The 57,671-nt window shown below is 55.5% G+C and carries 52 protein-coding genes, 1 tRNA gene and 1 pseudogene (2 of these 54 cut by a window edge); 42 read left to right on the forward strand and 12 right to left on the reverse strand.

The genetic code is table 11. The annotated features are described in order from the left end of the window. From QWU00_RS13140 to QWU00_RS13155, 4 genes are all read left to right on the forward strand, one after another. Nucleotides 1-503: the 3' portion of a peptide MFS transporter gene (locus tag QWU00_RS13140; protein ID WP_035378027.1), read on the forward strand. Its footprint begins 997 nt before the window's first position; 503 of the gene's 1,500 nt are visible here — the last part of the coding sequence; its start codon lies beyond the left edge, outside the window; the stop codon is at nucleotides 501-503. Between the two features lie 300 nt (nucleotides 504-803). Further along, on the forward strand, nucleotides 804-1,937 hold the full coding sequence (locus tag QWU00_RS13145) for an acyl-CoA dehydrogenase family protein (RefSeq protein WP_052051176.1): 1,134 nt from the start codon (nucleotides 804-806) through the stop codon (nucleotides 1,935-1,937). Then, nucleotides 1,934-2,665, forward strand: coding sequence for a PIG-L deacetylase family protein (locus QWU00_RS13150; RefSeq protein WP_187668548.1), 732 nt, complete (start codon nucleotides 1,934-1,936; stop codon nucleotides 2,663-2,665). The genes QWU00_RS13145 and QWU00_RS13150 overlap by 4 nt, the downstream gene beginning before the upstream one ends. Further along, on the forward strand, nucleotides 2,662-3,258 hold the full coding sequence (locus tag QWU00_RS13155; RefSeq protein WP_035378030.1) for a class I SAM-dependent DNA methyltransferase: 597 nt from the start codon (nucleotides 2,662-2,664) through the stop codon (nucleotides 3,256-3,258). The genes QWU00_RS13150 and QWU00_RS13155 overlap by 4 nt, the downstream gene beginning before the upstream one ends. On the opposite strand, the gene QWU00_RS13160 is transcribed toward QWU00_RS13155, so the two are convergent. Continuing rightward, nucleotides 3,164-4,288, reverse strand: a complete 1,125-nt coding sequence (locus QWU00_RS13160; protein WP_035378032.1) for a glycosyltransferase — start codon at nucleotides 4,286-4,288, stop codon at nucleotides 3,164-3,166. The genes QWU00_RS13155 and QWU00_RS13160 overlap by 95 nt on opposite strands. Before the next feature lie 1,248 nt (nucleotides 4,289-5,536). On the opposite strand from QWU00_RS13160, the gene QWU00_RS13165 reads away from it, so the two are divergent. Beyond that, nucleotides 5,537-6,196, forward strand: a complete 660-nt coding sequence (locus QWU00_RS13165) for a recombinase family protein (protein WP_035378037.1) — start codon at nucleotides 5,537-5,539, stop codon at nucleotides 6,194-6,196. 343 nt (nucleotides 6,197-6,539) lie between these two features. Here the strand turns inward: QWU00_RS13165 and QWU00_RS13170 are convergent, their stop codons facing one another. Beyond that, nucleotides 6,540-8,306, reverse strand: coding sequence for a Hint domain-containing protein (locus QWU00_RS13170; RefSeq protein WP_081938946.1), 1,767 nt, complete (start codon nucleotides 8,304-8,306; stop codon nucleotides 6,540-6,542). Between the two features lie 210 nt (nucleotides 8,307-8,516). Between QWU00_RS13170 and QWU00_RS13175 the strand changes: the two genes are divergently transcribed. After that, a complete protein-coding gene (locus tag QWU00_RS13175; RefSeq protein WP_035378038.1) occupies nucleotides 8,517-9,119 on the forward strand; it encodes a recombinase family protein in 603 nt (200 codons plus the stop codon). 521 nt (nucleotides 9,120-9,640) lie between these two features. Further along, nucleotides 9,641-9,871 (forward strand): annotated as a pseudogene (locus QWU00_RS13180) (BRO-N domain-containing protein); the annotation flags it as partial. A 49-nt stretch (nucleotides 9,872-9,920) separates the two neighbouring features. Here QWU00_RS13180 and QWU00_RS13185 read toward each other — a convergent pair. The 4 genes from QWU00_RS13185 to QWU00_RS13200 all read right to left on the reverse strand — a co-directional run bounded on the left by QWU00_RS13185 (nucleotide 9,921) and on the right by QWU00_RS13200 (nucleotide 14,671). Next, complete coding sequence (locus QWU00_RS13185) at nucleotides 9,921-11,258, reverse strand: hypothetical protein (protein WP_231551592.1); 1,338 nt, start codon at nucleotides 11,256-11,258, stop codon at nucleotides 9,921-9,923. A gap of 378 nt (nucleotides 11,259-11,636) precedes the next feature. Continuing rightward, complete coding sequence (locus QWU00_RS13190; protein WP_150395561.1) at nucleotides 11,637-13,286, reverse strand: DUF6538 domain-containing protein; 1,650 nt, start codon at nucleotides 13,284-13,286, stop codon at nucleotides 11,637-11,639. Nucleotides 13,287-13,346: 60 nt separating this feature from the next. Continuing rightward, a tRNA-His gene (locus tag QWU00_RS13195) sits at nucleotides 13,347-13,422 on the reverse strand. A 76-nt stretch (nucleotides 13,423-13,498) separates the two neighbouring features. Next, complete coding sequence (locus QWU00_RS13200) at nucleotides 13,499-14,671, reverse strand: aminotransferase (RefSeq protein WP_035378047.1); 1,173 nt, start codon at nucleotides 14,669-14,671, stop codon at nucleotides 13,499-13,501. Between the two features lie 241 nt (nucleotides 14,672-14,912). Here QWU00_RS13200 and QWU00_RS13205 point away from each other — a divergent pair, with 241 nt between their 5' ends. Both QWU00_RS13205 and glnA read left to right on the forward strand, forming a co-directional pair. Then, complete coding sequence (locus QWU00_RS13205; protein WP_006557470.1) at nucleotides 14,913-15,251, forward strand: P-II family nitrogen regulator; 339 nt, start codon at nucleotides 14,913-14,915, stop codon at nucleotides 15,249-15,251. Nucleotides 15,252-15,366: 115 nt separating this feature from the next. Further along, a complete protein-coding gene (gene glnA / locus QWU00_RS13210; RefSeq protein ID WP_006557469.1) occupies nucleotides 15,367-16,812 on the forward strand; it encodes a type I glutamate--ammonia ligase in 1,446 nt (481 codons plus the stop codon). A gap of 222 nt (nucleotides 16,813-17,034) precedes the next feature. Here glnA and QWU00_RS13215 read toward each other — a convergent pair whose 3' ends face one another. Both QWU00_RS13215 and QWU00_RS13220 read right to left on the reverse strand, forming a co-directional pair. Further along, on the reverse strand, nucleotides 17,035-18,162 hold the full coding sequence (locus tag QWU00_RS13215; protein WP_231551593.1) for an aldose epimerase family protein: 1,128 nt from the start codon (nucleotides 18,160-18,162) through the stop codon (nucleotides 17,035-17,037). A gap of 339 nt (nucleotides 18,163-18,501) precedes the next feature. Then, entirely contained in the window at nucleotides 18,502-19,866 is a 1,365-nt protein-coding gene (locus QWU00_RS13220) for an 8-oxoguanine deaminase (protein WP_081938948.1), read from the reverse strand. Nucleotides 19,867-20,158: 292 nt separating this feature from the next. Between QWU00_RS13220 and QWU00_RS13225 the strand changes: the two genes are divergently transcribed. The 9 genes from QWU00_RS13225 to QWU00_RS13265 all read left to right on the forward strand — a co-directional run bounded on the left by QWU00_RS13225 (nucleotide 20,159) and on the right by QWU00_RS13265 (nucleotide 32,444). Then, a complete protein-coding gene (locus QWU00_RS13225) occupies nucleotides 20,159-22,570 on the forward strand; it encodes a glucose/quinate/shikimate family membrane-bound PQQ-dependent dehydrogenase (RefSeq protein WP_035378052.1) in 2,412 nt (803 codons plus the stop codon). A gap of 230 nt (nucleotides 22,571-22,800) precedes the next feature. Next, nucleotides 22,801-23,658: an NmrA family NAD(P)-binding protein gene (locus QWU00_RS13230; RefSeq protein ID WP_035378054.1), complete on the forward strand. Its 858-nt coding sequence runs from the start codon at nucleotides 22,801-22,803 to the stop codon at nucleotides 23,656-23,658. Nucleotides 23,659-23,721: 63 nt separating this feature from the next. Then, nucleotides 23,722-25,344, forward strand: a complete 1,623-nt coding sequence (locus QWU00_RS13235) for an ABC-F family ATP-binding cassette domain-containing protein (protein WP_035378056.1) — start codon at nucleotides 23,722-23,724, stop codon at nucleotides 25,342-25,344. A gap of 55 nt (nucleotides 25,345-25,399) precedes the next feature. After that, nucleotides 25,400-25,666 (forward strand): hypothetical protein, encoded by a 267-nt coding sequence (locus tag QWU00_RS13240; protein WP_035378058.1) that lies wholly within the window; start codon nucleotides 25,400-25,402, stop codon nucleotides 25,664-25,666. Next, nucleotides 25,663-26,439 (forward strand): helix-turn-helix transcriptional regulator, encoded by a 777-nt coding sequence (locus tag QWU00_RS13245; protein ID WP_052051162.1) that lies wholly within the window; start codon nucleotides 25,663-25,665, stop codon nucleotides 26,437-26,439. Before QWU00_RS13240 ends, QWU00_RS13245 begins: the two co-directional genes overlap by 4 nt. Nucleotides 26,440-26,567: 128 nt before the next feature. Continuing rightward, nucleotides 26,568-28,373 (forward strand): translation elongation factor 4, encoded by a 1,806-nt coding sequence (gene lepA / locus QWU00_RS13250; RefSeq protein WP_035378060.1) that lies wholly within the window; start codon nucleotides 26,568-26,570, stop codon nucleotides 28,371-28,373. Between the two features lie 130 nt (nucleotides 28,374-28,503). Beyond that, nucleotides 28,504-29,679, forward strand: a complete 1,176-nt coding sequence (gene metX / locus QWU00_RS13255) for a homoserine O-acetyltransferase MetX (RefSeq protein ID WP_035378062.1) — start codon at nucleotides 28,504-28,506, stop codon at nucleotides 29,677-29,679. Beyond that, on the forward strand, nucleotides 29,679-30,317 hold the full coding sequence (metW, locus tag QWU00_RS13260) for a methionine biosynthesis protein MetW (protein WP_035378063.1): 639 nt from the start codon (nucleotides 29,679-29,681) through the stop codon (nucleotides 30,315-30,317). The genes metX and metW overlap by 1 nt, the downstream gene beginning before the upstream one ends. A gap of 822 nt (nucleotides 30,318-31,139) precedes the next feature. Continuing rightward, nucleotides 31,140-32,444, forward strand: a complete 1,305-nt coding sequence (locus tag QWU00_RS13265; protein WP_035378068.1) for a DEAD/DEAH box helicase — start codon at nucleotides 31,140-31,142, stop codon at nucleotides 32,442-32,444. 104 nt (nucleotides 32,445-32,548) lie between these two features. Here the strand turns inward: QWU00_RS13265 and QWU00_RS13270 are convergent, their stop codons facing one another. The 3 genes from QWU00_RS13270 to QWU00_RS13280 form a co-directional block, all read right to left on the reverse strand. Next, complete coding sequence (locus tag QWU00_RS13270; protein ID WP_081938949.1) at nucleotides 32,549-33,550, reverse strand: endonuclease/exonuclease/phosphatase family protein; 1,002 nt, start codon at nucleotides 33,548-33,550, stop codon at nucleotides 32,549-32,551. Then, nucleotides 33,483-34,166, reverse strand: a complete 684-nt coding sequence (locus QWU00_RS13275; RefSeq protein ID WP_035378070.1) for a carbonic anhydrase — start codon at nucleotides 34,164-34,166, stop codon at nucleotides 33,483-33,485. The genes QWU00_RS13270 and QWU00_RS13275 overlap by 68 nt, the downstream gene beginning before the upstream one ends. A gap of 258 nt (nucleotides 34,167-34,424) precedes the next feature. Next, nucleotides 34,425-35,048 (reverse strand): LabA-like NYN domain-containing protein, encoded by a 624-nt coding sequence (locus tag QWU00_RS13280; protein WP_035378072.1) that lies wholly within the window; start codon nucleotides 35,046-35,048, stop codon nucleotides 34,425-34,427. Between the two features lie 133 nt (nucleotides 35,049-35,181). Here QWU00_RS13280 and folK point away from each other — a divergent pair, with 133 nt between their 5' ends. The 20 genes from folK (at nucleotide 35,182) to gloA (ending at nucleotide 54,384) form a co-directional block, all read left to right on the forward strand. Then, on the forward strand, nucleotides 35,182-35,697 hold the full coding sequence (folK, locus tag QWU00_RS13285) for a 2-amino-4-hydroxy-6-hydroxymethyldihydropteridine diphosphokinase (RefSeq protein ID WP_231551601.1): 516 nt from the start codon (nucleotides 35,182-35,184) through the stop codon (nucleotides 35,695-35,697). A gap of 78 nt (nucleotides 35,698-35,775) precedes the next feature. Beyond that, the gene (gene rpoZ / locus QWU00_RS13290) at nucleotides 35,776-36,147 is read left to right on the forward strand and encodes a DNA-directed RNA polymerase subunit omega (protein ID WP_035378074.1); all 372 of its coding nucleotides are present in this window, start codon (nucleotides 35,776-35,778) and stop codon (nucleotides 36,145-36,147) included. A 6-nt stretch (nucleotides 36,148-36,153) separates the two neighbouring features. Beyond that, the gene (locus QWU00_RS13295) at nucleotides 36,154-38,517 is read left to right on the forward strand and encodes a RelA/SpoT family protein (RefSeq protein WP_035378076.1); all 2,364 of its coding nucleotides are present in this window, start codon (nucleotides 36,154-36,156) and stop codon (nucleotides 38,515-38,517) included. 34 nt (nucleotides 38,518-38,551) lie between these two features. After that, nucleotides 38,552-38,959, forward strand: coding sequence for a holo-ACP synthase (gene acpS, locus QWU00_RS13300; protein ID WP_035378078.1), 408 nt, complete (start codon nucleotides 38,552-38,554; stop codon nucleotides 38,957-38,959). 75 nt (nucleotides 38,960-39,034) lie between these two features. Continuing rightward, complete coding sequence (gene lepB / locus QWU00_RS13305; RefSeq protein WP_035378079.1) at nucleotides 39,035-39,844, forward strand: signal peptidase I; 810 nt, start codon at nucleotides 39,035-39,037, stop codon at nucleotides 39,842-39,844. Further along, nucleotides 39,841-40,587, forward strand: coding sequence for a ribonuclease III (gene rnc / locus QWU00_RS13310; RefSeq protein ID WP_052051163.1), 747 nt, complete (start codon nucleotides 39,841-39,843; stop codon nucleotides 40,585-40,587). The genes lepB and rnc overlap by 4 nt, the downstream gene beginning before the upstream one ends. Further along, the gene (gene era / locus QWU00_RS13315; protein ID WP_035378081.1) at nucleotides 40,580-41,479 is read left to right on the forward strand and encodes a GTPase Era; all 900 of its coding nucleotides are present in this window, start codon (nucleotides 40,580-40,582) and stop codon (nucleotides 41,477-41,479) included. The genes rnc and era overlap by 8 nt, the downstream gene beginning before the upstream one ends. A gap of 114 nt (nucleotides 41,480-41,593) precedes the next feature. Then, on the forward strand, nucleotides 41,594-42,331 hold the full coding sequence (gene pyrH, locus QWU00_RS13320) for a UMP kinase (protein ID WP_035378083.1): 738 nt from the start codon (nucleotides 41,594-41,596) through the stop codon (nucleotides 42,329-42,331). Nucleotides 42,332-42,433: 102 nt separating this feature from the next. After that, nucleotides 42,434-42,976 (forward strand): ribosome recycling factor, encoded by a 543-nt coding sequence (gene frr / locus QWU00_RS13325; RefSeq protein WP_035378233.1) that lies wholly within the window; start codon nucleotides 42,434-42,436, stop codon nucleotides 42,974-42,976. 56 nt (nucleotides 42,977-43,032) lie between these two features. After that, the gene (gene uppS, locus QWU00_RS13330; protein ID WP_035378085.1) at nucleotides 43,033-43,767 is read left to right on the forward strand and encodes a polyprenyl diphosphate synthase; all 735 of its coding nucleotides are present in this window, start codon (nucleotides 43,033-43,035) and stop codon (nucleotides 43,765-43,767) included. Beyond that, nucleotides 43,764-44,597 carry a phosphatidate cytidylyltransferase gene (locus tag QWU00_RS13335; RefSeq protein WP_081938950.1) on the forward strand — a complete coding sequence of 278 codons (834 nt, stop codon included), beginning with the start codon at nucleotides 43,764-43,766 and terminating at the stop codon, nucleotides 44,595-44,597. Before uppS ends, QWU00_RS13335 begins: the two co-directional genes overlap by 4 nt. 67 nt (nucleotides 44,598-44,664) lie before the next feature. Further along, a complete protein-coding gene (gene dxr / locus QWU00_RS13340; RefSeq protein ID WP_035378087.1) occupies nucleotides 44,665-45,822 on the forward strand; it encodes a 1-deoxy-D-xylulose-5-phosphate reductoisomerase in 1,158 nt (385 codons plus the stop codon). Between the two features lie 31 nt (nucleotides 45,823-45,853). Next, nucleotides 45,854-46,966: an RIP metalloprotease RseP gene (rseP, locus tag QWU00_RS13345; protein WP_187668553.1), complete on the forward strand. Its 1,113-nt coding sequence runs from the start codon at nucleotides 45,854-45,856 to the stop codon at nucleotides 46,964-46,966. Nucleotides 46,967-47,095: 129 nt separating this feature from the next. Further along, entirely contained in the window at nucleotides 47,096-49,540 is a 2,445-nt protein-coding gene (bamA, locus tag QWU00_RS13350) for an outer membrane protein assembly factor BamA (RefSeq protein ID WP_035378089.1), read from the forward strand. A 4-nt stretch (nucleotides 49,541-49,544) separates the two neighbouring features. Then, the gene (locus QWU00_RS13355; RefSeq protein WP_081938951.1) at nucleotides 49,545-50,420 is read left to right on the forward strand and encodes an OmpH family outer membrane protein; all 876 of its coding nucleotides are present in this window, start codon (nucleotides 49,545-49,547) and stop codon (nucleotides 50,418-50,420) included. A gap of 2 nt (nucleotides 50,421-50,422) precedes the next feature. Further along, the gene (gene lpxD / locus QWU00_RS13360; RefSeq protein ID WP_035378093.1) at nucleotides 50,423-51,511 is read left to right on the forward strand and encodes a UDP-3-O-(3-hydroxymyristoyl)glucosamine N-acyltransferase; all 1,089 of its coding nucleotides are present in this window, start codon (nucleotides 50,423-50,425) and stop codon (nucleotides 51,509-51,511) included. 45 nt (nucleotides 51,512-51,556) lie between these two features. Continuing rightward, on the forward strand, nucleotides 51,557-52,033 hold the full coding sequence (fabZ, locus tag QWU00_RS13365; RefSeq protein ID WP_081938952.1) for a 3-hydroxyacyl-ACP dehydratase FabZ: 477 nt from the start codon (nucleotides 51,557-51,559) through the stop codon (nucleotides 52,031-52,033). Nucleotides 52,034-52,169: 136 nt separating this feature from the next. Continuing rightward, complete coding sequence (gene lpxA / locus QWU00_RS13370; protein ID WP_035378241.1) at nucleotides 52,170-53,024, forward strand: acyl-ACP--UDP-N-acetylglucosamine O-acyltransferase; 855 nt, start codon at nucleotides 52,170-52,172, stop codon at nucleotides 53,022-53,024. Next, nucleotides 53,021-53,863, forward strand: coding sequence for an LpxI family protein (locus QWU00_RS13375; RefSeq protein ID WP_035378095.1), 843 nt, complete (start codon nucleotides 53,021-53,023; stop codon nucleotides 53,861-53,863). The genes lpxA and QWU00_RS13375 overlap by 4 nt, the downstream gene beginning before the upstream one ends. 128 nt (nucleotides 53,864-53,991) lie before the next feature. After that, nucleotides 53,992-54,384 (forward strand): lactoylglutathione lyase, encoded by a 393-nt coding sequence (gene gloA / locus QWU00_RS13380; RefSeq protein WP_006559470.1) that lies wholly within the window; start codon nucleotides 53,992-53,994, stop codon nucleotides 54,382-54,384. Nucleotides 54,385-54,502: 118 nt separating this feature from the next. Here the strand turns inward: gloA and QWU00_RS13385 are convergent, their stop codons facing one another. Further along, on the reverse strand, nucleotides 54,503-54,949 hold the full coding sequence (locus tag QWU00_RS13385; protein WP_035378097.1) for a hypothetical protein: 447 nt from the start codon (nucleotides 54,947-54,949) through the stop codon (nucleotides 54,503-54,505). Between the two features lie 153 nt (nucleotides 54,950-55,102). On the opposite strand from QWU00_RS13385, the gene rpmH reads away from it, so the two are divergent. From rpmH to yihA, 4 genes are all read left to right on the forward strand, one after another. Then, nucleotides 55,103-55,237: a 50S ribosomal protein L34 gene (gene rpmH / locus QWU00_RS13390; RefSeq protein ID WP_035378099.1), complete on the forward strand. Its 135-nt coding sequence runs from the start codon at nucleotides 55,103-55,105 to the stop codon at nucleotides 55,235-55,237. A 23-nt stretch (nucleotides 55,238-55,260) separates the two neighbouring features. Further along, nucleotides 55,261-55,668, forward strand: coding sequence for a ribonuclease P protein component (rnpA, locus tag QWU00_RS13395; RefSeq protein WP_052051164.1), 408 nt, complete (start codon nucleotides 55,261-55,263; stop codon nucleotides 55,666-55,668). A gap of 152 nt (nucleotides 55,669-55,820) precedes the next feature. Continuing rightward, entirely contained in the window at nucleotides 55,821-57,572 is a 1,752-nt protein-coding gene (yidC, locus tag QWU00_RS13400) for a membrane protein insertase YidC (protein ID WP_035378101.1), read from the forward strand. Next, nucleotides 57,572-57,671 carry the start of a ribosome biogenesis GTP-binding protein YihA/YsxC gene (yihA, locus tag QWU00_RS13405; protein ID WP_006559465.1) on the forward strand. The gene runs 584 nt beyond the window's last position, so 100 of the gene's 684 nt are visible here — the first part of the coding sequence; the start codon lies at nucleotides 57,572-57,574; the stop codon falls past the right edge of the window. The genes yidC and yihA overlap by 1 nt, the downstream gene beginning before the upstream one ends.

Below are 57,671 nucleotides of genomic sequence, written 5' to 3' on the forward strand. Positions count from 1 at the left end.
TGTCATGGCTGTATAAAGCCATGGAAGAACGTGGCTGGAATTTTCCCATTGCCGAGAAATTTATTGTCGGCTTCTCGCTGGTAGCCTTGGCGTTTCTGATCTGGTGGTGGAGTGCCGCTACAAGCACAACCCTTGTTTCTCCGTGGGTGATGTTCTGGGCGTATGGTGCGTTGTCTGTCGGGGAGTTGTTGATCAGTGCTCTGGGGCTGGCTGTGGTGGCGCGGTATGTGCCCGCCAATGTGGGTGGCTTCATGATGGGCAGTTATTGTGTGTCCAATGGGGTGGCCATGTATCTGGGCAGCATGATGGCCAATCTGGCCGCCATGGGCTCAGCCGTAAGTGGGGGCGATCCCTCTGTAACATTGCCGATCTATGCAGGATTGTTCCGCACCCTTTTCCTGCTGGCGGTGGGGTGCACTCTGCTGTTTGTAGTGTGCCTGCCATTTACCCGACGGTGGGATGCCCAGCATCGTGCCGCACAAGAGGCACGCCACGCAGGGTAATTTCTGTGCAAGTGTGGCAGCAGGCAGACAGAGGGGAAATATTTTCGTCCTTCTCTGGCCTGCTGCTTTCCTTGGTGAGTGTATGTCAAGTTAACACTGCCCTGCGCGCTCTTGCCTGAGAGGCGAAGCGTCTCTCGGATGGTTTTCTCCAATTTTGTCAATCTGAGTCTGACAGATGGCAGTCGGCGCCATATCAGCGTGTCGGCTTCTGTTCCGGTGTGTCCGGCGTCTGAACCTCTGCCTTCCTGTGGCGTTTGGTACGTGTGCTGGAACCCGTTGTCAGTGGGGAGCGTGCCAAATATGTCCGTGTGTCATCCAGCAGAAAAAATACCCAAGACGATCGTTTTCCGATCTGCTCTCAAGCGGTTGTATGGGGATGGCTTTGAGACACACGCACCAACCCAGGAAGACGCCTTTCCATCGGTCTTGTTGGAAAACCTGACACATCTGGGCGTTTTGTCCGCTGTTTTGCCTGTCAAAAATGGAGGACTGGGGCTGTATGAGTCCCTAGAGGGTATGCAGGGATTGATTGACCTGTTGCGTGTCACGGGGAGACTGAGTCTGTCTCTGGGGCGGTGTATCGAAGGACATATCAATGTGGTGCGGCTGGTGTCCCTGTATGGATCGGACAGGCAGCAGAAGGATCTGGCCGCTCTTGTAAAGCGGGGCGTGCTGGGGGGAATCTGGGTGACTGATGGTGCCCAGCCGGTCACGCTGGAGCCAACCGCAACAGGGTATTGTCTGAACGGCGTAAAAGGGTTTTGCAGTGCGGTGCGTCAGGTCGGTGTGGCGTTGATAACCGCACGGACGGCACAGGATCAGGATGTCATGGTTCTGGTGCCTACCACTGAACCTGAACGCATTGGCAAAGGCCCGGGCCGATTGACCGGTATGGCGGCCAGCGGCACGGGCGCATACGATTTTACGGGAGTGGAGATTTCAGCCGATTCAATAATCGGTCAGGCTGGTGATTATTTAAGGCAGCCGGAATTTTCTGCTGGCGCGTGGCGTGGCTCTGCCGTTGCGTTGGGCGGTATGGATGCGTTGGTTGATCTGATGCGTCAGGAGCTTCGGGCACGCGGGCGGGCAGAAAACCCGCATCAACAGCGGCGTATTGGCGAGGCCCTTATTCTGCGGGAGACAGCAAGCCTGTGGGTGCATCGAGCTGCCAAAGCGGTTTACGGTGTGCATGTGGCACCCGAGGAATGCGCCGCCATAGTCAATCTGGCCCGCATTGCGGTTGAGCAGGCAGGAGTGCAGCTCCTTACTCTGGTGCAGCAGGCGCTAGGGCTTTCGGCTTTTATTCGAGGCAAGCAGGTTGAGCAGACACTGCGTGATCTGGCCACCTATCTGCGCCAACCTGCCCCTGATGAAACACTGACAGAAGCCGCAGCCTGGTTTGTGGAGCGTGACTGGCCGGAAGAGACATTATGAAAAGCAGTGATCTGACTGCAGAATTTTTTCGCCTGCCTATAAGGACTCTGGACGAAATAGCACCGGGCACAGCGTTGCTTCTGGCACCTCATCCCGATGATGAAAGCCTGGGGTGCGGTGGATTTATTGCCGAAGCCGTAGCCCAGGGGCGGCCACCCGTGGTGGTGATTGTTTCAGATGGATCAGGTTCTCATCCAGCCTCACAGGAATGGCCTGCCGTGCGCCTTGTGGAGCAAAGAGAGAAAGAAGCCCGTAATGCAGTAAGAATTTTGGGCCTTCCCCCTGACCGTCTGCATTTTCTGGGGCTGCGGGATACAGCCGTGCCCACAGAAGGGGAGGCGTTTAGCGCCGCTGTAGAGCGTGTGGCTGATCTTGCTCTTGATTATGATTGCTCAACGCTTGTGGTGCCATGGCGGCACGATCCTCATTGTGATCATGAAGCAGTATGGCTGATGGGTAAGGTTTTAAAGGCCCTTTTACCCTATGTGCGTCTGCTGTCTTATCCCGTATGGGGCCTGACCTTGCCGCCTGATGTTATTCTGGACCAGCCTTTTCCAGCAGGGTGGCGCCTGAACATAGAGCCGCATCTGCCCACGAAGCGAGAGGCCGTAAAGGCGCATGAAAGCCAGAGAGGGCTGGTGATAGAGGATGATCCGGACGGATTTATCATGCCGGAAGAGTTGTTGGAAAAAATCATCCAAAAATATGAGATCTATATTTTATCATGAGCAAAAAAACATGGTCTCCTGATATTTTTGACTCGTTGTTCCAGAAAAATCCTGACCCATGGGATTTTGAAAAAAGCCTCTATGAACAGGAAAAACTTGCCCGATTATTATCCTGCCTGCCACAGGAGCCTATCAACTTTGCGGTTGAACTTGGGTGTGCTGTGGGGGTGGGAACAAAGGCGCTTGCGGCCCGTTGCACGCATGTTCTGGCGGTAGATGGTTCCTCCACAGCTTTGGCGCTGGCCCGTGACAGATGCTCCCATTTAAAAAATGTCTCTTTTCTGGAAGCCTTTTTACCTGAGGGGTATCCGAAATCTGCCGTTCTTGGCTGTGATGTGATCGTGATATCAGAAGTCCTGTATTTCATGGCGAAGAACGATATCAAAAAACTTGTTGATTATATCATGGAGACTCTGCCCCCTTCTGCCACTGTGGTGCTGGTTAACTGGACAGGAGAGACAGATACACCTTGCACCGGGGATGACGCAGCAGACTGTTTTATTCAGGCCTGTCATCCGTATCAGTGGCTGCCGGTTCATGCGGAACGTGGTGAGACTTACCGGCTGGATTGCCTTCGTTCTGTGGTGACATAAAAAATTTGCAGGCGTCTTTCTGAAGAAGAAAATCAATAACGCGCTGGGCTCTACGATGATGCAGGTGTAAATCCGCACGGTTGACCCGCGTAGATGAATCTGACGACTTTAACGAAATATCATTTCTATCAGAGTATTTTTTCTTTTTTCTGAGGCGCAGCATGCAACGGGAGACAGGTTCGAGTGCGTCATCCAGATAATCATCTTGCTGGACAATGCGGCGGGAAATTGTATCGGCCATGCCACCCCGCGCACGCCCAACCAAGCGGGCAGAAACATAGACTTTGACTTCTGGTGCATGGCGCACGGGAAGGCCTGCTTCATGCAAGGCAGCGTAAAAAGCGCGATCTTCACTCAAAGGTTCAGGAGGAATGCCTCCCACCTGCTGCCATGCTTCTCGCGTTACAGCAATACTGGCGCCGGACCGTTCGCTATGGCGGGGCCATGGATCATAAGGCGTGGGTGCCAGTAGGGCTTTTATGTGCTCCAGTAAGGCTGCGTAGGCTTGTTCTTTTTCGTCATCTTTATGTAGATGTAAAGGGATTTTCTTGAATTCGGACGGAAGCAGAAGCGCGCGCCCGAATACAGCAGCAACATTGTAACGGATAAAGGCCCCAAGGGTCTGTGTCATCCAGTCTGGCGCAACTTCTGCATCTGCATCGGTTGTGAAAAGAAGGGCGTCGGATGGTGCGTAATGAGCGGCATGGACCATGGCATCATGCCTGGCGCGGCCTGCATGGGCCTGATCCGGGGAATAGGAAACACAAACGCTTTCTACCTCAAAAGGCAATGTATCCTGCAAGGAGCGCACCTGATGCCGGGTGTCATCTTGGGTATTGTTGATCCAGACAATCACTTTATGCGGCAGAAGACCGTCCTGTCGGGCAAGCGCCACAAGGCAGGGCACAATATGGTCGGCCTCATTACAGGCCGGAATGGCGACAATACGTGATCTTTGGAGATAGGATGAAGGGAGAGGCTGAAATGCAGTAGGCTGATGGGTCTGGGCGTCTGAATCCGTAATGAGCATCGGAATGTAATCCTTTCGCCGTTTGTTCACGGCATCAGTGAAGACGCGCAGAAATGCCTCCAGTTCATGGTGTCTGATATTTCTGAGAGAGCGCTGGCAGTGTCCGGGTGAGACGTCGTGACACGCTTATTCTTTGTTCATTTCCCTCTCTTGTTCAGAATGCGGGAGAGGAAAGAGTTAAGACCCTTCAGGCTTGGGAGGCGCTACAGTTTCGAGAGAAGAGAGGCGCAACGGTCCTGCATTAGCGGGGCGGCTTTCAGGCGTAAGAAGAGGCAAGGGCTGCTGGGGTGGGCGTTTAAAGAGGAAACTGTTGCACCAGAGGTCATGTCTGCGTTTTTTCTGGAGGGCGTCTGGTGTGCAGTTTTTCTGCAAAGGCACGGTTCTTCTCCTGTTAAAACGGGGTGGCGTGACGTCTGGTCGCAGTTTGGCTGTTACAACGTCAGCGTAGGCCAAGAGTTCAGGAGAAATGAATTTTTGCGCACTTCATGCAGAGGAACAGGCTTTGCCGTTGTCCTGCTGTTACGGAAGCTGTTCAGCAATCAGCCAGAAGAAGAAAAGGGGAGTCAGAGGCCGAAGCATAGCGCAAAGCGATACCGGCCCTTATGAAGATGAATTAGCAGAGTAAAGGGCAACGGAAACGCCCGCAAAGAAAGGATTATTTTTTCAAGGGGAATATATAGCTGGGGCGAACGACGGGGCTTCGCACCAAATATGAAAATACCCTTATTTATCAATAACTTACAAGAAAAAACTATGACGTTTTGGCCTGTAGCGTAGTGTCAATGACGCAACACCCAGTCTCTCAAGATTGGCCTACTATGACCTGAAGAGCAACAGAATTGGGTTTGAGGGGAAAGCCAGATAATGAGGATTTTGTTTTGGTGGTGCCACTTGCCGGGCCTGATTAGCAGTAGAACAGAGGGCAATATTTCAGAACAAAGGACCCTACTCAACAACGCCGAACAACAACAACGTTCGGGGGTTTAGTCCCTATTTTGAAATTGCTTCCATCTCAGAGCCCGATGCGGTGGCCCGTTGGGACTCCTAAGCCGATCTGGTCCCTCTCCCGGAGTTGGCTTTCTGATGCTGCAAGATCGCTTTGCCCAAGACTATGACCGGCGTGATCTATTCATAACCTGAATCTCTAAGATTCATCTTTTTGGGATTCATACAGTCTTCTTGTGTCTGTATCGAAAATGCCAACGAACGTTGACACTAACGATACAGCGCAACAGAGGCGGACAGACCATGCCAAACTTCATCACCTATTTCCGTGTGAGCACAAGCCGCCAAGGTGCTTCAGGACTTGGCATTGAGGCACAACAGGCTGCTGTGGCCTTGTATGTGTCACAGACCGGCGGAAAGGTGCTGGCCTCATTCACGGAGATTGAAAGCGGGAAGAAGAATGACCGGCCTAAACTCTTGGAGGCCATGGAGCGGTGCAGGCTGACAGGCTCCGTGCTGCTGATAGCCAAGCTAGATCGGCTTTCCCGTGATGCTCACTTCCTTCTTGGTCTGGAAAAAGCAGGCATTGAGTTTGTGGCTGCCGACATGCCCAATGCGAACAGGCTAACGGTTGGCATCATGGCCTTGGTGGCTCAGCAAGAGCGGGAGGCTATCTCTGCCCGCACCAAAGCGGCCTTGGCTGCTGCAAAGGCCAGAGGAAAGACGCTAGGAGGCTATCGGACAGGAGCCCCCAAGGTTGACTACCGGCGCTCTATAAAAGCCCGTCAAGAGACCGCTAGAGCCTTTGCAGAGGGGGTTGGTCCGCTCATTCAGAACCTGTCTGCTTCTGGGTTGTCCTTGAGGCAGGTAGCAGCCCGTTTGTCTGAGCAAGGCATCAGGACAGCGAGAGGCACCACCACATGGACAGCAGCCGGTGTGTCCCGTGTGTTGGCTGTGCTTTAGGCTATCATAGCTGCTTCTGGTCGCCATAGAAGCTCGTAGAGTGCCCTGTGTCCTTTGGCTGGCATGATGACCCCGAGAGAGGACAATGAGTCTCTGCACCTCAGAAATTGAGCCTGCGAAGTCATACGCAATATCAATCAAACACCGATCAACATATACGACAAACGTATAGAACCCTATTGTGTTGAGGTGGCGGGGCTTTGAAAACAAAAAACCCACAAACAAGGATTAGACATCCCCAAGCGTCGACAACCCCTTCTTCAGGCTCTCCAGAAACCTATAACAAAAACAGACCCTATCAAAAAAGACAGGGCCTGCATAAGGGCTTAAACTATTAAGGTGATTAAGCAGATTTTACCGATTTTGTCATTGCCTGGCTGTCCTTAATATAAGGGCCAGCAGCACGAACGGTAATGGACAGGATGCCCATTTTCCCATTGGACAGATGCTCACCCAACGGGAGTTCAGCGTTACCGCTTGTCCACGCAACACCGTCCCAAGCCATATCAGCATGCCAACCAGCAGGCTTTTCAGCGATCAGGTGCGATGTAATATCAAACTGCTGTTTTGCGCAGAACAGACGAACCTTTCCAACCGCAACCCCCATGTAGCGGCGATCATCCACAAAGGGACCAATCACATCAGAAGGACGGCTGGCACGTGAAACAATCCGCACAGACTGTGTGGAAGCAGGCAGCATAAAACTATATTCATGCGCTGTCTTACGCATCGGACGCACAACAGCACCTGTATCCGTCACCAAATGCAGGTCCGGATCACTGGTCAGTTCAAGATCAGCAGGTGCCTGCTTTACTGAAACCTTGTCTTCGCGCCATTCGAGGGCACGGAATAGGGGCTCAACAAAAGAACGCTCAACACCCAGCGGAGCGCCAGCATCGTCTGTCCAGTTTTTTATCGTTCCATGCAGGGTTGCGACTTTACCGTTCTGACGGAAAGATGAACGGTTACCGGTATCGAGATAGCTTTCTGTGAGCATGCCATCTGCGGTGATGACGGAGTGCTGTTCTGTTTCGATATGGTAGTATTCGTAAGACGAGATGGATTTGTCGTAGAAGATGGAGACACCGTTGACGAGCATGCGCACAGGCACAAACCGATCTCTAAAAAACAGGCAGTGTTCTGCGGTGATCAGCATGTCTTTGTAAGGCACACCATCGGCGATGGCATCTTTGAGCACACGCACAGGCCAGCCTGCTTCATCGTTTGGGAGGTCAGGGCGGACTGTAGCACGTGCTTTACCGGTCCATATAACCGAACGAATGACATCCTGATTGTTTCGCCAGTCAAAAGTAACAACCTGATCGCCAATCTGGATATCTTCTACCGCAACATCACCCTCAGGTGTGCGGATCATGCTGCCAGATAGGAAGCAGACAAGGATAGCGCTTGTTCCTAAGCTATTGGTCGGAGAAGCACTGATGTACAGGTTTCCACCACTTTCTTGTTGATACAGAGAGTTATTGGAAGTGGTATAATCACCAGAAACTTCAACCGTAACCCCAGTGTCTGTTGTAATGCTTGTGGTGTTTGAAGTGCTGTCATATGTTGCATTTGTAACTTTACCAGACCCAGGTATTTCAATAGTAGATCCAGCGTTTCCAAAGCCGGAAATATTACTGAAAGTTAAAAGTGTTACTCCACTAGCTGGTGTAATCACCAAGGTGCCGCCACCATCACCAAAGGTGATAGTTGAGCCGCCTAATGCACTGATTTCTGATGTTGAGAGCGTTCCTAGATTTATAGTGCCGCCGTTCTCAATTGTATAACTATTTCCGCTTAGAGCAGAAATAGCGTTATCTCCAGTAATAGTTATAGTCCCACCATTGGCGGTAAAAGAAGATCCCGTTAAGGCACCAAGAACACTTGATGAAACATTAACTGTAACGTTTGCACCGTCTTCTGACGTAACAAAATAGGGGTTAACTGCACTTATTAATGAAGCGCCAAACGACAATGTATCAGTAATATCTCCGGTAAATGTTACACTTGCTCCTCCTAAGGAAACTAGTCCGAGAACCCATCCTGTGGGAACTAATGTGTAGCTACCACTGTCTGTTACAGTATTACCATATCCATAGAGAAGACTCATTTTCATAACTCCTGATTTACGCAAGTGAGGTAAGTCCCACCTGCTTCCTGAAATTCTCGCCCGTTTTATTTCATAGAAAAATTGTTTGCACAACAAAAACATCAACTGAAACAGAAAAAACCTAACAGATATTTTTTGCGTAAATCAGGAATTACTCAAACAGACATCGTGCTAAGATGCCCCTTTCCTGCACGGAAAAAAAGGTGGAGCATGGGGCAGAAAATAGGGTATGCGCGGGTCAGCACAGTTGGACAGACCCTTGATATACAAGTAAAAACTTTAAAAGAATTTGGTTGCGTAAAAATTTACCGCGAAAAGGCAAGCGGCGCTGATTCCGAGCGCTCACAGCTTAAAAAGCTGATTGCCTCGTTGGGTGAAGGTGACATCACGGTTGTCACGCGTATCGACAGACTTGCCCGCAGCACTTTCGATCTCTTTTCTATAGTTAAAGAGATTACGAATAAAAAAGCACAGTTTCATTCAATATATGAACCGTGGACTGATACGAGCACCAGCACAGGACGACTGATGCTTGCTATTCTTGGGGGGCTTGCTGATGTTGAACGCGATCTGATCAGAACCAGAACATCCGAGGGCCGGGTCAGAGCCATCCAGCAGGGAAAGCAGATGGGACGACCATCCAGACTGACCACCGCACAAAAACGGGATATCAGCGCAAAAAGGAAAAACGGAATGACACTCAAGTCTCTGGCAACAACCTATGGACTCAGTGAAAGTGCTGTTTCCCGAATTGCCCGGTCCCATGACACACTGAAAACGACGAAAGAATTTCCATCTGACCCGTCCTTTTGACGCATGAAATATTTCCACGAATCTGAAATACTGCACGAGATAGTTGTCCAGCCCCTTCTGTAATAATGAGGTGAGGTGGGTAGTCTGTTTCCATGTGGTTTCTTACATGCGGAGGAAGCCTATGAGCAGCCAAGTGCTGCTTCTGAGGCGCATGACAGCTCTTGGCTACTGTGATATAGAGCCAGACGGCCAGAGCGTTCATCTTCCATCGTGGCTTTTTTTCCCCAATGTTGAGCCTATGTTTCAGTGTGGTGCCTTCTCAGGTCTGGCAGGGTCTGGGAAGGCAAACAAGGTTGGCGGGGGGGGGGCAGTCCCCAGCAGCCAAAGGTGGCCCCTCCTTGTGGCCTCAAAAGAGAGGAAGGAGAAAGACATGCTCACAGCCTGTTTGTCTGTTGGTGTTATGGTAGGGGTTGTGATGGCTCGTGCTGTCTGGCTTTGCAGGAAGAGAGACTGATAGACTTATCCCGTTTCACCCGGACACCCACACAAACAAACAGCAGCCTCAGGTTGTCCGCACCATCATGCTGAACGGCGAACCTTGGTGGATCCTTGCAGATGTTTGCAAGGTGCTGGAAATGGGCTCCCCTCACAAGGTAGCCAACCGCCTAGATGAAGATGAAAAGGGGCGGACTACTATTCCGACCCATGGTGGCCCGCAGGAGTTTGCGATTATCAACGAAAGCGGCCTCTATTCCATCATTCTCAAGAGCCGCAAGCCGAGCGCCAAGCGGTTCAAGAAATGGGTCACTTCGGAAGTCCTTCCGGCCATTCGGAAGACTGGTGGCTACATGGTGGCTCCTCTTATTTGGACACCTTCACCCGCAGAGTATGTCCCAGAAGCCTGTGACTGGCCTGTTCAATGGCCTTCTGCGCTTTATCAGCCCAAGACACCGGAACAAGAAGGGCATCATGTAGCGGCAGAGCAACGCCTCCATGATTCACTATATCTTCCATAGCCCTCCGCATGATCTGAGCTTCAACAGAAATCAGATATTGCCCCACAGCTTTCTCCCGGTAATCCGTAGGGACTGTCTGCATGATGCTGTCCGGCACGATATGGTCCAGCTTTCCGAGGAATGGATAGTGCATCAAAGCTGCCTGTTTGATGGTTGTGGACCTGATGGTGCTCCTTATCTTTGCATCCACACGGTCAGACCATCTGGAACAGGGCTTGCCTGCCCCAAAGGTAGCCACGAACCATTGTTTGACGGCTTTCCTGTGCTCAGCGGCATCAATTCCGGGCAAGGAGTATAGGTCGCCCGGAGGAAGCGCATGGCCGGACAGAAGAAGTGCGATTGACAGGGAAGCAGCCGATATGTCCACCTCCTGCACAGGCTCACCGTCAATCTTGATGAATTGCCGGTCCTCACGGGCCATAGACTGATAGTTGTCTGCCCCTTTTGCATAGATGCGCCCATGAAAGGACAGGGAGCCTATGAACTTCATCTGCAAAACGGGTCTGGCACATCCTGAAAACCTGTGGTGAGCAATAACGTCCTGTAGGCGCTGCATGAAGAGCAGAAGGTCTTGGGGAACTGGCTCTGTTCCTGTGTTTCGGCTGTCTGGAAAAGGCTCTATCTGCACTGGCTCAGCAATGTCAGACACGGGCGCAGGAGCCCTCAGAGGCCAGTCTGAGAAGGCTGTTTCCTTGGTGCAGCCATAGGACTCAGCAAGCCGCAAAAGGGCCTGAGAGGGCCGTAAACGGGCTCCTTCGCCATCCCACTTGCCCCATTTATCCTTCCACCCTTTGCCAGACACATACTCAAGCAGACCAAGCTCTATCATGGCTCTGGTTTTCGTCCAGAATGCCTTGTTCCCGAAAGGCAGTTTACGACTAGTAGCCCAGAACCAGCCGCTATGGCCTTCATTTACCTGGCACCATTTCCCCTTGAAGCCTTTCCGCATTAACCCTGCCAGAATGATGCCTGTTTCTCTTGTGCGCTTGTCCCTGCCTTTGTCCCGCTCTCTTCCTGAAGGTCGCTGGTTACTGTCTGACTTCCTGACAACCAAGGGACGAATACGCTCAGACACCTCCGCTACGAACTCCTGAGCACAGTCTCCCGAAGGCACACGGGCCAGAGACAACACATCAGCATCCTGTAATTCCGTGACAGAGTGAGTATGGCTGCTATTTTCCATCTTTTGGTCCGAAACGTTCCGACTTATCCCCTATAAGACTACCGTCTTAGTTCATGCAGACAGGTCTGGTAAAGAGGGGGTAGGAACACCGACCAAGACAACATTAAGGTAGGTGTTCTTTGTGGTGTCTGTAGATAGTGGATAAATGCCTTACATGCTCTCGGACACAAAGACCAGATAAAGAACAACAAGAACATGTTACTCTAGGAGTTATGAACTATACCCTGTAAGGGGGTGGTGTTTCTTGGTCTGGTTTTCTTCTATAGTAGGTTTCTGTCTAAGGGTGTGGTGAAGGATTGCAGACAACCAAGAGCCAAAGGGCTCATTATTCTGCCTATGTAGCTCTTGTGGTCCGAAACCCATGAAGGCAGACAGCGCCTAGAGGGTCAGAACGTCCTTCACAGCCTCTGGCACCCCCTTGTCAACCATTTCCATGATGGCCCCATCATACAGAGACCAATCAAACCGCTTTGCCGCGTAGGTGTTATGAGCAAGCGAAACCGGCTTGTGTCCTATCAAGTGGTTCAATACCAATTCCGAGCAGTGTAGTGCCCCATTAGCTTCTGCTGTGGCGAAGAATGTTGAGAAGCATCTGCGTAGGCTGTGAAAATCAATCTCCGGGTTTTCACCGAGAACAGACTGCCGGAAGGTGGCATAGCGTTTGGATAGGTAGTGCCCCGGCTTGTTGTCACGCCCTCCGGGTTTGCACTCAGGAAAGATCATGGCATCCTGAGAGTGTCCTTCCGGTAGCTCTGCAAGGCGTTGTGCAATCACAGCTTGGGCAATCGGGTGTAGGGGCACCTCACGAGTGGAAGAGCGTGTTTTGCTGACCTCTTCTGTGATCGCGATGCGCCATAACTGGTCTGGGCGAGTAGGGCGGATAACACGGGCAACAGTCAGGCTTGCCAATTCATTCTGTCTACATCCGGTGAGAGGGGACAATTTCAGCATGTCATAGATTACACGCGCCCACGGCCATTTTTTCGGGTGCTGTAGGCGCTCTCTGGCCTGTGTAAGAAGTGCAATCAGTTCTTCATTGGTGTATGGGCGTTTCTCACCACGCTCTCTGGATGCCTTGGCTATCTTCTTTTTGAGGCCGCGTGTTGAACCTTCCCAAGGATTAGACTCAGCATAGCCAACGTCCTGTGCCCATTTCCAAAAGCTGTTCATGGTTGACAGATGAAAGCCTACTACTCTCGGACCAATGGAGGGTAATTTTTCCAGCCATTCCCTGAAATGTCCTGCTGTCCTTTTATCTATTCGCTCTATCGGGATGGTGCGGACATAGCCTTCTGGGTCGTCTGTCTTCAGGCCCTCAGAGGCTGCGAGACAGAGGCCAAGGCGTGAGAAGCCTCTGTGATGCCGGTCTATGAGTTCCTGTGTCACCGTGCCCTCAAGCGCAGGAAACCAGCGGTCTAACAGAACACCCAGAGGCGTAGCCTCACCAAACGCGATAGCATGTGCCTGTTGATAGGCTTCGTTTGCTGCTCTCTGTCCTGCTGGTCCGGCTATGCGCTGGGCAATCTCTTGGGCGATTTCGGACAAAATATCTTGGACTATCTCGGCTTTGCAGTCTCTGTCAGAAAACTCTTCATTCACCACAATTCCTGATGTTGGGTCGTCGTCCGCATAGATGGGCGCTCGGTAAGTGTCAGCGCTCTCAAGTTCCTTACGAGCCGCCAATGCTTGTTCTGTGAGGCGGTGGTGGAGGTTGCCCCAACAAGGTTCCCATTCGCCATGCAGTGGAGGGAGGCCAAGGGAGGCCAAAGCCGCGTTGGTTTCCTCTCTGATTTTCGCCAAGGCCACATCACGCCTTCGCAAAGCCTCTCGGTAGTCCTTTGTCTCAAGAGATTTGACTATGTCTCGGCGTGTTCCGTTTCGGGCATTTGTGGCCCTGCCAACATCCTGCCATCGCTCCTTGGGCACGATAAAGCGGACATAGTAAACGCTGCCCCGCTTGGTCATGTTCTGCATCTCATTCCCACCCTTGTTGACAGGTTTGGGTGTGACGCTAGACCTATGACGCACGGCTACAGTCCTATGACGCTCAGTTCTGTAAGTCTTTGATTCTAAAGGGAAATATATAGCTGGGGCGAACGACGGGGATCGAACCCGCGACAACCGGTACCACAAACCGGCGCTCTACCAACTGAGCTACGTCCGCCACACAGCTAGGGGTCGTTTAGAGAAATGTGCCCTGTCCGTCAATGCAAAGAGTGACGGACAGGCATAAAAAAATTTCAGGCGCGTTTATGCCAGGCTTCAATGCGGCTTACCGCTTCCCGCAGCACGCTTTCCTGCTTGCAGAACGCAAAGCGTAGCAGATGGGAGGGAGGAGCGCCGTTAGCTGGTTCATAAAAGGCTGAGGCCGGGATTGTGGTTACACCTGCCTGCTCTGTCAGCAGGCGGGCGAAGGCCATGTCATCCAGCCCATTCGCCAGCGGGGTGATGTCCGCCATGACAAAGTAGCTGCCTTGGCAGGGCAGGACGTCCAGCCCAACCCCCCGTAATCCGGCGGAGAGAAGATCGCGCTTATGGGCCAGATCGGCCGAGAGTTCGGTAAAATAGCGTTCATCCTTGTTCAGCCCGTAGGCCACGGCGCGCTGAAGATTGGGGGGCGTGGCGAACACCAGATTTTGATGAGCCTTGGCCACCACCGCCGCAAGAGGGGCAGGGGCGGTAACGTAGCCCACTTTCCATCCGGTCAGGGAGAAGCTTTTCCCTGCACTGCCAATGCGGAGGCAGCGCTCCCGCATATCGGGTAGAGCCATAAGGGAGAGGTGGGGCACATCAAAGGTCAGATGCTCGTACACTTCGTCACAGATGGCGTAGGCATCGTGCTGCTTCAGCAGCCCCGCGATGAACGTCAGCTCATCGCAGGAGAACACTTTGCCCGTGGGGTTCATGGGGGTGTTGAGCAGGATGGCCTTGGTGCGGGCGGAGAAGGCCTCGGCCAGCGCCTGCCGGGGCAGGGTCCACTCAGGGTCTTCCAGTCGGACAATGCGGGGCACGCCGCCAAGTTGGCGTACCATGGGCAGATAGGTGTCATACAGGGGTTCGATCAGGACAACTTCATCTCCCGGCTCAATCAGCGCCATGAGAGAAGCTGCGAGGGCCTCTGTGGCGCCGGAGGTCACCACCACTTCAGAATCGGGATCAACCTCGATTCTCTGAAACCGGGCGTTTGAATGGGCTACGGCTGCGCGTAATTCTGGCAGACCTGTGAGAGGCGCATACTGGTTTCTCTGATCAAGTAAAGCGTCCGCCGCAGCCTGTACAATATCGTGTGGGCCTTCCGTATCAGGAAAGCCCTGACCAAGATTAATGGCTCCGTGTTGACGGGCCAGCTCAGACATAACGGTGAAAATTGTAGTTGGCAGCGCCGCTAACTGTCTGTTCAGCGGTTTTGTCATGTCTGGGTTCCTTGTTGCGGTCTAGGGGAGAAATGAGAGAGAAAAACAGGTGCTGCGTCTAAGGGGTGGAGGTAAGATCAGTGCTTTATCGATACTATTTCCTATCTGCCCGATTGCTCCTGTGGCCAACCCGTGCAAGTTTGGAGCCGTTCGGCTTGAGCGTCCATGCCCCAAGGGGTGCGGCGGCAGCGAAGACGGACCCCTCAAACAGGGTACAGCAGTGATATATTGATGACGTGACATGAGAAAGATCGAGGCCATCATAAAGCCGTTCAAGCTGGATGAAGTGAAGGAAGCCCTTCATGAACTCGGCCTGCAGGGTATTACCGTGATCGAAGCCAAGGGCTTTGGCCGGCAGAAAGGGCACACGGAACTGTATCGTGGCGCGGAATATATTGTTGATTTCCTGCCCAAGATGAAAATTGAGGTTGTCTGCCCCGCCAGTCTGGTGGAACGGGCGGTTGAGGCGATATCCGCCGCGGCCCGCACGGGACGAATCGGGGATGGCAAGATCTTTATCCTTCCGGTGGAAGACGTGGTGCGAATCCGTACGGGGGAAAGAGGAGAAGATGCCATCTGATGGCTGTCCGGCCCTTGTGCGGGTTCAGGATATGCCGCAGGGCATGGCGTGCGTTTGATAATCCTAGCTGTGCTGGAAGAGTTCCGGTGCGCAACAGGTTGTAGGTGAAGAGAGAATGGTGAAAAAGACAACGTCTGCGAGTGATGCCAAAGCCGCAGCAATTGCCAAGGTGTTTGACCTGATTCAGGAGAATTCGGTTGAACTGGTTGACCTGCGCTTTACAGATCCGCGCGGCAAGTGGCACCACACCACGCAGTACGTCACCACGATTGAGGACGATACCTTTACCGAAGGCTTCATGTTTGATGGGTCTTCCATTGCTGGCTGGAAAGCCATCAACGAAAGCGACATGGTTCTGCTGCCGGACCCTGAAACCGCAGTAATGGACCCGTTCTCTGCCCGTCCGCAGTTGATCCTGTTCTGTGACATTATTGAGCCATCCACCGGGCAGCCCTATAACCGTGACCCGCGCTCCACCGCCAAGCTGGCAGAACAGTATCTGAAGTCTACCGGGCTGGGTGATACGGCGTTCTTTGGTCCGGAAGCTGAATTCTTTATCTTTGATAACGTGCTCTTTGGCACCGGCCCCAACTTCGGCAAGTTCCAGCTGGACAGCATTGAAGGGCCTGGCGCTTCCCTGAAGGAATATCCGGAAGGCAACATGGGCCACCGTCCGGGCGTGAAGGGCGGCTATTTCCCCGTTGCTCCGGTGGACAGCGAATCCGACCTGCGTGCGGAAATGCTGGCAACCATGGGTGAAATGGGCCTGCCGATCGAAAAGCACCACCATGAAGTGGCGCAGTCCCAGCACGAACTGGGCACCAAGTTCGATACGCTGGTGCGTTCTGCTGACTTCATGCAGATCTACAAATACTGTATCCACAACGTCGCGCAGTCCTACGGCAAGACCGCAACGTTCATGCCCAAGCCCATTTATGGGGATAACGGCTCCGGCATGCATGTTCACCAGTCCATCTGGAAAGACGGCAAGCCGACCTTTGCTGGCAATGGCTATGCTGACCTGTCCGATACCGCGCTGTACTACATCGGCGGCATCATCAAGCACGCCAAGGCGCTGAACGCGTTCACCAACCCCTCCACCAACTCCTACAAGCGTCTGATTCCCGGCTTTGAAGCACCTGTGCTGCTGGCTTATTCTGCCCGTAACCGGTCTGCATCCTGCCGTATTCCTTACGCAACCAACCCCAAGGCAAAGCGCGTTGAAGTCCGCTTCCCGGACCCGACAGCTAACCCCTATCTGGCCTTCGCCGCCATGCTGATGGCTGGTCTGGATGGTATCAAGAACAAGATCCACCCGGGCGATGCCATGGACAAGGATCTGTATGATCTTCCGCCGGAAGAACTGAAGCAGATCCCGACAGTTGCAGGCTCCCTGCGTGAAGCGCTGGAAGCGCTGCAGGCTGATCACGAGTTCCTGCTGGCTGGCGGTGTGTTCACCAAGGACCAGATTGAAAGCTACATCAACATCAAGTGGGAAGACGTGTATCGCTTCGAACACACGCCGCACCCGGTTGAATTTGAAATGTACTACTCCGTCTGATCAGTCTTTTCAGACCTTTTGGCGGATAGGAACGGGGCCTTCTTCGGGAGGCCCCGTTTTTTTTGTGCTGTGCTTGGAGGAAGCAAGGGCTGCCGTAAGCCTCTGATCAGCAAGAGAGGGGAGGGTTTAGGTGCGTCTCTCTCTGTAGGTAAAGGGGAGAGAAGTCCGCCCTTCCGGTCGTTTCACATGCCTGCTTTTTGCGCTGTCGAACTCGTGCGCGGTTTACGGCGTAGCGGGAGAGGCCGCCACACCGAACTGGAAGCTGGTTGTGTGGTCAAACTGCTCGCCGGGGCGCAGGATGGTAGTTGGAAAATTCGGGTGATTAGGGGAGTCCGGATAATGCTGGGTTTCCAGCGCAATGGCGTCTGTCTGGCGGTAAGCTCGGCCGGAGGGGCCAGCGTAGGTGCCATCCAGCGAGTTTGATGTGTAAACCTGCATCCCCGGTTGGGTGGTAAAGACGGAAAGAGTCCGTCCAGAGGCGGGGTCGGTCACTGTGGCGGCTAACCGTTGGGTGTGGCCATCATATCCATTGATAATCCAGTTATGATCATATCCCCGGCCAATCAGCATTTGCGGATGATTGCTCCGCAGGCGTTCGCCTATGCGGTGCGGGGAGCGGAAGTCCAGCGGCGTAGTGCTGACGGATGCAATCTGGCCAGTCGGGATGGCTGCATGATCGACCGGCGTGAAGGTATCGGCATTGATCTGGAGGGTCTGGTTCTCAATCGATCCTGCGCCTTCGCCGGAGAGATTGAAGTAGCTGTGGTTGGTCAGATTCACCACTGTCGGGCGGTCCGTGGTGGCACGGTAGCGGATGCTCAGGCGGTTACTGTCATCCAGTATATAATCTACCGTCACGCGAAGGGTGCCGGGGAAGCCTTCCTCCCCGTCTGGGCTGGTCATGGTCAGCTCGGCCCCTACGGCATGGGAGAGGCCGGAGAGTTTGCGAACCTGCCAGATTTTTTTATCAAATCCGCATAGCCCTCCGTGCAGGGTGTTAGGCGGGTTGTTGACGGTTGTACGGATGGTCTGGCCATCCAGCGGAAAAGTGCCATTAGCCAGCCGGTTGGCGTAACGGCCCACCAGCGCGCCAAAATAAAGGTTGGCGTGGGCGCTGTCGGTCTCATATCCGTCCAGCTTGGAGAAGCCCAGCACCACATTGGCGGGCTGGCCGTTGCGGTCTGGCACCGTAATGGCGGTGATAATGCCGCCATAGGAGAGAAACTGCACGCTCATACCCTGCGTATTGCGCAAGGTGTAGCGCTGGACTTTCTGCCCGGTGGAGAGCGTGCCAAAGGTCTCGCGTTTAAAGGTGCTGGCGGCGCTGGCATCTGGAGAAAATGTCATCATGCAGGCAGTCAGTGCTCCCAGTCCGATCATGCTGTGTTCAAAAAGGCTGCGGCCCTTCTTCTTCTGAGTATAATTATGGTTCGGGGAAAGAGCAGCAAAGCAACACATCATAGAAGTGGGTACCTCAGTGGATAATATCGCACTATAAAACGCGCCAAAGGGTATAAATGTTCATACCGCATGGCACGCTTACGGCTTTTCTGGCTGTTTTGTGAACAGGCTGCGTCTGCTGCGCTGTTTTTTGTTCACTCGTTTCGAGCAGAGGGACGGGAAAATACGGCTGCGCCTCCCTTTATATTTTGGGGAGACAGACAGCCGGTCTGCTGGTTTTTGCCTACTTTACGCCGTTTCCAGTAACTGGCGGGCGAGGATATTATGGCGCTCAGCCAGACAAATAGGGTCATGGCTGATAAAATGGCCATCACGCACCAGAATGCGGCCATTGACGATGGAGCACGCTACGCGCTGGGGCGTGCAGAACAACAGAGCGGCGACAGGATCAGACTGCGCCCCTGCATGGTCTATGCCGCTCAGATCAAAGGCCACAATGTCCGCAGCCATACCGGGGACCAGATGACCGATGTCGTCCCGGCCCAGCACAGCGGCCCCGCCACGGGTGGCAAGTTCCAGCACTTCGCGCGCCTGCATCATGGGGCGGTTATCCTCGGATTCCAGAAGGCGGCCGAGGAGCATGGCCTGCCGCGCTTCCCCCAACATGTGGCTTCCATCGTTTGAAGCCGAGCCATCAACGCCCAGCCCAACCCGCATGCCAGCGGCCACCATCTGCCGCACCGGGGCAATGCCGGAACCCAGCCGCATGTTGGAGCACGGGCAATGGGCCATGCCTGTGTGCGTTGCCCCAAAACGGCTGATGCCCGCCTGATCCAGTTTTACGCAGTGGGCGTGCCATACGTCCGACCCAATCCAGCCCACATCTTCCGCGTATTCGGCGGGTGTCATGTTGAATGTCTGGCGGCTGTAGGCAATGTCACTGCTGTTTTCGGCCAGATGCGTGTGCAGCATGGTGCCTGTGGCCCGTGCCAGCGCGGCGGCCTCACGCATCAGATCCCGACTGACAGAGAAAGGCGAGCAGGGGGCCACCACCACACGCTGCATGGCCAGAGGCTGCGGATCATGAAACGCTTCAATCACGCGCTGGGTATCGGCCAGAATGGCGCTTTCCTCTTCCACCACGCTATCTGGCGGCAGGCCGCCCTTGCTTTCTCCCACGCTCATGGCGCCTCGGGCGGCGTGGAAGCGCATGCCCATCTGGGTGGCGGCTTCTATCTGGTCATCCAGCCTGCTGCCGTTGGGGAATAGATAAAGATGGTCACTGGTGGTGGTGCAGCCGGACCACAGCAATTCTGTCATGGCGGTGCAGGTAGAAATGCGGATCATCTCGGGTGTCAGCCCGGCCCATAAGGGGTAAAGCGCCTGCAACCAGCCGAACAGGGACGTGTTTTGCGCCGCCGGAATGGCGCGCGTGAGGGTCTGATACATATGATGGTGTGTATTCACCATGCCGGGCATGACGACATGCCCCGTCATATCCAGCACGTCATCAGCCTGTGGCAGGGGTGCCGTAGCAGATCCGATAGCCGCAACCTGCTGCCCCTTAACCAGTAACCATCCTCCTTCCAGTTCTTCTCTCTGGTCATTCATGGTTACCAGACGGAGGGCATTTTTCAGCAGAAGAGTGTGCATCAGTCTCTTTCACGGCGGAGGAAACAACAGCAAAAGCACTAGCACGAAAAGTCGGGCAGAGCCTTAAAACACAATGAAACAGTGGTGAGAACCTTTTGGTTCCATGAACGTTACCAGACATCCATTTATTTGGATTCCAAAAGAAATACAGACAGGTTTTGAGCACTTCAGTGATGGTGTGCTTCAGCAGAAGGAGGTTTCTTTTCGGATTTTTCCGAAACAATCATTCAGTTCTTTTATGAAGTGGGCTATTCCTATTCCACATTCCTCCTAACATTCATGGTTGATTTGCATGCCATCATCCTCTTCCCGATCCGGGTTGCTCCTGAACTTAACCATTGTGATCTTTGTTCTGCTGGGTCTGTATCTGGCGGGCGGCGGAGCATGGCTGGCCGCTCTGGGAGGCTCCTGGTTTTACCTGCTCAGCGGCATTGTGCTGCTGATTACGGCTGTCATGTTGCTCAAGCGCTGGCGTGAGGCCCTGTGGGTTTACGCGGCGCTGGTGTTTGCCACCCTCATCTGGTCTGTGGCGGAAGCCGGATTTGACTTCTGGGCTCTGGCACCGCGTGGAGACGTTATTCTGCCGCTGGGCCTGCTGCTTCTATTGCCGTTTGTTTCGGGTGAGCTGCTGCCAGCCAGCCCGGCAAACCGCGTGCCGCTGGCTGTGGGCATTGTGGCAGGTCTGGCCGTCTATGGTTATGCGCTGACGCAGGACCCGCAAGATCTGGCAGGTACTCTGCCAACAGTGGCACAGCAGGGGCCAGCCGTAACACCGGGCGATGTGGCAGAGGCCCCGGCAGCGGATTGGCCCGCTTATGGCCGCACCCAGTTCGGCAACCGCTATTCCCCGCTCACACAGATTACGCCGGCCAACGTGAAGGATCTGAAGGTGGCGTGGGTGTTCCGCACGCATGACCTCAAGACCCCGAATGACCCCGGCGAAATTACGGATGAAGTCACGCCGATCAAAATCAGGGATACGCTTTATCTGTGCTCTCCACATCAGATCCTGTTTGCGTTGGACGCCGCAACCGGCAAGGAAAAGTGGAAATATGACCCGAAGCTGAAATACAATCCCAGCTTCCAGCACATGACCTGCCGTGGTGTTTCCTATGCCGAAGCGCATGAAGGGGATGTAACGGCTGATGGTTCTCCGGTGCCAACGGAATGTTCCCGCCGTATCTTCCTGCCCACCAATGATGGCCGCCTGATTGCGCTGGATGCGGAAACGGGTGAAGCCTGCCACGGCTTTGGCACGGAGGGTACGGTTGATCTCACTGATGGCATGCCGATGCGTGAACTGGGCTTTTATGAACCCACATCTCCGCCGGTTGTCACCAGCAAGGTAGTTATTGTTTCCGGTGCGGTGACGGACAATTACTCAACGCATGAACCCTCAGGCGTAACACGGGCGTATGATCTGTACAGCGGCCGACTGGTGTGGGCCTTTGATGCAGGCAACCCCAACCCGAACGAACTGCCCTCGGATACGCACCATTACGTGCCGAACTCCCCCAATTCCTGGATCACGTCTGCCTATGACGCCAAGCTGAACCTGATCTACATCCCCACAGGTGTTGCAACCCCAGATATCTGGGGGGGGCATCGCTCGGCAGATCAGGAACGTTATGCATCCGGTATTCTGGCCCTGAATGGGGATACGGGCGAGAAGGTCTGGTTCTATCAGACTGTGCATCATGATCTGTGGGATATGGATATCCCGTCTCAGCCCAGTCTGGTGGATATCCGTCAGAAAGACGGAACGGTTGTGCCTGCACTGTACGCGCCGGCCAAAACCGGCAACATTTTTGTGCTGGACCGCCGTAACGGACACCTGATTGTGCCGGCTCCGGAAACACCCGTGCCGCAGGGAGCCGCACCGGGCGACCATCTGGCAGCCACACAGCCGTTTTCCGAGCTGACGTTCCGGCCCAAGAAGAACCTGACCGACGCAGACATGTGGGGCGGCACGATGCTGGACCAGATGGTCTGCCGCATCATGTTCAAGCGGATGCGCTATGAAGGGCCTTTCACGCCGCCTTCCCTGCAGGGAACACTGGTGTTCCCGGGTAATCTGGGCATGTTTGAATGGGGCGGTCTTGCTGTTGACCCTGTGCGGCAGGTGGCGTTTGCCAACCCTATCGCCATCCCGTTCGTTTCTACGCTTATTCCGCGTGGGCCGGGTAACCCGGCACAACCGGGGCTGGTTTCTGGCGGCCCGTCTGGTTCAGAAACGGGTGTGCAGCCGCAATATGGCACGCCTTATGGCGTGGACCTGCACGCATTCCTCTCTCCGCTGGGCATTCCGTGCAAACAGCCGGGTTGGGGTTATGTGGCAGGGATTGATCTGAAGACCAACAAGATCATGTGGATGCACCGGAACGGCACCGTGCGCGACAGCTCTCCGCTGCCTCTGCCCTTCAAGGTAGGTATCCCCTCCCTTGGTGGACCGCTGACAACCGGGGGGGGCGTGGCGTTCCTGACATCCACGGCGGACTATTACATCCGCGCGTATGATGTCACGACTGGCAAGCAGCTCTGGCAGGACCGTCTGCCCGCCGGTGGTCAGTCTACCCCCATGACGTATGAAGCCAATGGCCGCCAGTTTGTGGTCACGGCTGATGGTGGCCACGGCTCCTTTGGCACCAAGCTGGGCGACTATATTGTGGCCTACGCACTGCCGGATGCGTCAGCCAAGCAGTAAGCCGCATTACGTCACCTAACGGCGCAAAAGGGGCGAGCAGGGCAACCTGTTCGCCCCTCTTTTTATTCGGAGGGCAGCGTGCTTCAACATCACCAGATTGACCGGACCGAGTTTTTAGACAGCCCCCACAAGGCAAGATAAAGCGCACAGATGGACGCAAGCCTTCATGGCGCTCATGAAGAACCGGATCTGATTGGATGACATCCGTATTCAGGAAGCAGGGACAGAATATGTATGGAGTGCTTGGTGCAACAGGGCATGTCGGCCGCGCTGTTGCCAATACCCTGCTTGCTGCGGGGCAGCCCGTGACAGTTGTGACGCGCAACCCGCAAAAAGCGCAGGCATGGCGGCATAAGGGAGCCTCTGCTGCTGTTGCGGATGTTCTGGACACGCCCGCTCTGGCGGCTGTTTTCAAGACTGTCACGCGCGTTTTTCTGCTGAACCCGCCAGCAAATGTTGCGGGTGATACGGATACGGAGGAACGCCGTTCTGTGCAGTCTATTCTTGCTGCGCTTGAGGGCGTATCCCTTGAAAAAATCGTCTTGCAGTCCACCTACGGCGCGCAGCCAGGTCCGCACTGCGGAGACCTTGGGGTGCTGCATGAGTTTGAGGAAGGAGCCCTCGCCCTCGGTGCACCTTTATGCTGTGTGCGAGCCGCATATTACATGAGCAACTGGGTTCCTCTGGCAAAACAGGCGAAGGAAACGGGGGTGCTTTCCACGCTGTTGCCGGTTGATCAGAAGGTACCAATGGTTGCGCCTGACGATGTGGGTGTGCTGGGTGCGCAGCTGCTTATGTCTTCTGTTGAGGAAACGGGTCTTTATGCGTGCGAAGGCCGGCATACCTATTCGCCGCGTGATGTTGCTGCGGCGTTCACCCAGGTTTTCGGCCGGGCGATACAGGCTACTTCCATCCCGAAGGCAGATTGGCTGGCGTACTATCGGCAGCACGGATTTTCCCAACAGGCAGCCAGATCATACGCGCATATGACGGAGCTGTTTCTGGAGCAGCCGTATGACCACTCTGCTCCGCTCCATAAGGGCCCAACAGACCTTGAAGCCTATTTTCGGAGCGTATTTACGGGCTGATGCGGTTTACCTTTCGCGCCGGTTAGGGGTAAGTGCGCGGAACGATCCAGCCACGAGGACCCGATGATCCGTCTCGACACCATCAGCAAGCATAACGGCCAGCGCCTGATTTTCATTGAAGCCTCAGCTGCCTTGCAGAAAGGGGAGAAAGTCGGTCTGGTCGGGCCCAATGGGGCGGGGAAATCCACGCTGTTCCGTATGATCACCAAGCAGGATGAGCCCGATGAAGGGCAGGTGCTGATTGATCGCGGCGTAAGTATCGGCTTTTTCAGTCAGGATGTGGGGGAAATGGCCGGACGCACCGCTGTTGCGGAAGTGATGGCCGGTGCAGGCCCCGTAGCGGAGGTTGCCGCAGAACTGGCTGAACTGGAAACGGCCATGGCGGACCCGGAGCAGTTTGATCAGCTTGAGAGTATTATTGAACGCTTTGGTGAGGTTCAGGCCCGTTTTGAAGATCTGGGCGGCTACGCGCTGGAAGGCAAGGCGCGTGAAGTGTTGCACGGCCTTGGTTTCAGTCAGGAAATGATGGATGGCGATGTGGGCGCTCTTTCCGGCGGGTGGAAAATGCGCGTGGCACTGGGCCGTATTCTGCTCATGCGCCCTGACGTGATGCTGCTGGACGAACCAAGCAACCATCTGGACCTTGAAAGCCTGATCTGGCTTGAGCAGTTTCTGGCGGGTTACGATGGGGCGCTGCTCATGACATCGCATGACCGTGCGTTCATGAACCGTATCATCAACAAGGTGATTGAAATTGATGGCGGAAACCTGAACAGCTTCTCTGGCGATTACGAGTTTTATGAACAGCAGCGCGCCCTGAACGAGAAGCAGCAGCAGGCGCAGTTTGAGCGCCAGCAGGCCATGCTGGCCAAGGAAGTCAGCTTTATTGAACGCTTCAAGGCGCGGGCTTCGCACGCTGCACAGGTGCAGAGCCGCGTGAAAAAGCTGGAAAAAATTGACCGGGTGGAGCCGCCAAAACGGCGTCAGACCCTCAGCTTCGAGTTTCCACCTGCGCCACGCTCAGGGGACATCGTGGCCAATTTCCAGGGTGTGGACAAAAGCTATGGCAGCCGGGTTATTTACAAGGGGCTTGATCTGCTTATCCGCCGGGGTGAGCGCTGCTGTATTCTGGGGGTGAACGGGGCTGGTAAATCCACGTTGCTGAAGCTGGTGGCGGGCACCACCAAGCCTGATGCAGGTACGGTAACCATCGGCAGCAACGTGAAAATGGGGTATTTTGCCCAGCACGCCATGGATCTTCTGGATGGAGATCTGACAATTTTTGAAACGCTGGAACGGGCCTTTCCTCTGGCCAATCAGGGTTCGTTGCGTGCTCTGGCCGGAGGCTTCGGCTTCTCTGGTGATGAAATTGAAAAATATTGTCGCGTGCTGTCAGGCGGTGAAAAGGCCCGACTGGTCATGGCCCTGATGCTGTATGATCCGCCAAACTTTCTGGTGCTGGATGAGCCCACCAACCATCTGGACATGGCAACCAAGGAAATGCTGATTACCGCGCTTGGCAATTATGAAGGCACCATGCTGTTTGTCTCCCATGACCGGCATTTTCTGGCGGCTCTCTCCAATCGGGTTCTGGAAATCACGCCGGAGGGTATTCACCAGTATGGTGGTGGCTACACGGAGTATGTGGCGCGCACCGGGCAGGAAGCCCCCGGCCTACACGCCTGATGGAGCATGATATCTTTTCTTGCTTCTGTAGCAGGGAAAGGTGATCCTCAGCACAATGTGGAACGAGCCCTATCTTGAAACCTGTTGCCGCTCTGCCCTGCATCGGCTGTGTCTGGCCGGATCAGTGGGGCGCCCGACAGGGCTGCGGGATGATCCGTGCCTGAAGCGCATGACGGAGATGGGCTTTGTGCACCAGACTCCAGAAGGCCGCTTTTTTGTGACGGATGAAGGTGCGGCCCGCCATACCAGCGAAGTGCTGAAAATCGCGCAGGCGCTTCCTCATCACCACGATACCCGTAAAGCCACGCCTTCAGAACGATGATTCGCCCCGAAGATGTGTGGCAGGCGCTGGATTCTCTGGCGCTGGAACGGGGGCTTACGCCTTCTGGCCTTGCACGCGCCGCCGGATTGGATGCCACAACCTTTAATCCGTCACGTCGGGTTGGGGCCAATGGGGCAGTGCGCTGGCCCGCGATGAACAGTCTGCTCAGGGCGCTTGCCGTGCTGCGTGTTTCACTCAGCACATTCGGGCAGCAGCTGGAACGGGGCGAAGGTTCGGCGGATCAACGCCAAACGGTTCATCGCATGCGGAGTCTGCCCCTGTCTCGCTTGAAAGGGGCCGGGCTTTTCAATGAAGCGGGTCATCCTGCCGGGCTGGAGTGGGAAGATATCACTCTGCCGGGCGCTGCTCCCTTGGGCGCGTATGCGGTGCGGATTGATACAGACCGCATGGAGCCCATTTTGCGCGAAGGCAGTTCTCTTGTCGTGATGCCTGACCTACCACCCCGATGGTCTGATCGCGTTCTAATGGTTCGGTCAGATGCGGAGCCGGTGGTCGGTATATGGGATGGACAGTTCCCTCCCGGTATTATGCCCTTCGGCGGGAATGGGCCGTTTTCTCCCTCGAGCACTGTTCAGGAGGTGGCTTCCAGATGGTCAGGCGAGGAGGGAGTTGGAGATGATGTGCCTTTGTCTTTCGGTTCGGAGGGCAGTTCAGAGGTGGGGGCAGGGGACGCTCAAAACCCAAACCGCGTGCTGGTGCCAGACCATGCGGAGGGAGTGTGGGTGCAGCGTATTATCATGGTGACGGTATAGCGTAGCCCCACTGGCGGACGCTGGAAGCACGAGCCTCCGCAGGTGTGCTGAAAAATTTACAGCAAAACAGGGGCTGGGCCGCGTGGAACTGGCTGACTTTTGTCTCCGTATCGCTTAAAGGGGGCATCATGACCGACACACCTCTTTCGCTCATCCGCAATTTCTCGATCATCGCTCATATTGATCATGGGAAATCGACTCTGGCTGACCGCCTGATTCAGGCTTGTGGAGCGCTGACCGCCCGCGAGATGACCAATCAGGTGCTCGACAACATGGATCTGGAGCGCGAGCGCGGGATCACCATCAAGGCGCAGACCGTAAGGCTGACCTATCCAGCCAAGGATGGGAAAACCTACGTGCTGAACCTGATGGACACGCCCGGACACGTGGACTTCGCGTATGAAGTCAGCCGGTCTCTGGCCGCGTGTGAAGGCTCCCTGCTGGTGGTTGATGCCTCACAGGGCGTAGAGGCGCAGACACTGGCCAACGTGTATCAGGCCATTGACGCCAATCATGAAATTGTGCCGGTGCTGAATAAGGTGGATCTGCCTGCAGCAGAACCGGAACGCGTGAAGGCGCAGATTGAAGAAGTGATCGGCATCCCGGCTGATGATGCTGTGGAAATTTCAGCCAAGACCGGCCTGAATATTGAAGGCGTGCTGGAAGCCGTTGTCACCCGCCTGCCGCCGCCCACGGGCGATGCTGAAAAACCGCTTCAGGCCATGCTGGTGGATAGCTGGTATGACCCGTATCTGGGCGTGATCGTGCTTGTCCGTGTCAAGGAAGGTCGCCTGCAGAAGGGCATGAAGATGCGCATGATGTCCAGCGGCGCTGTGCATCAGATTGATCAGGTGGGTGTGTTCGCCCCGCGCATGATGGCAGTGGAAAGCCTCGGTCCGGGCGAGATGGGTTATATCAACGCCGCCATCAAGACCGTGGCCGACTGTAACGTGGGTGACACCATTACGGATGATCGTCGCCCGGCGGCAACTGCTCTGACAGGCTTCAAGCCCTCCATTCCGGTGGTCTGGTGTGGTCTGTTCCCCATTGTGGCAGATGATTTTGAAAAGCTGCGGGATAGCCTCTCCAAACTGCGCCTGAATGATGCCTCCTTCCATTATGAGGCAGAGACATCAGCGGCGCTGGGTTTTGGCTTCCGCTGCGGCTTCCTTGGCCTGCTGCATCTGGAAATCATTCAGGAGCGGCTTTCTCGCGAGTTCGATCTGGATCTGATCGCTACGGCACCGTCCGTGGTGTATCACATCACTCTTACCAACGGGCAGCAGGAAGAGCTGCACAACCCGGCGGATATGCCTGATCTGTCCCTGATTGAGCGGATTGATGAACCGTGGATCAAGGCGACCATCATGGTGCCGGATGAATATCTGGGCGCGGTGCTGACATTGTGTACAGAACGGCGTGGTGTGCAGGTGGACCTCACGTATGTGGGCAACCGGGCTATGGCGGTTTATCGTCTGCCGCTGAACGAAGTGGTGTTCGATTTTTATGACCGCCTGAAGTCCCTGACCCGCGGTTACGCCAGCTTTGATTACCAGATGGATGGGTATGAGGAGAGCGATCTGGTGCGCATCTCCATTCTGGTGAATCAGGAGCCTGTGGATGCTCTTTCCTTCATTGCGCATCGGTCTGCCGCAGAAACCCGTGGCCGCGCGATCTGTGCCCGCCTGAAAGATCTGATCCCGCGCCAGTTGTTCAAGATCGCCATTCAGGCTGCCATTGGCAGCAAGGTGATTGCGCGTGAAACCATCGGCGCACTTTCCAAGGATGTGACGGCCAAATGTTATGGCGGTGATATCTCCCGTAAGCGCAAGCTGCTGGAAAAACAGAAGGAAGGGAAAAAGCGCATGCGGCAGTTTGGTAAGGTGGAAATCCCGCAAAGCGCCTTCCTCGCCGCACTTAAGATGGATGGCTAAGGGCGCTCTTTTGCCTTTCTCGTCAGGCCTTATGCAGAGAGGGAGAGCCTCTTCCGCATAAGGCGTACTTGATCCGTCCTGTTTCCGAGCTTATGTCGGATGGCATTCTGCCGGAGTTGTTAACCCAGCCATGAACAGCACAGCGCCTCTTGATGTTGGCGATCATCCTCACATCACCTTCCCGCAAGGGCTGGATCTTGAATGTGGGGTGCATCTCGCTCCGATCGATGTTGCTTACCGTACCTACGGCACCCTTTCAGAAAAGCGCGATAACGCCATCATGGTGTGTCATGCCTTTACGGCGGACCAGTATGTGGCGGAAACCCACCCGCTGACAGGCAAGCCTGGCTGGTGGACGCGCATGGTGGGGCCGGGACTGCCGATTGATACCAACCGCTTTTTTGTTATTTGCACCAACGTGCTGGGTGGCTGCATGGGCAGCACAGGGCCGCGGTCAGTGCGTTCGGATGAAAAAGGCGACGGCGTTGAGCGCTGGGGCACGGATTTTCCCCCCATCACCATTCGGGACATGGTGCGCGCGCAATATATGCTGGTGCGGCATCTGGGCATTGAACGTCTGTTTGCCGTGGTGGGCGGCTCAATGGGCGGCATGCAGGTGCTGGAATGGGCCGTGACCTATCCGCACATGATGCTGGCCGCGATGCCTATTGCGACGTCTCCGTTTCATTCCGCACAGAATATTGCGTTCAATGAAGTGGGACGGCAGTCCATTTTTGCTGATCCGGACTGGTATGGCGGCCGCTACTGGGAGCATGGCGTGGTACCCGCACGGGGCTTGGCCGTGGCCCGCATGATGGCGCACATTACCTATCTTTCAGAGGAAGCGTTGACCCGCAAGTTCGGTCGGCGAGTGCGCAAGGACCCGTCCAACGCGGAAGCGCCAGAGGCCTCCCTCTCCATGTTCAGTGATATCTTTGAGGTGGAATCTTACCTCCGTTATCAAGGATCTGCCTTTGTGCGGCGGTTTGACGCCAATTCCTATCTCACTATCACGCGGGCCATGGACTGGTTCGATCTGGCCGCCGAACATGATGGGGAACTGCCCGCTGCTTTTGCAGGAACCCCGGTGCGGTTCTGTGTGGTGTCCTTCACGTCTGACTGGCTGTTTCCGACCTCAAGTGCTCGCTATCTGGTGCGGGCTTTGAATCAGGCTGCCGCCAACGTTTCCTTTGTGGAAATCGATACAGACAAGGGGCACGATTCCTTTCTGCTGGATGAACCGGATTTTGACCGCACGGTACGCGGTTTTCTGTGTGGTGTTGCCGAACATGCGGGACTGCGCTGATGCGTCTTGACCAACGGCTGATTGCCGAAATGATTGAACCGGGAACCCGTGTGCTGGATATTGGCAGCGGAGACGGTACGCTGATTGATCATCTGTTCCGGCTGCGGGGCTGTGATGCGCGTGGCATTGAAATTGACATGCGTGAGGTGACGCGTTCCGTGGCGCATGGATTGCCCGTGGTGCACGGCGACGCCGACCACGATCTTGCGCATTATCCCGATGGTGGGTTTGACTATGTGGTGTTGCAGCGGACGTTGCAGGCTGTGGAGCGTCCGCGTGAGGTGCTGCGCCAGATGTTGCGCATTGGCCGACACGCTATTGTCTCCTTTCCCAATTTTGGCCATTGGCAACTGCGGCTGATGCTCTTGTTCAGCGGGCGTATGCCCATGACAAGCGTGTGGCATACGCCTTGGTATGAGACACCGAACATTCACCCTTGTACCATTCGGGACTTTCTGACCCTGTGCCAGGAAGAGGGCTATTGTGTTCAGCAATGGATGGCTGTGGATGAGGACGGGGAGCGCGCGCCATGGAGGCGCTCCATCCGACTGGCCAATCTGTTTGGTGAGCAGGCCTTGTTCCTGCTGGGGCGCAAAGAGGATTGTGAGCCGGAAAAACCAGCGCGCCGAAGGAAATAATGTGGCTTTTGCTGAGAGCCGAAGAACGCAGGCGGTCACATAAAATGGCCGGATTTTCAGCAATTAACTGTGTCCCGTGCCATTGGCCTAACGTTTCTTCATAAAGGTTTCGTCTTGATCAGTCGGCGATTGGAGGGGACTAAAAACCCCTTTTCCTGATCGCGATGATCATGCGCTATCGAGAGCGCAATGGGCGGAAAATCCTGAATGGGGATGTTCCGACTCCCCAAATTTATGGTGAATCGCGAGTGATTTCGCCTCCTTATTTCATCGCTTTTGAGGCAGGTTTCTGTGGTGTTGCAGAGGGAATGGCCCCACTTATTTCTGCATGGAATCTTACGGTCTTGTAAAAAAGAGACGGGTAACGTTTCTGCCTGCTCAAGTTTCTTCTTAAAAATTTGTTAGGTTCTTCAGAAATAAGAGAGCTTTTTATTCCAACCCTGTTTCCCGTTATTTTGGAAACTTCGTTTCAGATGTCTAAAGATTTTGCAGAGTAGCTATTTTTTATGTTAAAATAAATAACACATAAAAAGAAAAGAGAGGACAGCATTAAGAAGCTTCTTTTCGGACCAAATTGGTACGGAAGGCTTGCAGGACCAGAAAAGTCCGCTTATATACTGAACGGCGAGGGCAGAGTTTTCAAAAAGATTTCCAGAAAATGAACGACACTGCCGCCATTTGTTACAAAAAGTTCATGCGTGCACGTGTGCGGCTGTTTCTGCTCAGAGATAGGCGGGTGTGTAGGCTGAAATTCAAGGTGCGCAACTGAAAAGGGGTGGTTTCGTCTCGTTTTTCAGGCAGCACGAAGAGGTTTTCGCCCTGATGACTACGTTTTCCGATCTGAAGCTTGCCGAGCCCCTGCTGAAGGCGCTGGCCGAGGAGGGGTATGAAAACCCCACCCCCATTCAGGCTCAGTCCATCCCTCATTTGCTGGCCGGGCGTGATCTGCTTGGTCTCGCCCAGACCGGCACCGGGAAGACGGCGGCTTTTGCTCTGCCGATTCTGGACCATCTGCTGAAGAACCCCAAACCTGCGGGCCCTAAAAAAGCACGCGTTCTTATTCTTGCCCCCACGCGTGAACTGGTTTCCCAGATCAGTGAGAGCTTCAAGGCTTATGCGCGCCACATGAAATTCACGCAGGCCGTGGTTTTTGGTGGTGTTGGGCAGGGGCGGCAGGTTGAAGCCATGCGCCGTGGTGTGGATGTTCTGGTGGCGGCTCCGGGCCGTCTGCTGGACTTGATCGGCCAAGGTTATATTGATCTTTCCGCACTGGAAGTGCTGGTGCTGGATGAAGCAGACCGCATGCTGGATATGGGGTTTGTGCGCGACATTCGCCGTATCATGACCTTCCTGCCCGCAAAGCGGCAGACGCTGCTGTTCTCTGCCACCATGCCGCGCAGCATTGCCGATCTGGCCAGCTCGCTGCTGCATGATCCTGCAAAGGTGGAAGTAACGCCGCCCTCCAGCACGGTGGATCGCATCCAGCAGGCTGTGATGTTTGTGGATGGGTCAAACAAGCGCGATGCGCTGCTGACACTGGTGGAATCTCCCAAAGTGGTTCGGGCCGTGGTGTTCACGCTCATGAAGCATGAAGCCAACAAGGTTGCGGAATTCCTCAACAAAAACAGTATCGTGGCGGAAGCTATTCACGGCAACAAATCCCAGGGTGCACGTGAACGCGCCATGAAGGGGTTCCGGGCTGGCAGCGTGAAAGTGCTGGTGGCAACGGATATCGCTGCCCGCGGGATTGACGTGGATGATGTCAGCCACGTCTTTAACTACGATCTACCAAATGTGCCGGAAAGCTACGTTCACCGTATTGGCCGTACGGCGCGTGCGGGGCGTGATGGCTGGGCCGTTTCCTTCTGCGATCCAGAACAGCGGGCATGGCTGCGGGATATCGAAAAGACGATCGGCAAGTCCATTCCGGTGGTGCGTGATCATCCGTGGCACTCTATGGAAGCTGAGAATTCCACCATGCGTCCGCCGGTGCTGGGTGGCGGTGGCCGTGGTCGTGGTGGCCCACCGCGCGGTGGTGGCGGTGCAGGCCGTGGCCGTGGTGCTCCGCCGCGTGGGGCAGGTGGTCGCTCAGGTGGCGGTCGTGCTGCCGCAGGTCGCGCTCACTAAATAAAGCGTCACAGGCTTGTAGGCTGTGGTAGTAAGGAAGCCGCTCAGGGAAACCCGAGCGGCTTTTTTCATGCTGGGTATTCTATTTTAGAAAAAGGCTCTTTCTACTTTACTGACGGATCTAGTCGGAGCGAGACGGGGCAGTGGTCTGAGAGCGCAGCCGGGTCTGCTGGTTGATACATTAGAACGCGCAGTGAATTTTTTACTTCCCAGTGCGTGGCAGGGCCGCCCAGAAGAATGTGGTCAATAAAATACGTGCCGCCTTCGCACGGGTTGGCTTGCCCGGCAGTGCTTAAACGAAGTGGCCCACTTTGCAGAATGCTGAGAAAAAATGGGTCGTGAACGGTTAGGCGGCGGTTGAAATCTCCCATAACCAAGAAGGCATCATTCGCTTTTTGTCGGGCGCTAATCCAGTTTCCAAGAGCCTTAAATTGCAGCACGAGGGTGGGGCAGGCATGTTTTCTGTCTTCAGGCGGGTTATCCCAACATCCCGTTTTCAGGTGCAGAACCAGTAGGCGCAAGACAGTGGAACCCTCATGCACTGTCAGGTCAAGTCCACTGCGCAGCGGATGGACTGTTCCGGGTATGGAAACAGCAATATCCGTTACATCCGGGTTGCGGGTAACGGTCAGGCCTTTGCGGATAGCTGCGCCCGTATGCTGGGCAATGGGGTCGTTGGAGAGAAAAAGCTGATAGCGTGAGGCTGGAAAAACACGGCTCAGGGAGGAGATGCCATCCACTTCCTGCACCCCAATAATATCAGCATCAAGCGCGTCCGCATAACCGGCTAATGCTGTGAAATCGGTGGCTGATCGATGAGGAATATCCGAAGGCAGTGGCTGTGTGGGCGGCTGGAGGTTGTCCACGAGCCAGTCCATGTTCCACGTGGCGATTTTTAGCGGGTGTGCGGAGGCAGAGGTCCCGCTTATCAGGGAAATACCCAGCGCCCCGGCCAGTAAAAATTTATAAACAGGATAGAAACAAGTGTGGCGGAGCCGAAGCCCCGCCTTGGTGTAGCGGTTGGGGTGAAGCCTGTTATCAGGCGACTTCGCTTTCCAGTCGGCTGATTGTTTCCGGGATGGAAACGGTAGTGCGTGTCTGTTCATCCAGAATGCTGATTTCGCCTGAGCCGATGTCATAGAACCAGCCTTGCAGGAAGAGTGTCCCGCGCGCCAGCCCGGCCACAACAGCGGGGTGTGTTTTCAGGTGTGCAATTTGAAGCAGCACGTTGCGTTCAGAAAGAGTGCGCACATTGGCAGGGCCAGCATCTTCTGCCTGAAGTTCCCCCATGGAGGCGCGAGCAGCTTCCGCGTTGCGCAACCACGTGGCAACGGTGGGCATACCGTCCAACCCACTCTTTTTGGGAGCAAGCAGGGCTTTCATCGCGCCGCAATCAGAATGGCCACACACAATAATGGCGGACACGCCCAAGCCCAGAACGGCATACTCAATGGCGGAGGAAACGCCACCCAGCATCTCGCCATAGGCGGGAACAATATTGCCAATATTGCGCAGAATGAAGAGATCTCCCGGTTCGGTCTGGGTGATCAGGTTTGGGTTGATCCGGCTGTCCGCACAGGCAATGAAAAGGGCATCGGGAGATTGGCCGCTCGCCAGGGAGGCGAAAAGCTTCTCCTTTGCCGGGAACACCTCGGTATTGAAATGTTCAACGCCACGAAGAAGCGAAACGAGGCTGGATCGGGCTTCAGAACATGTGGGCATATAAGCGGCTCCAAATTAAAGCAGTCAGAGAAATCTCTATCACCATTACGTATGGCAACATACTAGAGTTGCTTTAAACGCATGGCACTCCATAATTTTCCCCGCTTCTGAAATTTTTTTAAAGAAGGAGAGAAAAATAATTAAATCAATGGTTTGAAGAGTCTGACATGTTGAAAAACAAGCTTCAGCAGAGACATGCCCCCTTAAAAATGTGCGAGCATGTCTCCGTGAGAGACCTATTTCGGGCCTAGATGAAGTTTAGGTCAGGGGGTCTTCCTCTTCCGGCTCGCTCAGTTGGTCTGCCGGGTGCCGAACAGGAGGCGCCGCCGTGCGGGTGCGGATTGGGGCTTCCGTCTGGCGGCGGGTAAAGTTTGCGCCCAGTGTTGCCAGTTCAAGGAAGTTATCGGCCTGTCGGCGGAGATCATCTCCAATCAGCGGTGGGCTGGAGCGCATGGAAGAAACCACGGAAACGCGAGTGCCCTGCCGCTGCACGGCTTCAACCACGCGGCGGAAATCGGAATCACCAGTAAAAAGAATAGCGTGATCAATATGAGGGGCCATTTCCATCATATCGACGGCAATCTCTATTTCCATATTCCCTTTTACGCGCCGCTTGCCGGTTGCATCGGTAAATTCGCGCGCGGGCTTTGTGACCAGAAAATAGCCATTATAAGACAGCCAGTCCGTCAGGGGCTTAAGGGGGGAGTAATCCTCGGTATCAAGAATGGCAGCGTAATAATACGCGCGGATAACGTGTGTCTTTGAGGCAAAGAAATCTAAAAGTTTTTTATAATCGACATCAAAGCCCAAGCTTCTTGAGGTAGAATAAAGGCTGGAACCGTCAATAAAAAGACAGGTTCTTTCATCTTTTTTCAGATTCATTTGGTGGTCGTCCTTTAATATATAACCCAAAGGTATTGTGAAATTTCGTTAAAATTGGGGCCAGGTTCGGACACAAAACACTTGGCGCTGCATAACTATACTGCTGATTGCGGAAAAAGATATATCACCGAACATGAAATTCTGGAAGGGTGCTGAAATGGTACTGATTGCAGTGGGGGCTAATCTGCCCCTTGGTGGGCAAGCCGCGTTAGAGACATGCCGTAAGGTGGTTGAAACGTTGCGTGCCCTCCCTGGGTTGCATGTTGTAGCAGTATCTCATTGGTATGAGAGTGCGCCCGTGCCGCCATCCGGGCAGCCGCCTTATGTAAATGGGGTGGTGCGGGCCACGACCACGCTTACACCGGATGCCCTGCTTGCGGCTTTGCAACAGATTGAACTGGATTTCGGGCGGGAGCGCTCCGTGCGGAACGCCGCACGGACACTTGATCTGGATATCATTGCATTTGGGGCGCTGTGTCAGGATGTGTCTCATCTTATCCTGCCGCATCCACGGGCGCATGAACGTGCGTTTGTGCTGCTTCCCCTGCGCGATGTCATGCCGGAATGGGTTCATCCTGCTACGGGGCAGATGCTGGAGGCATTGCTGGAAAGGGTTTGCGGGCAGGAAATCCGGCAAATTCAGGAATAGCCCCTTCCTTGTGGCGGGGGGATGAGGTAATATGATCTTTCTATATTTTGTAGCTGAATTGTCTGGAGGCTCTTCGTAATGGCCCGCGTCACCGTCGAAGACTGCGTAGAGAAAGTCCCGAACCGTTTTGAGCTGGTGCTGTACGCGGCCCAGCGCGCCCGTAATATCTCTCGTGGTGAAGAGCTTACCATTGACCGTGATAATGACAAGAATCCGGTTGTGGCGCTGCGCGAAATTGCTGACGAAACGGTCAAGCTTCCTGATCTGCGCAATGATCTGATCCGTTCTCAGGCCCGTGAGCCCGAACCCGAACCTGTGGATGAAGAAGTGCAGGATCTGGTGCCGACTGAGCAGAACATCTTTGGTCTGCAGGAAGTGTCCCCTGAAGAAGAAGCCGCTGATGATGCTGGCGCTATTGAAGCAGCTCTGAGCGGCCGTGCACGTCGGTAAGCGCGTGTGACGCAGGCAGGGTGCGAAAATCAAACAGGGGCGGTTGTCCCTGTTATAGAGGCCGGAAGGCCAGATGCTCCGCTGCCTGCTGTGGTAAAGAATGATGAGACGACTTCCACTGCGCCAGAAAAAGGGCGCGGTGATGTAAATTGTGAGCGGCTGGTCAATGTGGTGCGGGACTATGCTCCTGCGGCTGATGCTGACTTGATTCGCCGTGCCTTTGCTGTTGCGAAAAAGGCCCATGACGGGCAGCTTCGGGACAATGGTGATCCTTATATAACGCACCCTCTGGCCGTTGCCATGATTTTGGCCGGCTTTCGTCTGGATGTACCCTCCATCCTGACGGCGTTGCTTCACGATACCATTGAAGACACCGGCGTAACGCAAGATGAATTGCGGGCGCAGTTTGGGGATACTGTCGCCGATCTGGTGGATGGTGTTACCAAACTGACCCGGTTGGAGCTTCAGTCCGACCGTACCAAGCAGGCGGAAAATTTCCGCAAGCTTGTGCTCGCCATGTCCAAGGATATCCGCGTTCTGCTGGTTAAGCTTGCGGATCGTCTCCACAACATGCGTACGCTGCATTTTGTGGAGCGCGTGGACCGTCGCCAACGCATTGCGCGGGAAACGCTGGATATTTATGCTCCCCTTGCCGAGCGTATCGGTATGGATCGGGTTAAGACCGAGCTTCAGAACCTCTCCTTCGCCCAGCTTGAGCCTGAAGCAGATGTCACCATCCGGGCGCGTCTGAACTATCTGCGCGGTCAGGGTGCGGATGTGATTGAGGAGGTACGGCGTGAATTGCTGCGCCTGTGCCATGAGGCTGGCCTGAAAAACGTCCATGTTTCAGGGCGGGAGAAATCTCCCTATTCCATCTGGGAGAAAATGCAGCGCCGGAATGTGGCGTTTGAGCAGCTTTCAGACATCATGGCTTTTCGCGTGATCGTGGAAACGCGGGAAGATTGTTACATGGCGCTGGGTGCCGTGCATGCCGCCTATCCCGTTATTGCTGGCCGCTTCAAGGATTATATCTCAACCCCCAAGGCCAACGGATATCAGAGCCTTCACACGGGGGTGACGCTGCGGTCTCCGCGTAACCAGAAGATAGAAGTACAGATTCGTACGTCTGCCATGCATGATGTGGCAGAAAACGGGGTGGCCGCGCACTGGGCTTACAAGGAAGGCACGGCAGAGGATGAAAGCGGTCCCGCCAGCTTCCGGCGTCCGCGCTGGGTGCAGGATCTGCTCGAAATTCTGGAAGCCTCCTCCGCGCCAGACGAATTTCTCGAAAACACCAAGCTCGAACTCTATCAGGATCAGGTTTTCTGCTTCTCCCCCAAAGGGCAGCTTATCTCGCTGCCGCGTGGAGCGACGCCCGTTGATTTTGCTTACGCCGTGCATAGCCAGATTGGGGATTCCTGCGTAGGCGCCAAGATCAATGGTCGCCTGATGCCGCTGCGGCATGAATTGCAGAACGGAGATCAGGTTGAAATCATGACCGCGCGCGGTGGGGCTCCGTCCCCATCGTGGGAACGGTTTGTGGTTACGGGGAAGGCCCGTGCGCGTATCCGCCGGTATGTGGCGGCCCAGCAGCGCCAGACCTATCTGGATGGCGGGCGTGCGGCTCTGGCCAAGGCCTTCCGGCAGGAAGGGGTGGATGGTTCCGAAAAAGTTATTGAACCCATCCTGAAAGGGCTGAAGCAGAGTTCCTTGCAGGATCTGTACGTTGCCGTTGGCAATAACAATCTGAGTGCGCGGGATGTGGTGTATGCGGCCTATCCAGAACTGCGTCGGGCCACCCGTGCGCCGCGTATGGTGCCGGGTCTTCCTGGTGTTCTGGGCACGGCAGGGCCTCGGCCGCGCTCGCCAACACCCTCATCCGGGGGCGGTAGTCGGCGTTCGGGTGGTAGTATTCCTCTGCTGGGGCTGGGTCCCGGTGTGGCAGTGCATTTTGCAGCCTGCTGTCATCCTCTGCCAGGAGACCGGATTGTGGGGGTGGTTGCAACGGGCAAAGGCGTAACGGTTCACACCCGCACCTGCCAGACATTGGAAAGCTTTGCCGCTACTCCGGAACGCTTTCTGGATGTGGATTGGGATTATGACGCCATGGCCCGTGTTGGGGCGACGGAAATGCGGGTGGGGCGTATTTCAATCGTGGCGGAAAACGAGCCTTCAGTTCTGGCTACCATTACCAACGCCCTCTCCAAGAGTGACGCCTCGATGGTGAACCTCAAGATTGTGCATCGGCAGTTGGATTTCATGGAAATTCTGGTGGATGTGGAAGTGCGTGACCTGCGGCATCTTTCTTCTGTTATTGCAGGATTGAGGGCGGCGTCCGGTATTGCGCAGGCCGACAGGGCCCGCTCATGATGCGCCGGGTGGTCTTTAATCGGAGCGTGGTGGCATGACGGTTGTTGCAGCAGGGGTGGACCTGTGTGACATGCGCCGGATTGAAAAAGCGATAGACCGGTTTGGGGACCGCTTTCTGGAGCGTGTTTTCACGCCTACGGAGCGGGCACGGGCGGAGCGTCGGTCCGGGCAGGCCCGGATTGGGGCGTATGCCAAACGCTGGGCCGCCAAGGAAGCTTGCGCCAAGGCGTTGGGAACTGGGTTTGCTCAGGGTGTGGCGCATAGTTTGATCGGAGTGGAAAATCTGCCTTCAGGGCAACCTACCTTGGTGTTGGCAGGGGCGGCCAAACTCCGCCTTGCTGCGCTCATCCCGGCCGGAAGCAGCCCGCATCTGGTATTGAGTATGACGGATGAACCCCCTTATGCTTTTGCCGAGGTGATTATCTCTGTCACTCCGGGTTGACATGGGGAAGGGGGCACGGCTTCATCCCTCACGATTTTTCTTTTTAGAACTGATGTAAAACAGGCGATGCAGGACATGACCAAACTGGAACATCCTCCCTCAGAGGCAGGCGTGGATCGTCCCGCATCAACTGGGCAGATTATTCTTGAATATGCGCGTACCATTATTGTTGTGGCACTGGTTGTTACCGTGGTGCGGACTTTTCTGGTGGAATCTTTCGTGATTCCATCAGGCTCCATGATTCCCACTCTTCAGGTGGGTGATTACATCTGGGTTTCAAAATACAGCTACGGGTATTCAAAATACTCGCTTCCTTTTTCTCCTGATCTGTTTGAGGGGCGCCTCTGGTCCGGCACGCCGCATCGGGGGGATGTTGCTATCTTCCGTTTCACCAAAGATACATCTGTTGATTACGTCAAACGGATTGTGGGTCTTCCCGGTGACCATATTCGTGTCACGGCCGGGCATTTGTATCTGAATGACAAGCTCGTGCCCTGTGTGGATGCCCATCCTTACACAGCCGTGGATGAATCTCAGGTTTCCATGGAAGGGGAGGCCTGTGAAGAGCAGCTTCCGGCCAGCGAGGGTTCGGGCGTAGTCAAGCATCAGGTGCTGAAGCTGATGGATGATGGTGCCCAGAACAATACGCCTGATTACGTTGTGCCACCGGGCCATTTCTTCGCCATGGGTGACAACCGTGATGACAGTGCGGATAGCCGCTTCATGGGGGATGGCCCGAAAGATCTGGGTTTTGTGCCGATGGAAAATTTGGTGGGAAAAGCGCAGCGCGTGTTCTTCTCCATCGATTCCGCGCATCCGGCATGGCAGTTCTGGTACTGGCCGGTTGAAGTGCGCTGGGCGCGTTTGTTCCGGAGCGTAATGTGAGCCGCGAACGCACCACTGTGGACCTGCATCCTGCTGCTCAAGCTTTGCAGCAGCGGTTGGGATATCAGTTTGTAAAGCCTGCCCTTTTGCATGAAGCTCTGACACATCGCTCCGCAGCGTATCAGAACGCAGGCGGACGGCGACGTTCCCAAAAGACCAAAGGCGCAGGCTCTAACGAGCGGCTGGAATTCATGGGGGACCGCGTTCTCGGGCTCCTGATGGCAGAATGGCTTCTGGAGCGTTATCCGGATGAGCAGGAGGGGGCCTTAGGGTCCCGGCTGGCGCATCTGGTCTCCAGAAATACTCTGGCGGACATAGCCGAGCGTTTTGAACTGGCGGATTATCTGACGGTTGCGGCGCATGAAGCGCGTGTTGGTGTGCAGGCTACAGCTAGCGTTGTGGCAGACGCACTTGAAGCCGTTCTTGGGGCTGTGTTCCTTGATGGCGGTCTTGATCCGGCTCGTGAAATTGTTCGTCAGGCCTGGAAACCCATGCTTGATGCGCAGGCGCGCCCCCCCAAGGACCCTAAAACCGCGTTGCAGGAATGGGTTCTGGCGCGAGGGCAGGTTCTGCCGGTTTATGAAACAATAGGGGCAGATGGCCCCTCGCATGCGCCTCTGTTTGTGGTGGAAGTCCGCGCAGGTGGTCACAGCGGGGAGGGGCGTGCTGGCAGCAAACGTGCGGCGGAAAGCGCTGCGGCTGCCAGTCTGCTGGAAAAATTGGAAGGCACACGTCATGGCTGAAACAACACGGTGCGGGTTCGCCGCGTTGGTGGGAGCCCCCAATGCGGGCAAATCCACCTTGCTGAACCGCATGACCGGAGCAAAGCTCTCCATTGTCAGCCCCAAAGCTCAGACCACGCGCTTTCGGGTGCTGGGTATTCTCATGCGCGAGCATACGCAGATTCTGCTGGTGGATACCCCCGGTATCTTCCGTCCGCGCCGCAAGCTGGATCGCGCCATGGTGGCGGCAGCCTGGACTGGTTCGGATGATGCAGACATCACGTTGCTGTTGGTGGACGCCAAATCCGGCCTGACGGAGGCGGTGGCAGAAATCATTGATCGGCTGGCCAAGGCCGGACGCAAGATCTGGCTGGTGCTGAACAAGACGGATCTGGTCACACCGGAGGTTCTGCTTCCGCTTACAGCGGCCATTACCGAAAAACTGATTGTTGAACATGTGTTCATGGTCAGCGCGCGGTCTGGCAGCGGGGTGGATGATCTGCTTGATCGTCTGGCGGAAAACCTGCCGGAAGGGCCGTATCTCTACCCGGAAGATGATCTGACAGACCTGCCGGACCGCCTGCTGGCAGCGGAACTGGTGCGGGAGCAGATTTTCATGCAGACGCATGAGGAAGTGCCCTACGGCGCAACGGTCGAGACGGAAAGTTACAAGGAGCGACCGGATGGTTCAGTGCGGATTGACGCGACCATCTATGTCTCCCGTGCAGGGCACAAGGCAATCCTGATTGGTGAACGTGGGCAGAAAATCCGCCAGATTGGTGAGCGCGCCCGCAAGCAGCTTTCGGCTTTGCTGGAACGGCCTTGCCATCTGTTTCTGAACGTGAAGGAACGGTCTGGTTGGGATGAAGAACGCGCCCGTTTGCGCGCGATTGGACTGGATGATGTGCCATAAGGCAGTGCTCCCGGCTTGTGGCCTCGGCGTATGAAGGATAAGAGAAGGCAGCTTGCCCTGCCCCCTAGCTGAGCAGGGCCTAATTTCAGACTAGTACTGCGTGATCGAGGGCCAATGACTGCTTCCACAGGCGAAACGCCAAGCCGCAAACGGGTGTTGCTCAAGGTGTCTGGTGAGGCTCTGATGGGTGACGGTGCCTTCGGGGTTGATCAGAAGACGGTCGAACGGATTGCCAATGATGTGGCAGATGTGGTCCGTGGTGGTGTGGAAGTCTGCCTTGTTGTGGGCGGCGGAAACATTTTCCGTGGTCTGGCCGCAGCCGCCAAGGGAATGGACCGGGCCCAGGGTGACTATGCCGGTATGCTGGCAACTGTTATCAATGCCCTGCTTTTGCAGAATGCGCTTGAGCGGGAACAGATTCCCACCCGTGTGATGTCCGCTATTCACATGTCTTCCATTGCGGAGCCCTATATCCGGCGGCGGGCCGTGCGCCATATGGAAAAAGGACGTGTGGTTATCTTTGCTGCGGGTACGGGCAATCCTTTCTTCACAACCGATACAGCGGCCGCCCTGCGGGCTGCGGAAATGGAATGTGATGTGCTGTTGAAAGGCACGCAGGTTGATGGCGTGTATTCGGCTGACCCCAAAAAAGACCCTTCGGCTGTCCGTTATGACCAGTTGACCTATATGAATGTTCTGGCCAACCAGTTGAACGTCATGGATGCCGCAGCCATCAGTCTGGCGCGCGAAAATAAGCTGCCTATTATTGTTTTCAACATTGGTGAGCCGGGGGCTTTCGGGCGCGTAATGCGCGGAGAAGGGGCCTTTACGCAGATTATTGAAGCTGCCTGATATCTAATCGGGCGGCATGTGTGCTGCTTGCTTGTCTAAGGGGCGGCATAAGAGCCGCCCGGGAAACGGGAGAAACAAACCGTGTCTGATCTGAATGCTCTGATGGACGACCTGACGCGCCGTATGGATGGTGCTCTGGATAGTCTTCGTCGTGATTTTGCTGGTCTGCGCTCTGGCCGCGCCAGTCCGGCTTTGCTGGAGCCTGTGCGTGTGGAAGCCTATGGTGGTGAAGTGCCGCTGACGCAGGTTGGCTCCATTGCTGTGCCAGAAGCCCGTATGCTGACCGTGCAGGTGTGGGACCGTGCCTTGGTAGGAGCAGTGGAGCGCGCTATTCGGGATTCCGGGCTGGGCCTCAACCCGGCTGCTGATGGCCAGATCATCCGCGTGCCCATTCCGCAGTTGACTGAAGAACGTCGTCACGAATTGGCCCGTGCTGCCGCCCGTTATTCTGAAGGTGCAAAGGTGGCTGTTCGTGGCGTGCGACGCGATGGCATGGACAAAACCAAGGGTTTGGAAAAGAAAAGCGAAATCAGTCAGGATGACGTCAAGACGTGGTCTGACGCCATTCAGAAACTGACTGACCAGTATGTGAAAAAAGTTGATGACATGCTGGCCGAAAAAGATCGTGAGATTAAGCAGGTCTGACGTTTGTGGCGTCAGGTTTTCTTTCTCAGACTCCTCTTGGTGGATCAGTGCCGGTAATGTCAGCAGGGAAAACGGACAGTAAGGCAGTTATCCCTGCGCATGTTGCCGTAATCATGGATGGGAACGGGCGTTGGGCCTCCGAACGCGGATTGCCGCGCCTTGCCGGGCATAAGGCTGGGGCTGAGGCTGTTTCGCGGTGTTTGCGGGCGGCCATTCATCGGGGTGTGAGATACCTGACGCTTTATGCCTTTTCTTCAGAAAACTGGCAGCGCGAACCTACGGAAGTTGCCGATCTTACAAGCCTGCTGCGTTATTATCTCCGTCACAAGGTTGCCGAACTGCACCGCGAAGGTGTGCGGATCTGCTTTATTGGAGATCTGGCGCGTTTTGATGTGAGCCTGCGCGAGGAGCTGGCGCGTGCTGAGACCCTCACACGCAATAATGATCGGATCACCTTGCTGCTTGCCCTCTCGTACGGTGGGCGGGGAGATATCGTGCAGGCTGCGCGCAGAGTGGCGCAGGCTGTGCAGCAGGGCGACCTGAAGCCGGAGCAAATTACGGAATCCCTGTTTGCGGGTAAACTCTGGACAGCCGGTGTGCCCGATCCTGATGTTGTGGTGCGCACAAGTGGCGAGTTCCGGCTCTCAAATTTTCTGCTCTGGCAGAGCGCCTATGCGGAACTGGTGTTTCTGGATGTGTTCTGGCCGGATTTCAATGAAGGCCATTTTGCGACCGTTCTGGATACGTACGCCCGGCGAGAACGCCGTTTTGGCGCGCGGCCTTCAGTATGAGTGACGCAGGGAACAACAATGCTTGGCGTGATTTGCGCGTCCGGTTGATTTCCGCCGTGGTGTTGGTTGCGGTGGCCGGTACGGCCATTGGTGTGGGCGGCCTGCTGTATCAAATCCTCATTCTGGGTGTCATGGCGGGTATGGCGGCGGAAGCCGCTACGCTACTGGGTGTTTCCGTAAAATCCTGGCGGGGGATCGTTTACGTGCTCTGGGCGCTGGGTGCGGGGCTTGCTGCGGCAACCGGGCGGTGGGATGCCTTCCCGGTTTTCTGCATTACATCTCTGGTTTTTGGTGCGCCCTTATGTGCCATCATGTGCGTTATTGTGCTCTCTGGTACGGCGTTGCAGTGGTTACGGTTGGGCGGCCTGATGCCCGTTCTGTTTGTTGTCTGTGTTGTTGTGGCAAGCGATAGCTGCGCCTATCTGACCGGACGGCTTGTGGGTGGCCCCAAGCTGGCCCCGAGTATCTCCCCCGGTAAAACACGTTCTGGGGCTGTCGGTGGTCTGGTGGGGGCTGTTCTGGTGGGCTGCCTGATTGCCTTGGTGTCCGGGCAGGGAGGGATTACCACGGCGGCTGTCTGGGCGGCCCTGTTGGGAGTGGCCGCGCAGTCTGGCGATCTGGCCGAGAGTGCCATGAAGCGTGCGCTGGGTGTGAAAGATTCAGGAACCCTGTTGCCGGGGCACGGTGGCCTGCTGGACCGGTTTGATGGTCTGGTGGCTGCTGCGCCCCTGGCAGCTGTGGCGTCCTTGTGTGTGGAGGTGGGCGTGCCATTCTGGCAGGCAGGTCTCCATGCTATATTCGCGGCTCTGGCGGGGAAACTGCCGGGTTAAGGGTGGATCTGGTGGCTGAAGCCGTGCTGGTCAGTGCCGCCATTGTGTGGGTTGGAAAATAAAGACCATGAGAACCGTAACCGTTCTGGGAAGTACTGGCAGTATTGGCTGCTCTACTGTTGATCTGCTTGAGCAGGCACGGGATCAGTACCGGGTGCGGGCGCTTGTGGGTGGAAAAAATGCAACCCGTTTGGCGGAGCAGGCGCTGAGCCTGAATGCGGAGCTGGCCGTGGTAGCGGATGAAGGTGCATTCGAACAGCTTTCAGCACTGTTGAAGGGCAGCAGCACCAAAGTGGCCTGTGGGCGTCAGGCCGTAATTGATGCGGCAGCGCTTCCGGCAGATTGGACCATGGCCGCCATTACCGGCGCAGCGGGGCTTGAGCCTACGCTCGCCTCCGTGCGCAATGGAAATGCCGTGGCGCTGGCTAACAAGGAAGCGCTGGTCTGTGCCGGAGATGTCATGCTCCGTGCCGTGGATGCGGCAGGCGCCACCTTATTGCCCGTGGATTCTGAACATAATGCCGTGTTTCAGGCGATGGCGGATCGTCAGCTTGATCAGGTGGAAAAAATCATTCTCACGGCCTCTGGTGGGCCGTTCCGTAAGGCTTCCGTGGCCGACATGGAAGCGGCTACCCCTGCACAGGCCCTCAAACATCCAACCTGGAGCATGGGCGCAAAAATCAGCATCGATTCCGCCACCATGTTCAACAAAGGGCTGGAAGTGATTGAGGCGGCCCGTATCTTTGGCCTGACAGAAGACCGTATTGACGTGCTGGTGCATCCTCAGTCCGTGGTGCATGGCATGGTGCAATACACGGATGGCAGCCTGATTGCTCAGATGGGATCTGCCGATATGCGGATTCCCATCGCGCATACGCTGGCATGGCCCAAGCGGATGGCCACCACGTCTCCACGGCTTGATCTGGCCACGTATGCCACCTTGGAGTTTTCAGCGCCGGATGAGCAGCGTTTCCCGGCGCTGCGGCTGGCGCGTGAAGCGCTGCGGGCAGGTGGGGCGGCATCGGCTATTCTGTCTGCCGCTAATGAAGTGGCCGTGGAAGCCTTCCTGAACGAACAGATCGGTTTCCTGGATATCGCGCGCGTTGTAGAGCGTGTCATGACCAAGCTGGGAGCGCCTCCCGCCGATACCTTGGAAGCCGTTCTGCACTGGGATGCACAAGCCCGACGCGAAGCCTTGGCTCTGACTCCAGCCCGCGCGGCTTGAGTTCACGCACGTTTGAGCCGATACTCGGATTATCATGATACACGAATACCTGCGTACGCTTGTTTCCTTCGCCTTTGTCCTGGGTGTGCTCGTAACCATTCACGAGCTTGGGCACTATCTGGCAGCCCGCTGGCGGGGGGTGCATGTGGAGGTATTCTCGCTGGGTTTCGGCCCCGCACTCTTCCGCTGGCATGATCGGAGCGGCACAGAATGGCGTATATGCCCTATTCCGTTGGGTGGGTATGTGCGGCCTCATGGGTTTGAAGATCCGGAGGACGCTACGCCGGAACAGAAAGCAGCCTGGATTCCGGGCCGCACATTTCATGATAAGTCCGTTGCGTCACGCGCTATCGTTATTCTTGCAGGGCCGGTTTTCAACTTCCTGCTGGCTATTGTGCTGTTTACCCTACTGTTTTCCACGGCAGGGCAGCCCTCAGTGCGGAACGAGATCGCCTCTGTTGTCTCCAATGGTGCTGCGGCAACCGCAGGCGTACAGCCGGGAGATGTTATCAGGAGAATCGGCACTCATCAGGTTACGGGTGTGGAAGATGTGCAGGGCACGGTTATGGCTGAGCCGGGCGTACAGACCACGCTGACCGTGCGCCGCAATGGGCAGGATGTGGACCTGCCAATCACCATTGGAAGCGTCACGGATTCGGCAAGCGCCAAGCCGCATGGCCAGCTGGGTGTGATGTTTGCAACCGAGGTTGGTAAACCTATGTCCGTGCCACATGCAGTGGTGGCGGGTGTGGAAGAAACCTGGAAGGTTTCCGTGCAGACCTTGCAAGGGGTATGGCAGATCCTGACAGGCCAGCATACGGCCAAGGATCTGGGCGGCCCGCTCAAGATTGCTCAGCTTTCAGGGCAGGTGGCACAGTATGGCTTTGCCAGTCTGCTATCTTTCATGGCTTTGCTTTCTGTAAACCTCGGTCTAATAAATTTATTCCCGGTGCCGCTTCTTGATGGTGGCAGATTGGTTTTTTATGCCATAGAAGCAGTCAGGGGACGTCCGGTTTCAAAACGGATTCAGGAAATCAGTTTTCAGGCCGGGTTTGCCGTTCTTGCGGGTCTGTTCTTGTTTTCAACGTTTAATGATCTGTCCAGCTTTGGATTATTCAAATGGATTGCGTCTCTTGTTGGCTGAATTACAGCAGGGTTGGATCGGAAGAACTTGCGTGACAAGGGTTATATCGGATACGTCCCCCTGCGGGCGGCACAACGGTGGGAGATCGGCTCCTGACTACAGAACGACCCGGATGGAGGGTGGCATATCTTGACGGGTAAGCGTTCAGCCCTGTTTGTTTCTGTCTGCCTTCTTCCTTTCCTTGTTCAGGGAAGCAGTAGTGCATCAGCGGCCGGTAGGGCATCGGCCGCCCAGGCGACTCCACCTGCCGCCGTAACGGCAGAGCGCCATAATCGGTTTACCGCTTCAACCTCTACTCCGGTGCGCCCGGGTGGTGTGATTGAAGATATTCAGGTCACGGGTAATACCCGGATTGAGACCAATACCGTGCTGTCTTACATGGTGGTGCGGCCCGGAGATTCCTTTAGTCAGGATGATCTGGATCGTTCGCTAAAGACACTCTACGCTACAGGTCTGTTCCGCGATGTGACGTTGCGGCGCGAGGGAAACATCCTGCACGTGCGGCTGGTGGAAAATCCCATTGTCAATCGCATTGTGTTTGAGGGCAATCACGCCGCCAAGGATGAAGACCTGCGGAAGGTTATCTCCCTGCGTCCGCGTGCTGTGTTCTCGGCAGAAAATACAGCTGATGATCGCCAGAAAATTCTTGAGGTTTATGCCCAGAAGGCGCGATACGCTGCTGTAGTGACGCCTCAGGTTATCCGTCTGGCGCATAATCGTGTTGATGTGGTGTTCCAGATCAACGAAGGACCGCAGACGCTTATTCGGAAAATTGCTTTTGTCGGTAATAGGGCGTTTGGGGAAGCGCGTCTGTCCGGTGTTGTGTCTTCAAAAGAAACAGCTTGGTACCGCTTTTTCTCGTCCTCTGATGAATATAACCCTGACCGTCTGAAGTATGACGCGGAGCTACTGCGTCGTTTCTATCTCAGTAACGGGTATGTGGACTTCCAGATCAAGAATGCCACGGGTGAACTCTCACCAGATAGAAAATCGTTCTATGTGACGTTCACGATGGATGAAGGCCCGCGTTACCGTTTGGGTAAAGTGGATATTCGTTCCAGTCTGCGCCACGTTCCTGCCAAGTCCCTGCGTAAATACATCGAACTGTTTGCGCACCAGTGGTACGATGGCAAGGCGGTTCAGGATAACGCGACCGACATGGAAGAAACCCTTCAGGCGCAGGGGCATCCCTTTGCCATGGTGCATCCTGAAATTGCCCGAAACCCTGAAAAGGGCGTGGTCAATCTGCTGTTTGATGTGAGCGAAGGGCCGCGCCGTTATATTGAGCGTATTGATGTAAATGGGAACACGGTTACGCAGGATAATGTTATCCGCCGCCAGCTTCCGTTTGCGGAAAGCGATCCGTATACCCCCAGCTACAAAAAATATGCCAAGGCCGCGTTGCAGGATCTAGGCTTCTTCAAGAGTGTTTCCATTGATGAAGCGCCCGGAGCATCACAGGACCGGACAAACGTTGCTGTCAGTGTTGTGGAAAAGCCGACGGGTGAATTCTCACTCGGCGGCGGTTACTCAACAGACGTGGGCGTGATTGGTAATATTGGCCTCAAGCAGCACAACCTACTCGGCACAGGCGTGGACGCGGGTTTGTCTGGCACCATGTCTCTGTGGGAAAAGCAGGCGGATTTTTCGCTGACCAATCCGGCTTTCCTTGGGCGTAACCTGGTTGCCGGTGTGGATATTTTTGGCATCCAGAACAAGTATCAGACCTACCAGAACTATTCAGAAAGCCGGTATGGGATCACACTCCGTATGGGGTATGCCTATAACCGCTATCTGTCTCAATCCTGGAACTACAGCCTTATTCGCCGTAGCGTGGGTGATACGTGGAGTGAGTCCTCCTGGTACATTCTGGATCAGTCCGGTAAGTCTCTTCTTTCCCAGCTCAGCACCAATCTGGTGTATGATACCCGCGATAATCACATGGCACCGCATAGCGGGTACATGGTTTCCGTCGGTGGTGATTTTGCCGGGCTGGGTGGCGATGAACGCTATGTGCGTGGCAAGATCAACGGGGCCTATTACATCCCGCTTGATGACCTGACCAACAGTCATGAATGGACCGCGTCCTTCCGTGCCGGGATGGGCTACATGACGGACTGGGGCGGTGGTCGTCATGATATTATCGATAACTTCTATCTTGGCGGTAACAACCTGCGTGGCTTCCTTGATGGGGGTGCAGGTCCGCGTAGTGTGGGGCAGCCAGGTCACTCCTCTGAAGATCTTTTGGGTGGGCGGTTTATGTATAACGCCTCTGCCCAGTTGAATTTCCCCATTCCGTTCCTGTCTGATATGGGCGTCAAGGGACGCGCCTTTGTGGACTCCGGGAGTGTAGCCGGCCTGCGTGTGCGCCGGAATCTGACAAATCCTGTTACGGATGCCCCCTACTATACGCGTGTAAGTGGTGATACGCTGCGGCCGCGCGTAAGTGCCGGTGCCGGGTTCTCCTGGAAGAGCCCCTTCGGCCTGCTGAACATCGATCTGGGTGTTCCTGTTATGCGTAGCCATAATGACCGTACGCAGCTTCTTCGCTTTGGCTTCGGCCAGCAATTCTGAGGTAATGATGCCCTATTTCTGCAGAAAAGCCGTTTTTGGTGCGGCTCTCCTGTCATTTTCTGTTGCGCTGGCTCCTATGGCCATGGCGCAGAATTCCGGTGGAGGTTGGTTTGTGCCGAAGGCCGCGCAGCAGCCTGCGCCTCCTCCTGCGGCTCATGCGCCTCGCCGTGCGGCACCTGCACCGGTTCAATTGCCTGCACCGCCAGCGGATAGCGGAGAAGCGGATCAAACTCCGCCGGTCCTGCCGCTGCCCCCTATTCCTGCAGCACCAGATCTCCCTAAAGGCGTGGCTCCGCCAACAACCATTATCGGGGTTATCAGTGTTTCCGGCGTGATGCGTCAGTCTTCTGCTGCCATGCAGGTAGAACGTGTTCTGGGCAGCCGTCGTGATGCCTTGGCGCAGGATTTGCAGAAAGAACAGGCTGGTTGGCGTGATGAGCAGCAGAAGCTGCAGGCACAGGCCAAGACCATGACGTCAGACCAGATCCAGACGCGGGAACGCAGTCTTCAGGCCCGTGTCATGAAGGCGCAGCGTGATTTCCGTAATCGGAATCGCATCATTCAGGAAGCCGCTCAGGTTTCTTTGGGGCAGATCGAGCGTGAACTGGTGCAGGTTATTCAGAAAGTGGCCGCATCTCATGGTATGAATCTGGTTCTGCACAGCGAGCAGGTTGCTCTGCATGTGGACGGCCAGGATATTACCAACGAAGTCGCGAAGCAGCTGAACGGTATTCTGCCGGGCGTGTTTATTCCGGAAGCCAATGTGGACCCGGAAGAGCTGGCAAAATCTGGCAAGATGCCGACAACGGCAGACGCAGACCAGCAGCAGGCTGGTTCATCTGAGCCTGCTCCCGTTCCTGCCGCTGCTCCGAAAAAATAAGCATGACAGGGCGGCAGACATCTTCTTCCGGGCCAGCTGATCCCCGGTTTTTCAATCGGTCTGGTCCGTTTGAGGCTCAGGTTCTGGCAGATGCGACTGAGGCCACTCTGCTTCCTCCGCGGGAGGGGGCACTGTCTGTCTCAGGATATACAGGTATTGCGCCGCTTCAGGTGGCTGGCCCGCAGGAGGTCAGCTTTCTGGACAACCGGCGTTATGCTCCGTTGCTGGAAGATACAAAAGCGGGACTGGTTATTGTTGCGCCCGCTTTTGCGGATAAGGTTCCGCCCCACTGTGCCGCGCTGGTTTCAAGCAAGCCTTATCTGGCGTGGTCACGTGTGGCGCGCCTTTTTCACCCCAAAAAGCCTGCACAGCCGGGTGTTCATCCTTCTGCCTGCATTGATACCAGCGCAAGTGTGGACCCATCCTGTGAAATAGGGCCATTTGTAGTTGTTGAAGCCGGTGCGGAAATCGGCCCGGGTTGTATTATCGGTTCCCACGCCGTGGTGGGGCGGGGTGTGCAAATTGGGCAGGATTGCCGAATTGGCAACCATGTTACCGTTTCTCATGCCGTTATTGGGGAACGTGTGATAATTCTGCCCGGCGCACGGATCGGGCAGGACGGTTTTGGCTTTGCAGTTGGGCCAGAGGGCTTTGAAAGCGTGCCACAACTGGGGCGCGTGGTTCTTGAGCATGATGTGGAAATAGGGGCGAATACCACCATAGACCGCGGATCTGTGAACGATACGGTTATTGGTGCGGGCTCGCGTCTCGACAATCTTGTTCAGATCGGCCACAACGCCCGTCTTGGACGGTGCTGCATTGTGGTGTCGCAGGCAGGGATTTCCGGTTCTACCGTTCTGGAAGATTTTGTGACTGTGGCTGCACAGGCTGGCCTGATCGGTCATATCCGTATTGGTGCCAAAGCACGTATTGGCGCGCAGTGTGGCGTAATGTCCGATGTGGAAAGTGGTGCGGATGTTATTGGCAGTCCGGCCATGCCTTTCCGGGAGTTTTTCCGGAATGTTGCAGTGTTGCGCAAGCTGGCCAAGAAAGCGTCCGGATCGGCTGAAGGCGGTTCGGGTAAAGAGTGAACACATGCCGGGCGTTGTCCGGCCGAGCAGGGTGGTCTAGGGGACGTGGAGACGAAACAAGAGTCGCAGCAGGACGTTCAGACAATCGACAAGATTGACGTCAACCGCATTATGCAGGCGATTCCACACAGATATCCTTTTCTTCTGATCGACCGGATGGTGGAAATCGTCCTGGGAGAAGAGGCAACAGGTATCAAGAATGTTTCCGTCAACGAGCCGTTTTTTCAGGGACATTTCCCCGAGCGGCCTGTCATGCCGGGTGTCTTGATTGTGGAGGCCATGGCCCAGACGGCAGCTACCCTTGTGGTTCTGACGCTGGGAAAGGCCTTTGAAGGCAAGCTTGTGTATTTCATGACCATTGAAGGTGCCAAGTTCCGTCGCCCTGTAGAACCGGGTGATCAGTTGCGCATCCATGTGAAAAAAGAGCGTCACCGTTCCAATGTGTGGAAATTCCGTGGTGTTGCCAAAGTCGATGATGTGATTGTGGCGGAAGCTACGTTCAGCGCCATGATCATGGGCTGAATGAAGCGTTTTAGCGCTTTAATTTTTGAGAGAGACGATTTTTGCCCGGAAAACGCCCGCTTTCTGAGGCAAGGCTGCTCACGGTTCATGCGTAAACAGGCGCAGGCGTGGCGCAAGCAGGAGAGGAGCTGAGGTGGTGCACGCTGTAGGAGAAGACAGGGTAGCGGTTATTCATCCGTCTGCCATTGTTGCACCGGAAGCCCGGCTTGGACGTGGTGTGGTGATTGGGCCATGGTGTTCGGTTGGCCCGAATGTGGTGATTGAAGACAATGTGGAACTTATTTCCCACGTTGTGATTGATGGTCATACCCGGTTGGGTGAGGGGTCTCGTTATTTTCCCTTCTGTACTGTGGGTATGGCGCCGCAGGATCTGAAATATAAAGGTGAACCAACCCGCTGTGAGGTTGGCGCCGGAACGGTGGTGCGTGAGCACGTGACCATTCATCGCGGCACGGCAACCGGCACAGGCCTGACGCATGTGGGTCATAACGTATTGATCATGGCTAATGCGCATGTTGCACATGATTGCTGGCTGGGCGATCGCGTTATTATCGTTAACAATGTGGTTATGGGCGGTCACGTCACGATTGAAGATGATGCCCGCGTGATGGGTTCTGCCGCCATCCATCAGTTTGTACGGATTGGCCATGCAGCCCTCGTTGGCGGCGTGGCCGGTGTGGAAGCTGATGTGATTCCCTATGGCAGCGTACTGGGTAACCGGGCGCGTCTGGTGGGGCTGCATTGGATCTGGTTGCGCCGGAATGGGGTGCAATCGGCTGAAATTCATAGGATGCGCAAGGCGTTTTTCACGCTTTATCCAAAGACGGACGAGGACGGTACATTCGCATCGCGCCTAGATGTGGTGCGTCGTGAATTTGGCGATGATGTGCGCGTGCGTGAAATTCTCGACTTCATAGATGGCCCCAGCAAACGCGGATTGGTGCGCGTAGCACGGGGTGACTTCAGCACGGCAGAAACCGAGGGCGCGTGAGCGCACAAACGGGCGCTGTCGGTATTCTGGCAGGGGGAGGCCCTCTGCCAGCCCGTGTTGCCGAGGCGGCTGCGGCTGCGGGGCGTCCGGTTTTTATTCTAGGCTTTGAAGGGTTTGCTGAGCCAGAGGTCATTGCGCCTTGGCCTCATGAAACTGTTCGGCTGGGTGCAGCCGGACGGATGCTCTCTCTTCTGCGTGCTCATGGGTGCACGGATCTGGTGCTGATAGGCCCAATTTGCCGTCCTTCTCTCCGTAGTTTGTATCCTGATGCAGAAGGCGCACGTATTCTCGCAAGGTTGGGGCGCGCCTTGTTCGCTGGGGATGACGGGTTGTTGGCGGCCCTTGTGCGTCTGTTGGGGGAAGAAGGGTTTACCGTTCGTGGCGCGCATGAATTTCTTGCGCAGTCTGTAGCACAACCTGGGGTGCTGGGGTGTATCGTTCCGGATGAACTGGCGAAGGCTGATATCCAGCGCGGTATACAGGTTGTGCAGGCTTTGGGGCGCATGGACATCGGGCAAGGCTGCGTGGTGCAGAATGGCCTTGTATTGGCCGTAGAGGCCATGGAGGGCACGGACCGCATGCTCGCGCGCGCAGGTGAATGCCGTCAGCCGGGTGACGGCGGCGTGCTGGTCAAAATGTTGAAACCTGGGCAGGAAAAGCGTGCCGATATGCCGACCATCGGGCCAGCTACCGTCAGGAATGCTCATGCTGCCGGCTTGAAAGGGATTGCCTTTGAAGCGGGCCACACATTGATGACAGATCGTGAAGCCTGCATTGCCGCCGCTGATCAGGCCGGCTTGTTCCTGATAGCCATTACGCCAGAGTCGTTTTCTGACTGAAACCCGGACCGTCAGCGTGTCCATGGGGTTTTGGAACCTCTGTTTTCAAAAAGTTCATACGGTTTTTTGTGTGAACCATACTGTGTAGAATTCTTTTAGACCGCAGAGCACTGAAGAGAGGACAACCTATGCCCCGTTATTTGCACACCATGGTTCGCGTAAAAAATCTGGATGCCAGCATCGCTTTCTACAAATTGCTGGGGATGCATGAACTGCGCCGTCGGGAAGTGCCGGAAGGCCAGTATACGCTGGTTTTTATAGGATACGCGGATAACGCTGCGGGAGAAGCCGAAATTGAACTGACCTATAACTGGGGCAAGGATGACGGCTACGACGTGGGCACAGGATTCGGACATTTTGCCGTAGGCGTGCCAGATGTTGCCGCTGCCGTAGAAAAGGTGCGGGCTGGTGGAGGCAAGGTGACGCGTGAGGCCGGGCCCGTGAAATTCGGCACGAGTGTTATCGCGTTTGTTGAAGACCCGGACGGCTACAAGATTGAACTGATCCAGCGGCCTGACTGACAATAAGGCCACAGTCTTCGGAGAGCCGTTGATGGGGAAATGCCGCCACTCTCATGGCGGCATTTTTTATGGGCGCAGAAAGCTGAGTGATGTCTGAATGATTGGAATAAAATGGATATCAGGCAGGAGGCTGCTGTTTCAGGCGGAGCAGTAGTCGCTCAAGGGACTCGGTAATGGTCTGGGCGGCTTTCTGCACAAGCGGGTCGGGATTTTCATCAAGTTGATCGGCCGCCAGCATGGCGGGAGAGATAATGCCGCGAATATCATGCCGCAGCTTGGGCGTTAACTCTGACCCGGTTGCGGAAAAGGGGGCAGGCGGCGTGGCGGGTTGTGTGGCGGCGGCGGCTTGCTCGGGCCGCGAGAGAGTGGTCTCAGAAGAAGTCTGATGGCCGAGAGCCGCAACATGCAACCGGCACCCCAGCCACGCGCCGATGGCAGCGGCCAATATCACTGGTAGCAGGCCTGCTGGGAAGGAGAGACCCAGTATGCCTGAAACAAGAGCCCCCAGGATCGGCAGGCAGAACAGGGCAATCAGAGGGCTGGTTGAAGGACGAATCTGGTTCACTACGGATCAACCTTTGCATTTGTGGCGTAAAACCGGCCGGAAGACTCTGTGGTTGTGATTGACGGACACACATCTGAACAGTATAAGCCGCCCCTGATCTGGGCAGGTGGCTCTGTGCTGCCTGTATGACATTTTAATGAAGGGAGTGCAGCAATGAAGCGCACTTATCAACCGTCCCGGCTGGTCCGCAAGCGCCGCCATGGTTTCCGCGCCCGTATGGCAACAGTTGGTGGACGCCGTGTTATTGGCAACCGTCGCGCAAAAGGCCGTAAGCGTCTTTCCGCTTAAGCCTTTACCGGCAGTCCGGCAGAATGGACCGGAGTGAAGGTCAGGCAGAAGCGGGAACGGTGTTTGTCCGGTCCCAGCGTCTGAAGAATCGGAAAGAGTTTCTCTTTCTGGCTGCGCGGGGGCGTAAAGCGCCTGTGCCGGGCCTTGTCCTTCAGCTCTTCCGGCGTCAGGATTCGGATGCCGCACGTGTTGGGTTTACTGTTACCAAAAAGGTCGGGAACGCCGTAGTGCGCAACAGGGCTCGCCGCCGGTTGCGGGAAGTGGTGCGATTGGTTGAAGCTAATACGCCGCTTAACGGGCTTGATCTTGTTCTGATAGGTCGTGCTGCTACGGGGAAACGTCTTTTTACGGACCTGGTGGCGGATTTCCGCAAGGCCCTTGCGATATGCCTTGCCGAGGCCGACCGAAAGGCTCACTCCCTTAGAAAATAAATGCTGCTTCGTGACGAGGCAGCTTGGGGGTGTAACTTTCTCGGCTTGCATTCCTGCTCATCCTGCGCTGGAACCAGAGTGCCGTGAAGACTCCGGGTTTTGCGGTCTGATTTTATGTTCCGTTTCGTGCAGGGGGGCCAGCGGGCCAGCCAATGGATACAAGACGTCTGATACTGGCAACGCTGCTGTCAGCTGTGGTTCTTATCGGGTTTGATTATTTCTTCCCGCAGGCGCCAAAGGCCCCTGTTCCCACATCCACTCAACAAACTGTTTCTGCCCCGGCTTCTGGGGATGCTGCGTCGGCAAATGCGCCCGCAGCGCCGAGCGTGGCGGAGCCCGCGGCTCAGCCGGATGGGCCTGATACGCGTGTGGTGATTGATGCTCCGGCCGTGCAGGGCAGCCTGAGCCTGCGCGGTGCCAAGCTGGATGATCTGGTGCTCAAGGCGTACCGTGAAACAACGGATGCCAACAGCCCGGATGTAAGGGTGCTCAGCCACGCAACGCAGGCCAAACCTGATTATGTGGATTTTGGCTGGCGTGCCGCGTCTGACGCAACCGTTCATCTGCCAGATGCCAACACGCTGTGGAAAGCAGACAACACGCATCTGGATGCGACTCATCCCGTAAATCTTACATGGGATAACGGTCAGGGGCTGACGTTTGAGATCGCCATGGCGGTTGACAAGAACTTCATGTTCACGGTCACCCAGCGTGTGCACAATACCAGTGGTCAGGCTGTGGCCCTGTATCCCTTCTACCGTGTGAACCGGGGCTACACGCCGGAAACAAACGGCGGCATGCTGGTGCATGAAGGTCCTATTTCCGTCATTGATGGTCGTCTGAACGAAGGCTCATACAAATCCCTGCGCAAGGATGGGGTTCCGCCGGATAACGTGTCCTGGAGCCATCAGGGCACTGGTGGCTGGGCTGGTATTACGGACAAATACTGGCTGATGGCTGTTGTGCCTGATCAGTCCGCGCAGGTGGTGGGCGCTTATACGTACCTGCCGCAGAAAAACATGTATCAGGTCGGCTTTACCAGCACGGCCCCCATTCAGGTTGCCGCTGGTCAGACAGCCAGCACCGAAGCCCATGTTTTTGCCGGTGCCAAGGAAGTGCGTCTGCTCGACCAGTATGAGCATGACCTGCATATTCCCATGTTCTGGAAGGCTGTGGATTTCGGCTGGCTTTCCTTTCTGACACGTCCGGTCTTCTTCGTGCTGGACTGGCTGTATTCCATGATGGGCAATTTTGGTCTGGCCCTGCTGACCTTTACGGTTATCGTGAAGCTGGCCTTCCTGCCGCTGACCATCAAGCAGATGCGCATGACGTGGAAAACCAGCCGCCTGAAGCCGAAGGTGGACCAGATCCGCGCGCGTTACAAAGACGACCCCATGGCCATGCAGCAGCATATTATGGGGCTGTATCGGGAAGAGAACGTGAACCTGTTTGGTGGCTTCCTGCCCTTGTTCATTCAGGCTCCCGTGTTCTGGTGTCTGTATAAGGATCTGTATGTCACCATTGAAATGCGTCATGCGCCGTTCTTTGGCTGGATCAAGGACCTTTCTGCCCCAGACCCCACGAATATTTTCAACCTGTTTGGTCTGATTCCGTTCAACCCGGCGCATGTGTTGCCGTTGCTGGCGCTGGGCGCGTGGCCGATCCTGTATGGTGCTACCATGTTCCTGATGCAGAAGATCAGCGCCAGTTCCACCAACATGGACCCGGCCCAGCAGAAGGTGATGGCGTTCATTCCGTTGCTGTTCACCTTCTTCATGGCGCATCAGCCCGTGGGTTTGGTGATCTATTATTGCTGGAGCAATCTGCTGACGGCATTGCAGCAGGTGCTTATTCTGGGGCGGTTCAAAGCTGCGGATAAAAAATCCGTGCCGAGCAAAAGCTGATGGCGGATACAACCCGCTCCTTCCGTGAACTGGATAGTCAGGCGCAGATTGATGCCGCCCTTGAAGAAGGGCGGCTCCTTTTTGCAGGCTCCTGTGACT

It is taken from the genome of Acetobacter tropicalis (assembly GCF_030644465.1).
GTDB classification, from domain to species: domain Bacteria; phylum Pseudomonadota; class Alphaproteobacteria; order Acetobacterales; family Acetobacteraceae; genus Acetobacter; species Acetobacter tropicalis.

Coding starts and splice junctions, on each gene's coding strand:
- QWU00_RS13215 (WP_231551593.1), bottom strand. CDS start 18,162: ATGATGACATTTTCTCCAGATGCCAGCGCCGCCAGCACCTTTAAACGC.
- QWU00_RS13185 (WP_231551592.1), bottom strand. CDS start 11,258: ATGGAAAATAGCAGCCATACTCACTCTGTCACGGAATTACAGGATGCT.
- rpmH (WP_035378099.1), top strand. CDS start 55,103: ATGAAGCGCACTTATCAACCGTCCCGGCTGGTCCGCAAGCGCCGCCAT.
- pyrH (WP_035378083.1), top strand. CDS start 41,594: ATGACTGCTTCCACAGGCGAAACGCCAAGCCGCAAACGGGTGTTGCTC.
- lepA (WP_035378060.1), top strand. CDS start 26,568: ATGACCGACACACCTCTTTCGCTCATCCGCAATTTCTCGATCATCGCT.
- QWU00_RS13155 (WP_035378030.1), top strand. CDS start 2,662: ATGAGCAAAAAAACATGGTCTCCTGATATTTTTGACTCGTTGTTCCAG.
- frr (WP_035378233.1), top strand. CDS start 42,434: ATGGACGACCTGACGCGCCGTATGGATGGTGCTCTGGATAGTCTTCGT.
- QWU00_RS13160 (WP_035378032.1), bottom strand. CDS start 4,288: ATGCTCATTACGGATTCAGACGCCCAGACCCATCAGCCTACTGCATTT.
- lpxD (WP_035378093.1), top strand. CDS start 50,423: ATGACAGGGCGGCAGACATCTTCTTCCGGGCCAGCTGATCCCCGGTTT.
- QWU00_RS13245 (WP_052051162.1), top strand. CDS start 25,663: ATGATTCGCCCCGAAGATGTGTGGCAGGCGCTGGATTCTCTGGCGCTG.
- glnA (WP_006557469.1), top strand. CDS start 15,367: ATGGTGAAAAAGACAACGTCTGCGAGTGATGCCAAAGCCGCAGCAATT.
- QWU00_RS13175 (WP_035378038.1), top strand. CDS start 8,517: ATGGGGCAGAAAATAGGGTATGCGCGGGTCAGCACAGTTGGACAGACC.
- QWU00_RS13225 (WP_035378052.1), top strand. CDS start 20,159: ATGCCATCATCCTCTTCCCGATCCGGGTTGCTCCTGAACTTAACCATT.
- metW (WP_035378063.1), top strand. CDS start 29,679: ATGCGTCTTGACCAACGGCTGATTGCCGAAATGATTGAACCGGGAACC.
- QWU00_RS13275 (WP_035378070.1), bottom strand. CDS start 34,166: ATGCCCACATGTTCTGAAGCCCGATCCAGCCTCGTTTCGCTTCTTCGT.
- dxr (WP_035378087.1), top strand. CDS start 44,665: ATGAGAACCGTAACCGTTCTGGGAAGTACTGGCAGTATTGGCTGCTCT.
- QWU00_RS13265 (WP_035378068.1), top strand. CDS start 31,140: ATGACTACGTTTTCCGATCTGAAGCTTGCCGAGCCCCTGCTGAAGGCG.
- rnpA (WP_052051164.1), top strand. CDS start 55,261: ATGGACCGGAGTGAAGGTCAGGCAGAAGCGGGAACGGTGTTTGTCCGG.
- acpS (WP_035378078.1), top strand. CDS start 38,552: ATGACGGTTGTTGCAGCAGGGGTGGACCTGTGTGACATGCGCCGGATT.
- yidC (WP_035378101.1), top strand. CDS start 55,821: ATGGATACAAGACGTCTGATACTGGCAACGCTGCTGTCAGCTGTGGTT.
- gloA (WP_006559470.1), top strand. CDS start 53,992: ATGCCCCGTTATTTGCACACCATGGTTCGCGTAAAAAATCTGGATGCC.
- QWU00_RS13170 (WP_081938946.1), bottom strand. CDS start 8,306: ATGAGTCTTCTCTATGGATATGGTAATACTGTAACAGACAGTGGTAGC.
- uppS (WP_035378085.1), top strand. CDS start 43,033: ATGTCAGCAGGGAAAACGGACAGTAAGGCAGTTATCCCTGCGCATGTT.
- rpoZ (WP_035378074.1), top strand. CDS start 35,776: ATGGCCCGCGTCACCGTCGAAGACTGCGTAGAGAAAGTCCCGAACCGT.
- QWU00_RS13165 (WP_035378037.1), top strand. CDS start 5,537: ATGCCAAACTTCATCACCTATTTCCGTGTGAGCACAAGCCGCCAAGGT.
- QWU00_RS13145 (WP_052051176.1), top strand. CDS start 804: ATGTCCGTGTGTCATCCAGCAGAAAAAATACCCAAGACGATCGTTTTC.
- era (WP_035378081.1), top strand. CDS start 40,580: ATGGCTGAAACAACACGGTGCGGGTTCGCCGCGTTGGTGGGAGCCCCC.
- QWU00_RS13355 (WP_081938951.1), top strand. CDS start 49,545: ATGATGCCCTATTTCTGCAGAAAAGCCGTTTTTGGTGCGGCTCTCCTG.
- metX (WP_035378062.1), top strand. CDS start 28,504: ATGAACAGCACAGCGCCTCTTGATGTTGGCGATCATCCTCACATCACC.
- QWU00_RS13200 (WP_035378047.1), bottom strand. CDS start 14,671: ATGACAAAACCGCTGAACAGACAGTTAGCGGCGCTGCCAACTACAATT.
- QWU00_RS13240 (WP_035378058.1), top strand. CDS start 25,400: ATGTGGAACGAGCCCTATCTTGAAACCTGTTGCCGCTCTGCCCTGCAT.
- QWU00_RS13335 (WP_081938950.1), top strand. CDS start 43,764: ATGAGTGACGCAGGGAACAACAATGCTTGGCGTGATTTGCGCGTCCGG.
- QWU00_RS13230 (WP_035378054.1), top strand. CDS start 22,801: ATGTATGGAGTGCTTGGTGCAACAGGGCATGTCGGCCGCGCTGTTGCC.
- QWU00_RS13220 (WP_081938948.1), bottom strand. CDS start 19,866: ATGCACACTCTTCTGCTGAAAAATGCCCTCCGTCTGGTAACCATGAAT.
- QWU00_RS13235 (WP_035378056.1), top strand. CDS start 23,722: ATGATCCGTCTCGACACCATCAGCAAGCATAACGGCCAGCGCCTGATT.
- QWU00_RS13205 (WP_006557470.1), top strand. CDS start 14,913: ATGAGAAAGATCGAGGCCATCATAAAGCCGTTCAAGCTGGATGAAGTG.
- QWU00_RS13270 (WP_081938949.1), bottom strand. CDS start 33,550: ATGAACAGACACGCACTACCGTTTCCATCCCGGAAACAATCAGCCGAC.
- QWU00_RS13280 (WP_035378072.1), bottom strand. CDS start 35,048: ATGAATCTGAAAAAAGATGAAAGAACCTGTCTTTTTATTGACGGTTCC.
- lepB (WP_035378079.1), top strand. CDS start 39,035: ATGACCAAACTGGAACATCCTCCCTCAGAGGCAGGCGTGGATCGTCCC.
- QWU00_RS13150 (WP_187668548.1), top strand. CDS start 1,934: ATGAAAAGCAGTGATCTGACTGCAGAATTTTTTCGCCTGCCTATAAGG.
- folK (WP_231551601.1), top strand. CDS start 35,182: ATGAAATTCTGGAAGGGTGCTGAAATGGTACTGATTGCAGTGGGGGCT.